The 52,052-nt window shown below is 69.8% G+C and carries 59 protein-coding genes (1 of these 59 cut by a window edge); 42 read left to right on the top strand and 17 right to left on the bottom strand.

Features of this window, described 5'->3' with window-relative positions; translation table 11 throughout:
• The first annotated feature begins 110 nt into the window (after positions 1-110).
• The 17 genes from AB0P07_RS32455 to AB0P07_RS32375 all read left to right on the top strand — a co-directional run bounded on the left by AB0P07_RS32455 (position 111) and on the right by AB0P07_RS32375 (position 12,054).
• Positions 111-809 carry a DUF3631 domain-containing protein gene (locus AB0P07_RS32455; RefSeq protein WP_365556874.1) on the top strand — a complete coding sequence of 233 codons (699 nt, stop codon included), beginning with the start codon at positions 111-113 and terminating at the stop codon, positions 807-809.
• 29 nt (positions 810-838) lie between these two features.
• Complete coding sequence (locus tag AB0P07_RS32450) at positions 839-1,300, top strand: GNAT family N-acetyltransferase (protein ID WP_365556871.1); 462 nt, start codon at positions 839-841, stop codon at positions 1,298-1,300.
• Positions 1,297-1,977: a hypothetical protein gene (locus AB0P07_RS32445; protein WP_365556868.1), complete on the top strand. Its 681-nt coding sequence runs from the start codon at positions 1,297-1,299 to the stop codon at positions 1,975-1,977. Before AB0P07_RS32450 ends, AB0P07_RS32445 begins: the two co-directional genes overlap by 4 nt.
• 55 nt (positions 1,978-2,032) lie before the next feature.
• Complete coding sequence (locus AB0P07_RS32440; RefSeq protein WP_365556865.1) at positions 2,033-2,752, top strand: hypothetical protein; 720 nt, start codon at positions 2,033-2,035, stop codon at positions 2,750-2,752.
• 332 nt (positions 2,753-3,084) lie between these two features.
• Complete coding sequence (locus tag AB0P07_RS32435; RefSeq protein WP_365556863.1) at positions 3,085-3,282, top strand: SH3 domain-containing protein; 198 nt, start codon at positions 3,085-3,087, stop codon at positions 3,280-3,282.
• Between the two features lie 86 nt (positions 3,283-3,368).
• On the top strand, positions 3,369-3,827 hold the full coding sequence (locus tag AB0P07_RS32430) for a hypothetical protein (protein WP_150167974.1): 459 nt from the start codon (positions 3,369-3,371) through the stop codon (positions 3,825-3,827).
• Complete coding sequence (locus AB0P07_RS32425; protein ID WP_365556860.1) at positions 3,824-4,264, top strand: hypothetical protein; 441 nt, start codon at positions 3,824-3,826, stop codon at positions 4,262-4,264. The genes AB0P07_RS32430 and AB0P07_RS32425 overlap by 4 nt, the downstream gene beginning before the upstream one ends.
• An 11-nt stretch (positions 4,265-4,275) precedes the next feature.
• On the top strand, positions 4,276-4,698 hold the full coding sequence (locus AB0P07_RS32420) for a hypothetical protein (RefSeq protein ID WP_365556857.1): 423 nt from the start codon (positions 4,276-4,278) through the stop codon (positions 4,696-4,698).
• Positions 4,699-4,728: 30 nt separating this feature from the next.
• Positions 4,729-5,622, top strand: coding sequence for a winged helix-turn-helix transcriptional regulator (locus AB0P07_RS32415; RefSeq protein WP_365556854.1), 894 nt, complete (start codon positions 4,729-4,731; stop codon positions 5,620-5,622).
• Positions 5,619-6,137, top strand: a complete 519-nt coding sequence (locus AB0P07_RS32410) for a hypothetical protein (RefSeq protein WP_365556851.1) — start codon at positions 5,619-5,621, stop codon at positions 6,135-6,137. Before AB0P07_RS32415 ends, AB0P07_RS32410 begins: the two co-directional genes overlap by 4 nt.
• On the top strand, positions 6,134-7,375 hold the full coding sequence (locus tag AB0P07_RS32405; protein ID WP_365556848.1) for an MFS transporter: 1,242 nt from the start codon (positions 6,134-6,136) through the stop codon (positions 7,373-7,375). The genes AB0P07_RS32410 and AB0P07_RS32405 overlap by 4 nt, the downstream gene beginning before the upstream one ends.
• A 43-nt stretch (positions 7,376-7,418) precedes the next feature.
• The gene (locus AB0P07_RS32400) at positions 7,419-7,757 is read left to right on the top strand and encodes a hypothetical protein (RefSeq protein WP_365556845.1); all 339 of its coding nucleotides are present in this window, start codon (positions 7,419-7,421) and stop codon (positions 7,755-7,757) included.
• Positions 7,758-7,852: 95 nt separating this feature from the next.
• On the top strand, positions 7,853-9,094 hold the full coding sequence (locus AB0P07_RS32395) for an ATP-grasp domain-containing protein (RefSeq protein WP_365556891.1): 1,242 nt from the start codon (positions 7,853-7,855) through the stop codon (positions 9,092-9,094).
• On the top strand, positions 9,091-9,963 hold the full coding sequence (locus AB0P07_RS32390; RefSeq protein WP_365556842.1) for a DUF317 domain-containing protein: 873 nt from the start codon (positions 9,091-9,093) through the stop codon (positions 9,961-9,963). Before AB0P07_RS32395 ends, AB0P07_RS32390 begins: the two co-directional genes overlap by 4 nt.
• A 30-nt stretch (positions 9,964-9,993) precedes the next feature.
• Positions 9,994-10,464: a hypothetical protein gene (locus AB0P07_RS32385; RefSeq protein ID WP_365556840.1), complete on the top strand. Its 471-nt coding sequence runs from the start codon at positions 9,994-9,996 to the stop codon at positions 10,462-10,464.
• A 27-nt stretch (positions 10,465-10,491) separates the two neighbouring features.
• The gene (locus AB0P07_RS32380) at positions 10,492-10,983 is read left to right on the top strand and encodes a hypothetical protein (RefSeq protein WP_365556837.1); all 492 of its coding nucleotides are present in this window, start codon (positions 10,492-10,494) and stop codon (positions 10,981-10,983) included.
• Between the two features lie 60 nt (positions 10,984-11,043).
• Entirely contained in the window at positions 11,044-12,054 is a 1,011-nt protein-coding gene (locus tag AB0P07_RS32375) for a SpaA isopeptide-forming pilin-related protein (protein WP_365556835.1), read from the top strand.
• 140 nt (positions 12,055-12,194) lie between these two features.
• Here the strand turns inward: AB0P07_RS32375 and AB0P07_RS32370 are convergent, their stop codons facing one another.
• On the bottom strand, positions 12,195-12,341 hold the full coding sequence (locus tag AB0P07_RS32370) for a hypothetical protein (protein WP_365556832.1): 147 nt from the start codon (positions 12,339-12,341) through the stop codon (positions 12,195-12,197).
• 544 nt (positions 12,342-12,885) lie between these two features.
• Between AB0P07_RS32370 and AB0P07_RS32365 the strand changes: the two genes are divergently transcribed.
• From AB0P07_RS32365 to AB0P07_RS32350, 4 genes are read left to right on the top strand one after another with little or no spacing between them, the layout of a single operon-like run.
• On the top strand, positions 12,886-14,436 hold the full coding sequence (locus AB0P07_RS32365; RefSeq protein ID WP_365556830.1) for an integrase: 1,551 nt from the start codon (positions 12,886-12,888) through the stop codon (positions 14,434-14,436).
• Positions 14,433-16,166 (top strand): hypothetical protein, encoded by a 1,734-nt coding sequence (locus AB0P07_RS32360; protein WP_365556828.1) that lies wholly within the window; start codon positions 14,433-14,435, stop codon positions 16,164-16,166. Before AB0P07_RS32365 ends, AB0P07_RS32360 begins: the two co-directional genes overlap by 4 nt.
• Positions 16,163-18,307: an integrase gene (locus AB0P07_RS32355; RefSeq protein ID WP_365556825.1), complete on the top strand. Its 2,145-nt coding sequence runs from the start codon at positions 16,163-16,165 to the stop codon at positions 18,305-18,307. Before AB0P07_RS32360 ends, AB0P07_RS32355 begins: the two co-directional genes overlap by 4 nt.
• Positions 18,304-18,711, top strand: a complete 408-nt coding sequence (locus AB0P07_RS32350; protein WP_365556823.1) for a hypothetical protein — start codon at positions 18,304-18,306, stop codon at positions 18,709-18,711. The genes AB0P07_RS32355 and AB0P07_RS32350 overlap by 4 nt, the downstream gene beginning before the upstream one ends.
• Positions 18,712-18,761: 50 nt before the next feature.
• Here the strand turns inward: AB0P07_RS32350 and AB0P07_RS32345 are convergent, their stop codons facing one another.
• Positions 18,762-19,145, bottom strand: coding sequence for a metalloregulator ArsR/SmtB family transcription factor (locus AB0P07_RS32345; protein WP_365556820.1), 384 nt, complete (start codon positions 19,143-19,145; stop codon positions 18,762-18,764).
• A 95-nt stretch (positions 19,146-19,240) separates the two neighbouring features.
• On the opposite strand from AB0P07_RS32345, the gene AB0P07_RS32340 reads away from it, so the two are divergent.
• The 6 genes from AB0P07_RS32340 (at position 19,241) to AB0P07_RS32315 (ending at position 25,683) form a co-directional block, all read left to right on the top strand.
• Positions 19,241-21,232, top strand: coding sequence for a heavy metal translocating P-type ATPase (locus tag AB0P07_RS32340; RefSeq protein ID WP_365556818.1), 1,992 nt, complete (start codon positions 19,241-19,243; stop codon positions 21,230-21,232).
• The gene (locus AB0P07_RS32335; RefSeq protein ID WP_365556815.1) at positions 21,229-21,636 is read left to right on the top strand and encodes a (2Fe-2S) ferredoxin domain-containing protein; all 408 of its coding nucleotides are present in this window, start codon (positions 21,229-21,231) and stop codon (positions 21,634-21,636) included. Before AB0P07_RS32340 ends, AB0P07_RS32335 begins: the two co-directional genes overlap by 4 nt.
• 82 nt (positions 21,637-21,718) lie before the next feature.
• The gene (locus tag AB0P07_RS32330; RefSeq protein WP_365556813.1) at positions 21,719-22,306 is read left to right on the top strand and encodes a hypothetical protein; all 588 of its coding nucleotides are present in this window, start codon (positions 21,719-21,721) and stop codon (positions 22,304-22,306) included.
• Between the two features lie 413 nt (positions 22,307-22,719).
• Complete coding sequence (locus AB0P07_RS32325) at positions 22,720-23,151, top strand: hypothetical protein (protein WP_365556811.1); 432 nt, start codon at positions 22,720-22,722, stop codon at positions 23,149-23,151.
• Positions 23,152-23,287: 136 nt separating this feature from the next.
• Positions 23,288-24,397, top strand: coding sequence for a pyridoxal-phosphate dependent enzyme (locus AB0P07_RS32320; protein ID WP_365556809.1), 1,110 nt, complete (start codon positions 23,288-23,290; stop codon positions 24,395-24,397).
• Positions 24,394-25,683: an MFS transporter gene (locus AB0P07_RS32315; protein WP_365556807.1), complete on the top strand. Its 1,290-nt coding sequence runs from the start codon at positions 24,394-24,396 to the stop codon at positions 25,681-25,683. Before AB0P07_RS32320 ends, AB0P07_RS32315 begins: the two co-directional genes overlap by 4 nt.
• 21 nt (positions 25,684-25,704) lie before the next feature.
• Here AB0P07_RS32315 and AB0P07_RS32310 read toward each other — a convergent pair whose 3' ends face one another.
• Entirely contained in the window at positions 25,705-26,064 is a 360-nt protein-coding gene (locus AB0P07_RS32310; protein ID WP_365556805.1) for a metalloregulator ArsR/SmtB family transcription factor, read from the bottom strand.
• A 67-nt stretch (positions 26,065-26,131) separates the two neighbouring features.
• On the opposite strand from AB0P07_RS32310, the gene AB0P07_RS32305 reads away from it, so the two are divergent.
• The 9 genes from AB0P07_RS32305 (at position 26,132) to AB0P07_RS32265 (ending at position 33,498) form a co-directional block, all read left to right on the top strand.
• The gene (locus AB0P07_RS32305) at positions 26,132-27,238 is read left to right on the top strand and encodes a cation diffusion facilitator family transporter (RefSeq protein ID WP_365556803.1); all 1,107 of its coding nucleotides are present in this window, start codon (positions 26,132-26,134) and stop codon (positions 27,236-27,238) included.
• A 129-nt stretch (positions 27,239-27,367) separates the two neighbouring features.
• The gene (locus AB0P07_RS32300; protein ID WP_365556801.1) at positions 27,368-27,772 is read left to right on the top strand and encodes a hypothetical protein; all 405 of its coding nucleotides are present in this window, start codon (positions 27,368-27,370) and stop codon (positions 27,770-27,772) included.
• A gap of 100 nt (positions 27,773-27,872) precedes the next feature.
• Positions 27,873-28,805, top strand: a complete 933-nt coding sequence (locus AB0P07_RS32295; protein ID WP_365556800.1) for a hypothetical protein — start codon at positions 27,873-27,875, stop codon at positions 28,803-28,805.
• A 127-nt stretch (positions 28,806-28,932) separates the two neighbouring features.
• On the top strand, positions 28,933-30,150 hold the full coding sequence (locus tag AB0P07_RS32290; protein WP_365556889.1) for a permease: 1,218 nt from the start codon (positions 28,933-28,935) through the stop codon (positions 30,148-30,150).
• 87 nt (positions 30,151-30,237) lie between these two features.
• Complete coding sequence (locus tag AB0P07_RS32285) at positions 30,238-30,882, top strand: class I SAM-dependent methyltransferase (RefSeq protein WP_365556798.1); 645 nt, start codon at positions 30,238-30,240, stop codon at positions 30,880-30,882.
• A gap of 654 nt (positions 30,883-31,536) precedes the next feature.
• Positions 31,537-31,803, top strand: coding sequence for an aldehyde-activating protein (locus AB0P07_RS32280; protein ID WP_365556796.1), 267 nt, complete (start codon positions 31,537-31,539; stop codon positions 31,801-31,803).
• A 311-nt stretch (positions 31,804-32,114) separates the two neighbouring features.
• The gene (locus AB0P07_RS32275) at positions 32,115-32,270 is read left to right on the top strand and encodes a hypothetical protein (RefSeq protein WP_365556794.1); all 156 of its coding nucleotides are present in this window, start codon (positions 32,115-32,117) and stop codon (positions 32,268-32,270) included.
• A 113-nt stretch (positions 32,271-32,383) separates the two neighbouring features.
• Positions 32,384-32,704: a GFA family protein gene (locus AB0P07_RS32270; RefSeq protein ID WP_365556886.1), complete on the top strand. Its 321-nt coding sequence runs from the start codon at positions 32,384-32,386 to the stop codon at positions 32,702-32,704.
• 65 nt (positions 32,705-32,769) lie between these two features.
• Entirely contained in the window at positions 32,770-33,498 is a 729-nt protein-coding gene (locus AB0P07_RS32265; RefSeq protein WP_365556792.1) for a hypothetical protein, read from the top strand.
• Here AB0P07_RS32265 and AB0P07_RS32260 read toward each other — a convergent pair.
• Positions 33,493-33,834: a hypothetical protein gene (locus tag AB0P07_RS32260; protein WP_365556790.1), complete on the bottom strand. Its 342-nt coding sequence runs from the start codon at positions 33,832-33,834 to the stop codon at positions 33,493-33,495. The genes AB0P07_RS32265 and AB0P07_RS32260 overlap by 6 nt on opposite strands.
• 180 nt (positions 33,835-34,014) lie before the next feature.
• On the opposite strand from AB0P07_RS32260, the gene AB0P07_RS32255 reads away from it, so the two are divergent.
• The 4 genes from AB0P07_RS32255 to AB0P07_RS32240 all read left to right on the top strand — a co-directional run bounded on the left by AB0P07_RS32255 (position 34,015) and on the right by AB0P07_RS32240 (position 36,788).
• On the top strand, positions 34,015-34,386 hold the full coding sequence (locus AB0P07_RS32255; protein WP_365556788.1) for a DUF317 domain-containing protein: 372 nt from the start codon (positions 34,015-34,017) through the stop codon (positions 34,384-34,386).
• 107 nt (positions 34,387-34,493) lie between these two features.
• A complete protein-coding gene (locus tag AB0P07_RS32250) occupies positions 34,494-34,775 on the top strand; it encodes a hypothetical protein (protein ID WP_365556883.1) in 282 nt (93 codons plus the stop codon).
• 78 nt (positions 34,776-34,853) lie between these two features.
• Positions 34,854-35,540, top strand: coding sequence for a DUF317 domain-containing protein (locus AB0P07_RS32245; RefSeq protein WP_365556787.1), 687 nt, complete (start codon positions 34,854-34,856; stop codon positions 35,538-35,540).
• A gap of 177 nt (positions 35,541-35,717) precedes the next feature.
• The gene (locus AB0P07_RS32240) at positions 35,718-36,788 is read left to right on the top strand and encodes a hypothetical protein (RefSeq protein WP_365556785.1); all 1,071 of its coding nucleotides are present in this window, start codon (positions 35,718-35,720) and stop codon (positions 36,786-36,788) included.
• Positions 36,789-36,869: 81 nt separating this feature from the next.
• Here AB0P07_RS32240 and AB0P07_RS32235 read toward each other — a convergent pair whose 3' ends face one another.
• The 10 genes from AB0P07_RS32235 to AB0P07_RS32190 form a co-directional block, all read right to left on the bottom strand.
• Positions 36,870-37,568: a hypothetical protein gene (locus tag AB0P07_RS32235; protein ID WP_365556783.1), complete on the bottom strand. Its 699-nt coding sequence runs from the start codon at positions 37,566-37,568 to the stop codon at positions 36,870-36,872.
• A 97-nt stretch (positions 37,569-37,665) separates the two neighbouring features.
• Entirely contained in the window at positions 37,666-38,109 is a 444-nt protein-coding gene (locus tag AB0P07_RS32230; RefSeq protein ID WP_365556781.1) for a hypothetical protein, read from the bottom strand.
• Between the two features lie 414 nt (positions 38,110-38,523).
• On the bottom strand, positions 38,524-40,281 hold the full coding sequence (locus AB0P07_RS32225) for a relaxase/mobilization nuclease domain-containing protein (protein ID WP_365556779.1): 1,758 nt from the start codon (positions 40,279-40,281) through the stop codon (positions 38,524-38,526).
• Complete coding sequence (mobC, locus tag AB0P07_RS32220; protein WP_365556777.1) at positions 40,278-40,694, bottom strand: plasmid mobilization relaxosome protein MobC; 417 nt, start codon at positions 40,692-40,694, stop codon at positions 40,278-40,280. The genes AB0P07_RS32225 and mobC overlap by 4 nt, the downstream gene beginning before the upstream one ends.
• A 254-nt stretch (positions 40,695-40,948) precedes the next feature.
• Positions 40,949-41,233, bottom strand: coding sequence for a hypothetical protein (locus tag AB0P07_RS32215; RefSeq protein WP_365556775.1), 285 nt, complete (start codon positions 41,231-41,233; stop codon positions 40,949-40,951).
• A gap of 43 nt (positions 41,234-41,276) precedes the next feature.
• Positions 41,277-41,468: a hypothetical protein gene (locus AB0P07_RS32210; RefSeq protein ID WP_365556773.1), complete on the bottom strand. Its 192-nt coding sequence runs from the start codon at positions 41,466-41,468 to the stop codon at positions 41,277-41,279.
• Positions 41,465-43,147, bottom strand: a complete 1,683-nt coding sequence (locus AB0P07_RS32205; protein WP_365556771.1) for a hypothetical protein — start codon at positions 43,145-43,147, stop codon at positions 41,465-41,467. Before AB0P07_RS32205 ends, AB0P07_RS32210 begins: the two co-directional genes overlap by 4 nt.
• The gene (locus tag AB0P07_RS32200) at positions 43,144-43,767 is read right to left on the bottom strand and encodes a WhiB family transcriptional regulator (RefSeq protein WP_365556769.1); all 624 of its coding nucleotides are present in this window, start codon (positions 43,765-43,767) and stop codon (positions 43,144-43,146) included. The genes AB0P07_RS32205 and AB0P07_RS32200 overlap by 4 nt, the downstream gene beginning before the upstream one ends.
• Positions 43,768-43,915: 148 nt before the next feature.
• On the bottom strand, positions 43,916-44,602 hold the full coding sequence (locus AB0P07_RS32195) for a hypothetical protein (protein WP_365556767.1): 687 nt from the start codon (positions 44,600-44,602) through the stop codon (positions 43,916-43,918).
• 5 nt (positions 44,603-44,607) lie between these two features.
• Positions 44,608-45,531 (bottom strand): helix-turn-helix domain-containing protein, encoded by a 924-nt coding sequence (locus AB0P07_RS32190; RefSeq protein WP_365556765.1) that lies wholly within the window; start codon positions 45,529-45,531, stop codon positions 44,608-44,610.
• A gap of 692 nt (positions 45,532-46,223) precedes the next feature.
• On the opposite strand from AB0P07_RS32190, the gene AB0P07_RS32185 reads away from it, so the two are divergent.
• Positions 46,224-47,087, top strand: coding sequence for a helix-turn-helix transcriptional regulator (locus AB0P07_RS32185; RefSeq protein WP_365556763.1), 864 nt, complete (start codon positions 46,224-46,226; stop codon positions 47,085-47,087).
• Positions 47,088-47,121: 34 nt separating this feature from the next.
• On the opposite strand, the gene AB0P07_RS32180 is transcribed toward AB0P07_RS32185, so the two are convergent.
• The 3 genes from AB0P07_RS32180 to AB0P07_RS32170 are packed head-to-tail and all read right to left on the bottom strand — an operon-like array spanning position 47,122 to position 49,984.
• On the bottom strand, positions 47,122-48,312 hold the full coding sequence (locus tag AB0P07_RS32180; protein ID WP_365556761.1) for an amidohydrolase family protein: 1,191 nt from the start codon (positions 48,310-48,312) through the stop codon (positions 47,122-47,124).
• A 17-nt stretch (positions 48,313-48,329) separates the two neighbouring features.
• Positions 48,330-49,499 carry an MAB_1171c family putative transporter gene (locus AB0P07_RS32175; RefSeq protein ID WP_365556759.1) on the bottom strand — a complete coding sequence of 390 codons (1,170 nt, stop codon included), beginning with the start codon at positions 49,497-49,499 and terminating at the stop codon, positions 48,330-48,332.
• Entirely contained in the window at positions 49,499-49,984 is a 486-nt protein-coding gene (locus AB0P07_RS32170; protein WP_365556758.1) for a hypothetical protein, read from the bottom strand. Before AB0P07_RS32170 ends, AB0P07_RS32175 begins: the two co-directional genes overlap by 1 nt.
• 916 nt (positions 49,985-50,900) lie before the next feature.
• Between AB0P07_RS32170 and AB0P07_RS32165 the strand changes: the two genes are divergently transcribed.
• Positions 50,901-52,052 carry the 5' portion of a helix-turn-helix transcriptional regulator gene (locus tag AB0P07_RS32165; protein ID WP_365556756.1) on the top strand. Its footprint extends 240 nt past the window's final position, so only the first 1,152 of its 1,392 coding nucleotides appear in the window; it begins with the start codon at positions 50,901-50,903; its stop codon lies off the right edge, out of view.

Below are 52,052 nucleotides of genomic sequence, written 5' to 3'. Positions count from 1 at the left end.
CCAGCAGACGAGCCGCTACGGACTGGCGGATTCCGCCCCACACCCACACCATCAGGCGACGACAGAACCCGTCAAAGCCTCACGAACCGCCCTCTGAAGGGCCCCGCCCGTTGACGTTCCCCACCCTGATCGACCAGGTCGCCGCCGCCGTACTGGCGCCGGCCCAGGTCACCGAGAACCCGCACCACCGCGCCATCCTCGACGCCTTCACCGAGGTCCAGGAACTCGACCGGCAGCTCGTCGAGTTCACTGACGCCGAGCTTCCCGGTGTCTCTCCGACCGAGCAGCTGACCACCCTCACCGACCTGCTGGTCGAACGGATGGCAGCCGGTGCCGAGCTGAGTGCGCTGCTGTCGACGGCGTGCTGCTGCGCCGCCTCCTACGAGGCCGTCCCCGAGGACGCGTACGAACCATGGGATGACGAGGCACCCGACTTCGACCCTGACTTCGAAGGCATCGACGGATTCGACGAGCCGGACGACCTCGACGATCTCCACGAGGACACCTGCGAGGAGTTCCTGTCCTGCCCCAGCAGCCCGCAGACGATCGTCCACGCGTGCCTGACCGTCTTCGAAGACGAGGGCGCCCCGGAGTACGTGAGCACTGCGGAGCTGGTCAAGCGCCTGCGTGATCTGCCCGGACAGGCCGATGGGCGCTGGCGCTACGCCGACCTCACCCCGCTACGGCTGGGCCTGCTCCTGCGCGGCTACGGCGTGCAGTCCCGCAAGCCGCGTGCCGGCGACGGCAGCCGCTACCGGGCCTACCGGCGCTCCGACCTGCTGGCCGCCCGGCCCTCCTGCTCCTGCTGAGACACCCGGCCCTCGCGCAGAGCCGACAGGTGACGGAGGCGGACTGGGACGTGGTCGCCAGCTTCCACGCGCAGTGCTCCGAGCAGAACCTGCTGCGCCGCTGGGGCCGCACCCGCATCACCCCGCGCGACCTGTCCCAGCTGCTCGGCCACACGCAGTGCTGGGTCGGGCTCGGCGCGGACGAGCGGCCATTGGCCCTGGTCTGCGTCGGTCCGGTCAGCCGGGAGCCGGGCGTCTTCGATCTGGGACTGCAGGTCGTCGACCACCGTCACCGTCAGGGCATCGGCACCGCGGTGGCCCGGCAGGCCGCGCTCTCGGCTCGTACGCGAGGTGGCCACACCCTGGCCGCCTTCGTGCACGCCTCCAACGCGCCCATGCTCCGACTGCTCGGCCGGCTCGGGCCGACCCGGCACAGCCGGGACGGCCCGTACGTCGAAGTCCGCGTCGCCCTGGACGCGCTCGCACCGGGCCCAGAGACTTCACCGCCATGACCTCACCCCCGTCCGACCAGCACACACCCACCGCCCTCGACCAGCGCATCGAGACCGCCGTGGGGTACGGCGTCCAAGAGCTGCACCGGCACCGCGACGGCGGACTCCTCGACACGGCACACGCCGCCTTGGCCATGGCCCACCGCGACCTGGTGGCCGCCGAGCGGGACGTCGCTTTCCATCGCGTCCGCCTTGCTCGTCTGGCCTCCAGCGATCTGTCGGTGGACCAGGCGTTGTTCGCCAGAATCCAGCGCACCCTCGATCAGCTGGCGACGGCCGCCGCCATCCGTGACGCGAAGCAGACCGCAGCAACTGCTGCGCTAGAGCCCATCGAGGCCGTCGCTTCTCGGCAGGCGCCACCACAGGTCCCGACGAAGGACATCGCGGCCCTGCTCGCCATCGCCCAGGGCGCCAAGCTGCATGAACACCTGATCACCCACCGCCTCGCGGTGGCGACTCCGGCGCGCACCCGCATCTCCTACGCCCAACTGCAGCACCTGGAGGCGCTGGGCCTGGTGGCACGCGACACCTCGCACCCGGTGCAGGCCGGGCAGCCCGTCACCCTCACCGACGCCGGCCGCAGCGTGCTGACCGCACCGCGGCGTTCCAGCCCACCCGGCACCACGCCCGCGCGACTGCCGCCGACCGTCTCCTCCGCCTCCGCTCCCCACCGCTGAACGGCGTCTCCGCGCCGCGCGCACGGAACCCAAGGCGCCACGACCGAAAGCACCGATGTCCAGCTATCAACCCGACTTCCGCCTCGACGGATACGAGGCCGTCAACGACCATGTCGCCGATCAGTTCTGGGGGCATATCGGCAAGGAGCAGGACATGATGACCGTCCTCGCCGAGCATCACAGCGACGATGCCGAGCACAGTTTCTACGTGATGCACAACGGTGCCGTCACGTGGGGAATCCCCGGGGAGCCGCAGCTCGTCGCCCTGCACCTCAAACGCGACCCGGCCGCGCGCAGCTACCAGTTCGACCACAAGATGCTGCCGCTGCCGTCCATGGCCCAGTCCTGGCTGATCGCCCGCGGCTGCCCCGAGGAGAAGATCCTTCTGCCCGAGGGTATGGGCACCGCCGCGGCGGACGAAGCCACCCGTGTTCTCGAACAGCGGCTGCGCAGCGACGGCGATCACTTCGCCTATGGCGTCAGCTACACCGATGACGCCGGCGACCCAGTGCAGACCACGGTGATGCTCCGCGCCATGGACGAGAAGGCGGCCATGCCCTATCGCGTGCTCCTCGAAGAGGCCGACACCACCACGTGGACGCACACCCTTCGCGAAGGCGGCTTCCAGACCTTCGAGGCCGCCACGCAGTGGTGGGAGGCGCACTGGAACGGCGATGAGCCGCCGCTGCCGACGGCCTCGCCGGCGACCCGGCACACCACCGCCGTCCCCGGCCTGCCGGCCCGCCCCGCCCCACAGCGCAGGCCCAGCCGCTGAACTCCCGCTAACGCGGACGTATTTGCCTGGCAGGCTCCCGATGCAATTTCGGCTGCCGCGTGCGAGATGGCGCGGAATGTAGCAGGCAATCCCCGGTTACCGAAACCGGGGATTCTCCGGACTCTTGTTCTCAGCCCGCACGGCATCTGCCCGGGGCTGTTTCCGCATTCCCATTCCACGGCCCGGAGGTCATTTCCTCATGCGTGCACGCCGCATAGCGATGTCCGCCGCTGTAGGGGGTACTCGCTCTCGCCCTCCCGATCATCTCTGCTCCCGCCGCCAGCGCGGCCACCACCATCGCCAGCTGCCCGGCCCCCACGCTGCCGTACGCCGTGCACGCCAAGGCCGTGACGATCCGCGCCAAGGCGACTACGAAGTCCGCCGCTGTCGGTGTGCTCTACCGCAGCCACCAGTTCACCGTCCACAGGAGTAGCGGGAACTGGCGCCATATCGCTGACAAGACCACGGGAATCACGGGCTGGGTGTCCGGGACGTACGTCCACCGGGACGTCGCCACGAGCCTCGACTGACCCGCCCGAAAGCACTCTCGCATTCCGCGCCGGAGCTGCCGGTGCGGAAATCCCGCCCCAGACGCAAATGAAAGGAGACCCCTCCCATGCCCGACGCCAGCGACGACGTGATGGGCGTCATCACTGAGCGCATCGAGGAGCGATTCCAGATGCCCCTCGCCGATCTGCGCCGCGCCGTGACGGCGGCACCGGACGCCAACCCCGAGGCCACCGATGTCGTGCACTGGCACGGCCTGCTCGCCCAGACACAGCAGGCACTCGACACCGCGGAGGACGCGCTCGTCCAGGCTCTGGGAGCCCAGCCGCCCGAGGTACTCGACGACTCCGTCATGGAGTTGGCCCACCAGGTCAACGCGGCCGTCGCCTCTCGCGACGGACGGGCCATGGTCGTGAACTACCTCTTGGACCCCAACGCACCCGGTAAACGCGGACCCGGCGTGTGGCGCGGCACCTCGGCTGCCGCGCGTCGCGCACCGGCGCTCCCAACCGCCGCGCCCACGCTGCCCCGGACACCGGCCACTCCCGCACGCGGAGCCGTCCGGTGAGCGTCATCGACAGGTCCACCAGCCGCGATCGAGCACTGCAGAACGCGTTCGGCGCCGAAGTGGCTGAGCTGTACGCCCAGGCGGCCCGGGGCGAGGCCAGTGCCGCGCTCCAGCGGGCGCTGGAACTGCGCAGCTTCCTCGTCGTCGCCGAGGAGCAGGTGGCCCGCGTCCGGGACCGCATCCACACCGCGTCGGCCACCGACGGGAACGTGGACGACCTGTCCGCCGAGGGCCTGGGCTGGGACGCGGACTGGCTGGAGGCGGCTCTGGCCGGCCGGGACGGCTACACCGCCGCACTCGACGAGCTGCTGCGCACCCTGCCGGCCCCGACTCAAGCACCAGCAGGACAGGTCCAGTTGAGCGCCAAGATCACCGCCACCGCTCCGCTGGCCCCGGCAGCATCCCGCGCCGCGGCAGTGCGGATGCGACGTCCCTGAAAGCGCGCCGATTGCCCCCACCCGATACCCCGTCCCACGCCGCTTCCCAGCTCGTCGCCCAGCGCATCGAGGCGCTGTACGCACAGCCGCTGGCCGAGCTCGAAGTCCTCGCCGATGCCACCCCCGAGGCCAGCCTGCTCGCGGCCCTGACCGGCAACCACAGCGATCTGGCCCTCGCCGAACGCAACATCGACTTCCAGCTAGAGCGGCTGCGTGAACTCACCGCTCCCGGACGGGAGATCGGCCGGTTCGACGCAGGCCACATCCTCGACTGCGCACGGCGTCTCGCCGAGTCCGTCGCCACCCGCGACGCCTACGCCAAGAGCACCAGCGCAGTCCTGGGCGGCCTGCGCCGAGTGACCGCCCCGGACACCCACGCGCCGGCCGCGCCCATGCCCGCCGCTCCGACGGCGACCCCCTCCCGCACCCGCTGACCCACCCGCACCGCTTGAGGAGCCCTTCTCTTGGCCACCACCGCGCCGCCCTCCGCCACACCGAACGACCTCTTGGGCGTCACCAAGACCCTGGACCTGCTCGCTCCGCGCTGGAGCGTGTGGGTGCTGATGACCATCTCCTCCCAGCCGCTGCGCTACGCCGAGTTCAAGCCGAGGCTGCCGTGGCTGGCAGACGGCCAGCTTCACCCCCGGCTGCGTCACCTCACCAACGCGGGCGTGGTCGAGCGCACGGAGTACGCCCCGCGCCACGTCACCTACGGCCTCACCAGCCGCGGCGTGGCCCTGCTGCCCGTCCTTGCTGTGATCGCTTCCTGGGGCGACAAGTACCTGGAGAAGGAGCTGGTGGCCGACAAGCGCACCGGCGAGTTGGAGCCCGAGCGGATCGCGCCGGCGCAGAACATCGACGACACCGTCGCTCTGCTCGCGCCGCGCCACGCGACCCCGATCCTGTTCTCGCTGCAGGCCAGGGGCACCGCGACTGCGAAGACCCTGGCGTCCGAAGCTATGCCCGGCTACGGGCTGACCGCCGTCTACAAGCCCCTGGAACGCCTCGTCGACGACGGCCTCGTGGTGGCCAGCGGGGCCGGTGGCTACCAGCTGACCGCCAGCGGCCAGGGACTCGTCCCCGTCTTCCAGGCGATCTCCGCATGGGCCACCGCCCCGTCCCCGGAGAGCGACGCGCGTCGGCTCCGGGGGCAGGGCGCCGCCCCGTCGCAGAACCGTTCCGGCCCGTGGGCGACCACCCCGACCCGTCTCCCGGCGCCGGCCGTTCCGGCTGCGCCAGTGGCCCGTCCCGCCCTGGCCGCCACGGCCCCCAACGGCCCGGCATGGCAGCCCGGCGATCTCTTCTCCCACCAGATACCCGCCCGCCCGATCTCCCCGGCAGGAGGCCCGCGCCGATGAACCGCTCCCGGCCCGAGAACCTCCTGCACGAACGCCGCGCGATCCGCACCCTGACCCTGCCGAGTCTGATCCGCCTGATCACCGAGATCGACGACAACGGCCCCATCAGCCACCAGAAAGGCAGCCTTCAGGGCGCCTTCGGTGACCTCACCCCGGGACAGCTGCGCCATGCCATCGACATCGCCCGCGACCTCGGCCTAGTCCACGCCGACGAACAGGCGCCGGATCGCTACCGGCTCTCCGCGAGCGGCGAGGACCTCGCCGAGGTGTACGACACCGTGGCCCGCTGGGCCCGCGCCCGCCACTTCCCCGACACCACCGTCGACTTCGTCACCCGTGTCCAGCACACCCTCAAGCTGACCAGCCGCAGCCCGCAGGCGGGCGTCTCGAGTCTTGAGCCGTCGGCTCCGCACCAGGTCGTCACCGAGTTTCTGCAGGCGCATCCCCGCGTCCGGAACCGTGCCGGCATCGGCTCCTCGCACGAGGAGGCGTTGGGAGCGGGGCGCGCTGCGTGAGATCCCGTGTCGGACCGCGGCATGCCCGCCGCCCGGTCCCCACTGTGCTGCGCGGCATCTACCTGCCGCGCAGCACGGACGCCGCCGCGTTCGCCATGACGACGTACGGCATACCGCTGCTGGTACTGGCCACCACCAACTCCGCCGCGCTGACCGGACTGGCCTTCGCGCTGGAGTGGGTCCCGCGCCTGGGGGCGTTCGCCTTCGCCGGGGCCCTGGTGGACCGCCACGGCACGACCACCGTGCTCCGCTTCGCCTCCGTGGCGCGGGCCCTGGTGGTCCTGGCCGCCGCACTCCTCCTGCCGATGCAGGAGACGGGACTCGGGGCGACGGTCACCGTTATGGCGCTGGCCGCGTCCACCGGGATCCTCACCGAGTGCGCGTACATCGCGGCCGAGACCGCGGGCGGCGTCGCCAGCCGCGAGGCCGGCGACCGCGCGCATCAGGTGCAGTCGGTGCTGCTCGGCATCGACCAGGTCGCCACCCTGTCCGGCCCGGCGCTGGCCGGCCTGCTGCTCCAGTGGGCCGGTGCGAGCGGGATGCTGACGGTGATCGCCGTCTTCTCCCTGCTCACCAGCCTCCTCGCACCACGTCAGCACCGCCGGGAGAAGGCCGCCGCGGTGCAGCCCGTCTCCAAGGGGCTGCGCACCGGCTGGTCCACGCTGCGGGCATTGCCGGCGCTGGGCTGGCTGGTCGCCGGACTGACCGTGTCCAACCTCGCCGTCGGTCTGCTGCAGGCCGCCGCCCCGGTGATCATCGTCAAGGAATTCGGCCACTCCACCGCTGACGTCGGATTCGTCTGGTCCATCGCCGCCGTCGCCTCACTCGGCGCCGTCGTCCTGTGCCGCCGGGCGATCGACCGCTTCGGGCTGTGGCCGGTCGGTGCCGTATCCGCCACCATCGCCGCCACCGGGTGCCTGGCCGTCTCCTTCGCCAGCACCTACCACGCCTATCTCGCCCTGATCGCCGTCCTCATGGCCGGCGAAGGCGGCATGACCGTCGTGCTGCGCACCCTGCGTTCCCACCTCATCCCCGCGGAGGTGTTCGGCGCCACCCTCTCCCTCACGATCTTGGTGCTGTTGCTGCCCTTCCCGCTCGCTGGCGTCCTCGTCGCCGTCGTAGCGCCCGCCCAGCTCGGCCACGTCATCACGCTCTGCGCCGTACTTCAGGCCGCCGGCCTGTTCACCGCCTTCGCCCGGCTGCGTGCGACCTCCGCCCTGCGTACCACCTTCGCCTGACACGACCCTCCTTTTCACTCCGCTCACTCCAGGAGAACGTCCCATGCGCACGTCGCACGCCCCGGCCGACCAGCTGGTCCTGCCGATATCCCGGCCGTCGTTTCGCGCAGGATCGCGGCCCACGCTGATGGACCGGTTCCTCGCGTTCGACGCCGAGCACCCGTACATCTACCGGGCGCTGGAGCGTCTGGCCGCCGACCGGATCGCCGCCGGAGCGACCCGGGTCGGGCTGAAGGCGCTGTTTGAGGACCTGCGCTGGCAGATGCCTGCGGGTGTGCGCGGCCTGAACAACAACTTCACCGCCCTGTACGCCCGGAAGCTGATTGCGGACCACCCCCACTGGGCCTCCGCCTTCGAGCTGCGGCGCCGCCGCACCCCCTGATTCCCGCCCGCATGCCGCCAACCTCGCCTGTCCTGCCCTTGTTTGGAGCCTTGTTGTCCCCTCGCCCCGTCGTCCTGGTCGTGGCAGCCGCCGATATGGACGCACACGCGTATCGGGCCTATTGCCTCGAAAGCGTCCGCACCCACTACGACGTCGTGCTGATCTCCGGAGCCGAACCGACCTGGGAGAAGGAGTTCCTCCTCGACCACGCGGTCGCCGACCCCACCGACCAGGCCGCACTGAATGCGGCCGGGCGCAACCTCGCCGAGCGCTACGATCTCGCCGGCGTGATGACGTGGACCGAGTGGTACCTCGTGCCCGTCGCCCGTCTCGCCCGCCAGCTCGGCCTGAACACCACGACCCCGGAAGCCCTCCAGGGCTGCCGCAACAAGCACATTTCCCGCAGCCTGTTTGCCCGCCACGGGGTGCCCTCCGCCGTATCCGTGGGCGTGCGCACTGAGCAGGAGGCCGCCGACGCAGCCGCCCTGATCGGCTATCCCGTCGTCCTCAAGCCCGCCGCGCACGCCGCGAGCATGGGCGTCATCCGCGTCGACACCGCCCATGAACTGCCCGCCGCGTACGCCTTCGCCGCGCAGACCGCCGGCCACGGAGTCGAGAGCACCCAGGTCCTGGTCGAGGAGTACCTCGACGGGGAGGAGGTGAGCGTCGAGTGCGTCACCTATCAGGGGCTAACGACCGTGGTCGCCGTCACCCGCAAGACCGTCGGGATGCCGCCCTTCTTCGAGGAGCTGGCCCACGTGGTCGACGCGGACGACCCGCTGTTCCCCGTTGTGGCGCCGGTCGCCGTCGCGGCCCTCGACGCCGTCGGCGTCACCGACGGCGTCAGCCACGTCGAGATCCGCATCGTCGACGGCCGCCCCCGACTGATCGAGGTCAACGCGCGCCTCGCCGGTGACATGATCGGCCACCTCGTCCACCTGGCCACCGGCGTCGACCTGGCCCGCGCCGCCGCCGATATCGCCTGTGGCGTACGGCCCCACCTCACCCCAACACGCAGTCAGGCAGCGGCGATCCGGCTGATCTACCCCGCCTACTCCGGCACCCTCACCGAGCGCAGCATGGACGCCGAGCTGTCCGAGTGCAGCGACTGGCTCGAGCGCGTCACCTTCACCCGCGACGTCGGCGAGACGCTCGTGCTGCCGCCGCACGGCGACATGTTCAGCGCCCGCATCGGCTACCTGATCACCACTGGGCCCAGCGCCAAGGTCGCCCGCGCCCGCTCCAGCGAGGCGTACCGGCACCTGTCCGCCCAGGTCACCCCCCGCCTAGACCTGCCGCGTGCAGCCGCCCCGACTCCTACTCGGATGGCCCCTTGAACGATCCCGCTTCCGATGTTGACGGCGACGTCTACGTCTTCCCCCGCTACCTCGCCGGCAGTACCTACACCGGCGACCCGGCCCTTGAACCTCTGCTCGCGCTCGGCTGGGAACTCACCCACGATGACCTCGGCAACGTCTATGTCACCGCCTCCGACCGCAAGATCCGCCTCGGCTACCTGCCCGAAGGCGACGACGACGGGCTGTGGCGCATCAACGCCTACGAGGACCGCTTCGGCCCGCCCGCCTGGGGCGTCAGCTTCAACGATCAGTGCCCCACCGAATTCGTCACCGCCTTCACCACCGCTCTGGCGTCGGCGTATCAAGAAGGGCCCGAGCGCTACCTCGCCCGCCCCGATCCTGCCGATCCCGAGCTTGACGCCTTCCAGGCGATCGTCCCCCTGATCAACAGGGGCTGGAAGATGCCATGCCCGCGGCGGGGCGTCATGGAACTGCAGACCCCGGACGGCATGGCCGGACTCGAATTCGCCACCGGCCGCCTCGATCCGGAGCGGGAACTCACCACCCTTGAGGCCCGCTGGTACATGCGGGGCGGCCCGAAGTCGTCCGGCTGGTACGCCACCGCCTCCACGAACACCCCGACCGTGTTGCTGACGGCCATCACCGAGAGCCTGTCCGACCCAGCGCCACTGCCGCGCTGGAAGGACCAGATGCTGCGCGGCCTACGCGAGCGTGCCCAGCTCATACCCGTCACGCCACCGCCGCCTCCGGTTCCCACGCCCCTCGACGTCCGACGTGCCGCACCCCGCAGGGCTCCCGCACTGACCACGCGGAGCGTTCCGCGCTGGAGCACCACGACCACCCCGTCGGCGGCCCTGCCCGCCCGTAGCTCCGGCCCCCGCCGCTGACCTCCCGCACCCCTGTCCCAGAAGGATCACGTGGCCCTGCACGCACAGCAGTTCTTCGACGATGTCCTCGAACTGCCCTTCCACCAGTACGCCGTCATCGGCAACGCCTTGTACGCGGCCCCGCAGCCGAACGCGCCGATACGGCTCCGGATCGACTTCGCTCCGACCATCCGCCGCGACGAGTACGACGGACTACGCCTGCGCGTCATCCACCCCGACCACGGTGTTCTCGACACCGCCATCCTCCGCTTCGCCGACCACGGCACCTTCGAGCGCCGCGATGCTGCCCGGGACCTGTCGGCCGGCCGAGACGGCTACGCCGTCATCCGCGACTGGCACAGCAGCGGGCCCGCGTGGCACGGCGCGGACGGCACAGGGCTGCGCACCGCGATCGAGCAGTACGCCCACCTGTGGTTCTCGCCGCAAGCAGCAGCGCAACCGGCCCTCCGGCCTGCCGCCCGGCCCACATCCATCGCCGGGGTGTCACCTCGCACCCGCTAACCATTCACCGCGCCAGAGGAGTTCTGGATGCCACCGCCTCGCTGGCTCCCGTCCCACCGACGACCACCGCCGCCGGTCACTCCGGTTCAGGCGCCGCCACGGCCGCCGGGACCGAACGGCTTCTGGCTCACCGATCCGGACTTCCGTGACCGGCTGCACAGGGCCACGCTGACCCTCCTCGACATCGTCGAGGACTGCTTGAACGACGAGGTCCCGCTCACCGAACTCCTCGACGGCGCCCGCGACCATGCCGAGCACCTGCTCGGCATCCCCAGTACCTACGGCATCCTCGCTGAAGCCGAGGCCGCCGCGCAGATCGTCCAAGCCGCCGGACTCGACGCAGGATCACCCTTCGGTCTCGCCGTCGCCCAGGGCCTGGCCGGCATCGAGCAGCTGCCCGTCGAGCAGCAACAGCAGCTCGTACGCGGCGCCGCACGACGCTACGCGATCACCGCACCGTCCCGCTCGACGAACCCGCCCGCAGCCCCCGCACGACCGGCGCCGCGCCGCTCCCGCTGAACCACCACCCACGTCATCCATCCGCACGCGCTCCGCGCGTTCTTCTCGGAGAGTCCCTTCTTGCGCATCCGCTCCGCTCGAACCCTTCCGGCCGCTGTCGCCGTCGCCGCCACGGTGACCGGCAGCCTGTCCTGGGCGCCGACCGCCTCGGCCCAGAGCACCGATCCCAGCCCCTCCGCCTCCACGTCCGCAGCCCCGCGCAACGCGGCCGAGACGGAGACCGGCGGCGTGGCCATCGTGAAGAAGGACCCCGGCGGGGACGTGCTCGCCGGAGCCTCCTTCGCCCTCTTCGACTCCGCCGGCAAGGAGACCGCCAGCGGCAAGACCGACACCCAGGGGCAGCTCGCCTTCCAGGACCTCGCGCCGGGCGTCTACCGCCTCAAGGAGGTCTCCAGCGGCAGCCCGCTGCACGACACGGTCGACGACCAGGACGTCATCGTCACCCCCGGCACGGACACACCGCTCACGATCATCGACCCGTTCAAGGACGCCTCGGTCCGCCTGAAGGCCAAGGACGACAAGACCGGCAAGCTGCTGCCCGGATCCACGGTCAACATCGGCAGCGGCACCAAGATCATCCTCACGCTGACCACGGGCCCCGACGGCACGGCCACCGGGAAGCTGCCCATCAACTCCCGCACCGGCACAGACTTCTGGGTCAAGCAGGTGAAGGCGCCTGAGGGCTACGACCTCTACAAGCCCTCGAAGACGTTCCAGGCCAAGCCGGGAGATCCGGTGACGGTGACCACGACCAACGCCAAGACCGCCACCACCCCGCCCCCCACGGAGAAGCCGACCGGAAAGCCCACCGACAAGCCGAGCCACAAGCCCACCCCGGACAAGCCCGGCAAGGACGAGGACACCCCGAAACCGTCCACCTCGGAGACGCCGGCCGCCGACGAGACCACGTCGAGCACCGCCGCTCCCGCCCCCGAGGGCGCGCTCGCGCACACCGGTGCTGACGCCACCCCGTGGCTGATCGGCGGCGCCGGCGTCCTGATCGCTGCCGGCGGAGGCGCCCTCTTCGCCGTCCGACGACGTCGCGCGGACGACCCGACCGACGAGAGCTAACTCCTCTTACAGCTCTGCCGAAGACCCCCGGAATCAGGTGATTCCGGGGGTCTTCGCGTGGGCCCAGGGAACGGACGGATCAGCAATGACCCAGCGGTTCACTAGGGCGCTCTGCCTCGACTCGGAAGTTGTCCGTGCAGCTAGCGCACCCGAAGGAGCGTTGCCAGGAGCCGTTCAGCACGCTCCCTGACCGGCGCCTCCGGGTGCATCAGGGCCACGGTGGTCAGCACCGTCAAGAGCGCCAGGAACGAGCTGGGGAAGGCCATGAACCACGCATCAGTCGTCATGCGCCAGAAGGTACCCGAACCGCCTCTGAACTGCGCTTTTCACTAATGTACCCAGGAAAGGGGGCGAAGCAAATCAATAGGGTCAAGATGTACGAACCGTGCTGGTCAGTCAAGTTGGCGACCGCCGCCGTGCGTCTGCTCCCGATGTGATCCTTGTGATGCAGGTCATAACTCGACTGATGACCAACCTGGTTGAGGGTTGCTGTTCTCGGTCGGGTGGCTGCCTGTCGTCGCTGGCTGTAGCGGCATCCGACAGGCAACGATCTAATGGGCGTTCACCGTCAGGAGTGGACCTGTCAGCTCGTTCGTGTCTGCCGGTGCCGAACATCAGCGCGACCGTGTGGGTGTGCGGCACACTGCGGCGAAGTTTGCTTCCCGGATCAAGGAGCTGTCTCCCGTGACCGAGTCGATTTCCGTCCCTGCTCTGTGGCAAGGGAGTTGCCAGTGTGGCGACCACACGTACGAGGCATCGGGGGTTCCCGACGATCCTCACTTGTGCTTCCCTGATGATTGAGTGAGTTCAAGGGACTCACAGGGGTGGCAGATGGACGAGTGGTGGCTGGTGTTTGTGCCGGATCCGGAGCGGTGGGGACCGCTGCCGGAGGAGGGGGTGCTGGGGGTCCGCGACCTGCCGGCGGCCTTGGAGGCGGTGGGGCTTCGGCCGGGCGATCCAGTATTTGTACGACCTGATTTCGTCGTGGACGCGGAATTGTTGCAGTTCGCCCTTTCACCGGATTTCCGCGACCTGGAGCGGGAGTCGCGTCGGAATTACGCGACAGACATCCGTTTGCTGCTGTCGTGGCTTTGGCGGCGGGGTGTTCCCTGGCGGGCTGCGACAATTGCCGACTTGCGGGCGTACAAGCAATTCCGCGTTGACTCTCCGTTGAACCCGCAGCGGATCGGCGGAACGAAGTGGAACCGGGAGGCAGCCGCGCTGACCCAGCTCTACAGATGGGCGAAGGTCAGCCCTCTCCCGGTAGATGTGGGTCGTCGCGCGGACCGATCGGCAAGTGCGCGGAGCTCTCGGGTGTCGTGGCTGACTCCGCGTACTTGGGGTCTGTGGCAAGACCTGGGCCTGCGCGGAGTTGGCCGAGATGGGGCGCCGTTGCCCGGCTGGGATGGGCGAACCGAACTGCGGAACACCGCGTTTGTGGGGCTGACGCTGAGCTCGGGCCTGCGGCGGCAGGAGGCCGGCGCGATGCTGACGTTCGAAGTGCCGACCCGGCGTCTTCGGTCTGGACGCTACTGCCATGGCCTGGTGGCGAGCGCCCTTTCGCGGTCGAAGCGTGACCGGACCTACTACGCGTCGATCGAGTCGGTGCGCCAGCTCGGTGCCTACAGCGAGTCCGAGCGGGCGTGGTCTATTCAGCGCGCCCAGCTGGAGGGCCGCTACGAGAAGCTGCGGCTGATGCGGCTGGTCACGGACGTGACGCTTGGCCCGGTTCCGGTCGTTCACTGGGTGGAGCGGGATGGGACGGCAGGCAGGCGGGAACTGAGTCTGCTGGACTGGCGCGAGAGGCAGTGGTTGTTCGTCGAGGGACCACACGGTCCGGAACCGGCGTGGTTGTGGCTGTCCGAGCAGGGCATGCCGATGCCGCCGGACCGGTGGAACACGGTGTTCTGGCAGGCCAACCAGCTTTGCGAGGAAGCTCTGTTGACGCCGGAGGAGCGGAAGGTCCCGCGGCCGCTGAGGTCGGCTGCCGTACGCGGGAAGGTCCCGTATGCGACACCGCATTCCGCGCGTCACTCCATGGCGCTCTACATGCTCGTCGTGCTGAACGAGCTCATGGACAAGAAGTACGGGCTGACCGCGGCGGACCGGCGCGACTTCGCTCAGCTCTACGGCGACCCGTGGTGGCTGGTGAAGACCCTGTTGGGACACCGGGACGTCGAGACGACGAAGGAGCACTACCTCAACCCGGTCATGCACCTGCAGCTGGAGTCGATCCTCGCCTTCGACACCGAGGACGAGCACGGCGAGACGGACGGGATGAAGGATCTGAACGGCCTGTTCACCCAGCTGGCCCGGGAAACGTCCGGGATCCAGGACATCGAGGTGCTGTTCGATGCCCTGCCCGTCGTGGAGGCATCGTGAGCGGGCGGGGCCGCAGGGCCGTCCTGCCGCCGGCGGACTTCCAGGCGACTCAGCGCATCGCCGCGGACGGACTGCAGGTCACCGTGGTGAACAAGGAGGGTTTCGAGCGGGTCTTCGACTTCGCCGCGATCACCGTGCCCCAGCCGATGCGCTGCTCTCTTGCGCGGGCGTTCGCCGAGCAGTCCATGGGGTGGAACAGCCACTCGAGCGGTGAGTCGTATTGGAGGTCCTTGGAGGTCTTCGCCCGGTTCCTCAAGGACCAGGGGCACCCGGCCGAGGACCTCGGCGACCTCACCTCGGCCACGCTCCGGCTCTGGCGCAACAACCACAAGGACACCCCCGGTGGGCGCGAGGCCCTGGCCAAGATACGTACGCTGCTGAAGCGCGAGCCGCAGCTGGCGCAGGGCCTGGCTGCCGAGGAACTGGCTCGCCCGGTTCCGAAGAAGGGCAAGCCGTCCAAGCAGTCCTACCGGCCGTCGGAGCGCGACCAGGTGCTGCTGGCCGCCGAACGGCAGTTCCGTACCGCGCTGCTGCGGGTCCGGGAGAACACCGAGCTGCTGGCCCGCTACCGGGCGGGTGCTCTTGCCCCGGAAAGCCGTGACTGGAGGGTCGGGGCGGCTCTCGAGCACATCGCCGCCACGGGCGAACTGCCCGGGTACCCGGACAAAGACGGGAAGGTCTACACCCGGGCCGAAGGGCTGCTGCGCGGAAAGAATCGCGGGAAGACTACGGGTCGGCTGTTCCTGAGCCGGGCGGAACTGACGGCCCTGGCCGTGATGATGACGGACCGCTACGGCTGGAATCTGTCGGTCTTCGACCGTCTGCACGTGCCCGTGACGACCCCGTCCGCGGGAGAGACCGCCACGGTCACCTACGAGGTCCTGGTGGAGAAGCGCCGCTCGGGCGAGGGGCGCTGGTTCGACACGGAGAACTACACCGACTCCGGCGCGGACTCGCCGGGCAGGCTCATCACCCAGGCCCTGGAAGCCACGCAGCACGGGCGAACCTTGGCCGCCGCGCTGTCACCGGGACACGACCTGCTGATGGTCGCCCGCAACCGGCGCCGTACTGACGTGGACTCCAATCTGGACCGGCCCCGGAACGTCGGCCCGCTGTGCTTCGGGGTGTCCAAGGCCGACGCGCGAGTATGGGCGAGCACTCACAAGATCGGCTCGCCCTTCCAACGCGCCCGCAGGACCACCGTCACGACGACGGGCAAGCCACTGCAGCACAAACGTGGCACCCACGAAAGCGTCTACGTCCTGCCCGATGAGAACGTCCAGCAAGCCGCCGTGCACGTGATCGCGGCCGGCGCCGAGGAGGCCCTCGAACAGGCCCGCGACTACACCTTCAAGGGGCGGCTCACGGACGCGGCCGACACGGCCCACCAGGAGACCGCAGCCGCGGACTGTGCGGACGAGGAGACCAGCCCCTGGCCGGACCCGAGCGGCGGCTGCGGCGCCGACTTCCTGCTCTGCCTGTCCTGCGAGAACTCCCGGGTCCACACCGGCCACCACCCGCGCCTCGCGCTCCTGCGCCGCCAGTTGATGTCGCTCCGCTCCGGCTGGCCGGAAAAACTCTGGCGCAAGCGATGGGACGAGCACCTCCAGCGACTCGATGACCTGCGGACAAAGGTCAACGAGCCCACCTGGGACGCTGCTCTGGCCCGGATCACCGACCGCGACCACATGATCGTCGACCATCTGCTCAAGGGAGACCTCGCCCCGTGACGACAGCTCTGACCCTCGAGGCCGATCCCTACATCGTTCCCCTGCCGGGGCCGAAGAGCCCGGTGGTTCTGGACCGGTGGATCAGCGCCGGCAACACCCACCCCAACTCCCGCTACAGCGACGACATCTGGTCGATGGGACCGCTGATCGACAACCCCGGGGACAGCATCCACAAGATCAATTTGAGAAGGTGCCCCGCCTCCCTGCGGAGCGAGTTCCGGCGTCTCATCTGGGTCCTGATCAACGGCGAGCTGCGCCCCACCTACGTGCAGGAACGGGGCTTTCAGAACCGGGCTCGCGACGGCGTGGTCAGCATGCGCGACAACATCCTGCAGTGGATGAAGTTCGCACGCTGGCTCGACCGGCACGGGGTGTCCCAGGTCAGTGACTGCACCGTGGAGCACTGGAAGGCGTACGCCGCCAAGATCGCCAGCAGCGGCTCCACGCGCGTTCATGCCCAGACGGTTCTTAACTGGCTGTCGGACCTGTGGGCCTTCGACCAGCTGTCGGCCAGCCCCTGCGGCGTTACGCCGCCGCCCTGGGAGAGCGAGGGCATCGACGACTACCTGCCGGCCGAGACGGGCGAGGCGGGCGGGGAGAACAAGACCGAGCCGCTGGATCCGACTGTGATCGGCCCCTTGCTGACCTGGTCGATCCGCATGGTCGAGGACTTCTCCGACGACATCCTGGCCGCCTGGGCCGAGCGCCAACGCATGCACGCCCGCGTGACGGCCACCCCGAGCACCCGAGGGGGTCTGGCGGCCGTCAAGAACTACCTGCAGCCGCTGGTCGATTCCGGGGCTCTCCTGCCCGCCACCGTGAGCCGAAAGCACGGCATCACCCTGGCCCATCACTACGTCGCGGCGGTCACGGGAGCCAGCTGGAACCAGGTCCACGACTTCTCTACTCGGCGCGGGCTCCGGGCGCTCGCCGCCCGGCGGCCCGGCCCCAGCCCGATGCAGGTGCCGGTGATGGGCCGGATCGAGGGGCGGCCCTGGCGCGAGTTCATGGACTACGAGGAGACGCCGATTCTGGTGCGTCACCTGGCCACGGCCGCCGCCATCGTGATCTTGTATTTGACCGGGATGCGCCCCCAGGAGGCGCGGACGCTGCGGTCCGGCTGCTGCCCGGAGCCGCAACCGAACCCCGACGGCTCCATACCCCGGCATCTGATCCGAGCCCACCACTACAAGAACGTCCGCGACTCGGACGGCCACCACATCTCCGCTGGTGAGGAGCGCACCGTCCCCTGGGTCGCGATCACCCCCGTCGTGAACGCCATCCGGGTTCTGGAGCGCATCGTCCCCAAGGACGAGCTGTTGTTCAGCTCCACCCACCACGACATCGTCGGCCAGCGCAAGCACCACGGTGCGCTGAAGCGGGGCACTCTGGACCGCCGCGTCGAGAATCTCGTGTCGTGGATCAACCAGGAGGCCACCGCCCAGGGCCTGGACGCCCAGATGGTGCCGGAGGACCCGCACGGCAACCTTGGGCTGAGTCGCCTGCGCAGAACTCTGGCTTGGCACATCGCCCGCCGCCCCGGCGGTCTGGTCGCCCTCGCTATCCAGTACGGACACATGCGCACCGCCCTGGACGCCCGCACCTCCACCGGCTATGGCAACCGCGGCCGCCGGGGGTTCCACGGGGAGCTCGACGTCGAGACCGCTCTCGCCGCTGCGCAGACCGCGGCACGGCTGCGCGACGCCACAGCCGCCGGGGAGAAGATCTCCGGTCCCGCCGCTCGACGGGCTCTCATCGGAGCAACCTCGATACCCGCCTTTGAAGGCTCCCTGACCACCCCGAAGGCCGCCGCCAAGTTCCTGGCGCGCGATGGCCTCGTGCTCTTCGACAACCCGGACTCGTTCCTCATCTGCGCCTTCAAGCGCGACACGGCCCTGTGCGATCCGGATCCCGGGGCGACGGCACCCAACCAGTTCGCCTGCCAGCTCGGCTGCGGCAACGCGATCCGCACCGACAGTCACGCGCAGGCGGCACGCGAGCACGCTGATCGGCTCGATGCGAAGGCAGACCTGATGCCCAAGCCCCTGGGCGACCGGCTTCGCCTGACCGCCGACCGCTTCCGCGCTCTCGCCGATGCCCACGACTCCGCCGCCCAGGCCGCCGAGGAGGCCATCGCATGAACCAGCAGCACGAGGGCGAACGCTCGCGCATCCGCGCGGCCATGGACCGCCTCCTGGCCGGCCAGCCCACCCGCTCCAACGGAAGCCTCACGGTGGTCGCGTTGGCCGCAGAGGCCGGTGTTCACCGCATGGCTCTGCAAAAGCGCCACGCCGACCTCAAGGAGGAGTTCTACGCGCGGGTGCGTACGGAAACGCACCAGACGCCGGAAGTCGAGAGGCGGCTGCGCAAAGAGGTTGTCCGCCTGAAGGAAGTTCTCAAGGAATCCCGGGCTGCCGAGGCCAACTCCCGGCATCGAGCGGAGCAGATGGCCCTCGCGGCAGCCGTCCTCATCCTCCGGCAACCCGACGGCCAGGACCAACCTGCCCCCGACAACGTCATCCCGCTCCGCCCGTCCGGCGATTAAAGAGAGCAGACCGTCACGGGGTAGCAAGGTAAGGCAAGAGCGAGTCCGCGCTACTTCGTCGCGGCTGATGGTTCCGCGCTCGGCGCGTCCCGTAGCCCCAGGCGGAGGTGCTCGACGTGGAAGAGTGCCTGGTCGAGGAGTTCGGCGACGTGGTGGTCGTAGAGGGCGTAGACGATGGAGCGGCCGTTGCGTTCGCCGGTGACCAGGCCGAGGTTGCGCAGCAGGCGCAGCTGGTGGGAGCAGGCGGAGGCTTCCATGTCGACGGCTTCGGCGAGGTCGCCGACCGCGCACGGCCCTTCTTGGAGGCGGGCGAGGATCCGTAGCCGCGAGGGCGTGGCCAGAGCCTGAAGGGTCGCGGCGACATCGGCAGTCCCGACGGCGTCAAGGCGCTCGCGGGTGGTTGCCGTGTTCTTGTCGTCCATTCCGTGACCCATAGGGCCCATCCTACCGACTACACCTGAAGACTTGTTCAGATGTTCCTGTACGGTGGATATGTTGCCGTCCTCCGCCCGTGAAGGGTTGTTTTGTCATGCCTTCCGCTCTCATCCAGCGTCCCGAACGGGTGATTCCCGCTGCTCCGTCGGTGGTGCCGCGCCGCCATACGCGCGTGTTCGCCCTGGCCGAGGCCCGCTGGGCCGCGGCCGCGCTGGTGCTGTTCCTCATCGCGCTGCCGCTCCAGCTGACCGGCGCGCCGGCCTGGGCGTGGGGTCCGCTGTACGCGGCCGCCTACGTCACCGGCGGGTGGGAACCGGCCTGGGCGGGGCTGATGGCGCTGCGGGAGAAGACGCTGGATGTGGACCTGCTGATGATCGTGGCCGCGATCGGTGCGGCGTCGATCGGGCAGGTGATGGATGGCGGGTTGCTGATCGTCATCTTCGCCACCTCCGGCGCGCTGGAGGCGCTGGCCACGGCCCGTACCCAGGACGCGGTCCGCGGCCTGCTCGATCTCGCCCCCACCACCGCCACCCGCTTGGCCGACGACGGGAGTGAGGATACGGTCGCCACCGAAGACCTCTCGGTCGGCAACATCATCCTCATCCGTCCCGGCGAGCGGGTCGGCGCGGACGGGCGGGTGCTGGAGGGGGCCAGTGAGGTCGACCAGGCCACCATCACCGGCGAGCCGCTGCCCGTTGCGAAGGAGGCGGGAGATGAGGTCTTCGCCGGCACTTTGAACGGCACCGGTGCCCTGAGGGTGAAGGTCGAGCGGGACGCCTGCGATTCCGTCATCGCCCGGATCGTCGCCATGGTCGAGGAAGCCTCCGAGACCAAGGCGACGACACAGTTGTTCATCGAGAAGGTCGAGCAGCGCTACAGCCTCGGCATGGTCTTCGCGACCCTCGCGGTCTTCCTGGTGCCGCTGGGCTTCGGCGGAGATCTCACCGGCTCGCTGCTGCGCGCCATGACCTTCATGATCGTCGCCTCGCCGTGCGCGGTGGTGCTGGCCACCATGCCGCCGCTGCTCTCCGCGATCGCGAACGCCGGACGCCATGGTGTCCTCGTCAAGTCGGCCGTGGTCATGGAGCGCCTCGGGCAGATCGACGCGGTCGCCCTGGACAAGACCGGCACCCTGACCGAGGGCACCCCCCGGGTCACCGACGTGCGCCCGCTGGCCGGCTCCGGCCTGGATGAGCACGCCCTGCTGGCGCTCGCGGCCGCGGCGGAGCACCCCAGCGAGCATCCGCTGGCCCGCGCCGTCGTCGAAGCCGCCCGCGCCCGCGGCCTGGTGATCCCGGCCGTGCGGGACTTCACCTCGACCCCCGGGACGGGCGTGACGGCCACCGTCGACGGCCACACGATCGCGGTTCGAGCCCCCGCCCGCCTCCTGAACCACGTGGACACGACCTCCGCCAAGGCGGCGGCGATCGCAGAAAGCATGGAGGGCGAGGGCCGCACAGCCGTTCTCGTCCAGCGCGACGGCATCCCCGCAGGTGTCCTGGGCATCGCCGACCGGCTGCGCCCCGACGCCGCCACAACCGTTGCCGCCCTGGCTGCGCTGACCGGCAGTGCCCCGATGCTGCTGACCGGCGACAACCCGCGCGCCGCCGCGCTGCTGGCCGACGAGGTCGGCATCAGCGATGTCCGCGCCGGACTGCTGCCCCAGGACAAGGTCACCGCCGTCCAGGAACAGGAGAAGGCCGGGCGCAGGGTGCTGGTGGTCGGCGACGGCGTCAACGACGCCCCCGCGCTGGCCGCTGCCCATACCGGCATCGCGATGGGGCGGGCCGGGTCCGACCTTGCCCTGGAGACGGCCGACGCGGTGATCGTCCGCGACGAACTCACCACCGTTCCCACCGTCGTGAGCCTGTCCAGGGCCGCCCGGCGCATGGTGGTGCAGAACCTGGTCATCGCCGCGGTGTTCATCTCGGCTCTGGTCATCTGGGACCTCGCCGGGCACCTGCCTCTGCCGATCGGTGTGCTAGGGCACGAGGGATCGACCGTGATCGTCGGCCTCAACGGGCTACGGCTGCTGCGGGACGCCGCCTGGAAGCGGGCCGCGGCGCCAAAGCGGGGCAACCGGTGAGCCGCCGCAGCAAGAAGGCCGTCCCCGCCCCGGGGGTGGCACGGCCCATGGTCACCGTCTGCCGTGGCTGCTGCTGCGGCACTGCCGTCAAGGTCCCGCGTCTGAACCACGAAGCGCAGCTCACCGATTTGCGTACCCTGCTGGCCGGGGTGGCGACGGTGCGGCGGACCGACTGCCTGGACGCCTGTGAACGCGCCAACGTCATCGTCATCCAGCCCTCCGCCGAAGGCCGCAAGGCCGGAGGGCGACCCGTCTGGCTCGGCCAGGTCAACGACTCAGGCGCCGCCGCCGACATCACCGCCTGGGTCAAGGACGGCGGCCCCGGCCTCGCCGAGCCACCCGACATCCTCGACCTCTACACCTTCACCCCTTCGCGCCGCGTCCGGCACGAACTCGAAGACTGACCACGCCGGGACCGCCGGCACATGCGGGGCCTTTGCCGAACGCGGGTCACAACCGGCCCGTTCGGGCGATACTCGGACGGACATGCTCACCTTCAGCACTGCGCCCCGCACCGTGCCCGGCGCCGCAGCGCGCGCCGGACTCTTCACGGTGCTCAGCAGCGCGATGGCGGCCGGACTGCATCACGCGACGGCCGACTCCGCCGTCTCGTGGACGGGGCTGGCTCTGGCAGCGGCGGTGATGTTCCTCGGCGCCGTGCCGACATTCCTGCTCGGCTCACCCCGCGGGGTCCTGGCCGTCGTCCTCATGGTGCAAGCCGCCATGCCGAGCTGGCTCAACGGCGTCGAGAGCGCCGTGACACCCGACGGGCACCACCGGCTTCCCCCGGCGTGGCACCACAACAGCCCCCTGATGGCCCTGCTGAACATCGCCGCGGCGATGGCGCTGGCCTGGTTTTTGAACGGCGCGTGCGCCCTGCCCGCGCAGCTCGTCCACGCCTGCACCGCCCCCGCTCGACAGTTCAGGGCGCTTCTCGCCAAGCTGGTCAGGCTGCTGGTGCCCCAGGCGTACGAGCCTCCCGCCCCTGCACGTCACGCTTTCGTTCTCCGGGCTCTGTCCTCCCAAACCGCGCACCTCACCCTCCGCCACCAGCGGGTGCCCTGCGGGCCGTAACCGTCGACGTACTCCTGCCACTCACGCGCCGCCGGCCGTGACGCACCGATTCGTCCACGACGCCCCGGAGTTCTTCGCATGCCCTCCCACCTCACCGAGGTGTGCCGGGCGGGTTCTGCCTGCCCGGCCGCCTTGGCCCATTCCTCCCACACGGACGTCTACCGACCCGAGCCCTCCGGCTCCGACAACGGGTTCCTCGACCTCCTGTCGTCCGCACAATCACTCCTCCTGATCACGATCGGCGCCTTGGCCGTCGCTCTCTGCCTGGCTGCGACATGGTCGAGTCGACGCGAGCGCCGACGCGGCGAGCCGGATGCGCCGGACAGGCGCCCGCCGCACTCTCCCGAAGGCTGACCGCACGGGCCACGCTCCCGGGATGTGACTTTCCGTGCTCGGAGAAGTACTTTGTGTGCATGATCGGTGCGGTGTCGTTCTCCCCAGCGCGTCGCCGCGTTTGGGACAGCGGTGTGCTCGTCGTCCTGATCTGGGTGGCTTTTCATCTCCTGGGCTGCATGCACAGCCACGGCCCGGGGTTCGAGAGCCATCACTCCGCGCTGAACGCGATCCCCGCGGTTGCCGCTCCCGTCGCCTCAGCCGACGGCGGCGTCATCGCCTCCCTTCCGCAGCGGGGGGCACCGTGCTGCCCCGAGACGGGCGATCACGTGGTGGACCGGGTTCGCAGCGACGCCCCGGCCCCGTCGGCGCTCGGCGGGGTGCTGCTGGTCGATGTCCGGCCGGGTGATCCCGCCGCCGCACTGACCGGCGCCGGGGCTTCACGGGCGCCGGACCGAAACGCGGTCGGCGGCTGCTGTCTTCTCACGGCCCTTTGTGTGGCGCGGACCTGAGCGGTCCCGCACAGCCGCCTCGTCACGTTGTCCGGCGCTGCCGGGCGGCCTCTGGGCGGCTGTGTGCCCGCGCCCTGATCCGCCGATGCCCCGAGCCTGCTACGCGCCGCCCGGGGTGAGGAGCCGTGACATCCCGATGGACACCCACGCATACGCCCCTTCCCCCACCTTGGCCCGCCGCCCTGCCGATCTGGTCGGCCGCACTCCCGTCCTGTGGATCGGGGAGCCCTTCGCCGATGCCGCCCGCGGGTTCTGGGCGAAGCTCGAAGGCCACAACCCGGGCGGCATCAAGGACCGCCCCGCCCTGCATATGGTCGCTAGCGCCCGTGCCCGAGGGGACCTGGCAGACGGGGCGCCAGTCATCGAATCCTCCAGCGGCACCCTCGGGCTGGGCCTGGCCCTGGCAGGCATGACGTTCGGGCATCCGGTGACCGTGGTCACCGACCCCGGCCTGGAGCCAGCGATCGGCCGGGCCCTGACCGCGTACGGCGCCCGCGTCGAGACCGTCACCGCCGCCCACCCGACGGGTGGCTGGCAGCAGGCCCGACGGGAGAAGGTCGCCGAACTGCTGGCCGGACAACCGGGCGCGTGGTGCCCGGACCAGTACAACAACCCCGACAACACAGCGGCCTACGCCCCTTTGGCCGCCGAGCTCATCGCCCAGTTGGGACGCATCGACGTCCTGGTCGCCTCCGTCGGCACCGGCGGCCACTCGGCGGGGATCTCCACCGCCCTGCGCCGCACGTTCCCCGGCCTGGCGCTGATCGGGGTGGACGCGACCGGGTCGACGATCTTCGGGCAGCCCGCCGGACAGCGGCTGATGCGCGGTCTGGGCTCCAGCATTCACCCCGGCAACGTCGCCTACGAGGCGTTCACCGAAGTCCACTGGGTCGCCCCCGCCGAAGCGGTGCACTCCTGCCGCACACTGGCCCGGCACCACTACGCCTCGGGCGGCTGGAGCGTCGGGGCGGTCGCGCGGGCCGCCGGATGGGCCGCCCGCACCTACCCCGCCGGAACGAGGATCGCCGCGATCTTCCCCGACGGACCACACCGCTACCTCGACACCATCTACAACGACGCCTGGTGCCACGGCCACCAACTGCTCGACACCCCGGTACCGCTGCCGGACGAGCCCGAGGAGATCACCGACCCGGGCGAGCGCACGGTGACGTCCTGGACGCGCTGCACCTCGGTCACCGACCCCGCGCCGACCGCCGCCCGCGCCGTGCTGGCCGGTGCCCGGTGAGGCGGCTGCGCGCCCAGCTGCGCTCCTTCGACCCCAGCCTTCGGCTGCTGATGGCCAACCAGTTCGGCATCAACCTCGGCTTCTACATGCTCATGCCCTACCTCGCCGACCACCTCGCCCACGGCCTGGGCCTGGCCGCCTGGGCAGTCGGCCTCGTGCTGGGCGTACGCAACCTCTCCCAGCAGGGCATGTTCTGGCTCGGCGGCACCCTCGCCGACCGCATCGGCTACAAACCGATGATCCTGACCGGCTGCGCCCTGCGAACGGCTGCGTTCGTGCTGCTGGCCGTCGCGGACACACTGCCCGCGCTCATCATCGCCTCCGCCGCCACCGGCCTGGCCGGAGCACTGTTCAACCCGGCGGTACGCGCCTACATCGCCGACGGCGCCGGCGAGCGCCGGGTGGAGGCGTTCTCCTGCTTCAACGTCTTCTACCAGGCTGGCATCCTGCTCGGCCCGCTGGCCGGACTCGCCCTGCTCGCCTTCGACTTCCGCCTGGTGTGCGCCGTCTCGGCTGCCGTGTTCGGGGCGCTGGCCATCGTCCAGGCCCGCGCCCTGCCCGCCCGGCGCCCGCTAGCGGACCCGCAGCGCACGAACGGCTGGCGGGGGATCGCTGCGGACTGGCGGGCGATTGCCCGAAACCGGCCCTTCGTGCTGTTCTCCGCCGCGATGGCCGGCTCATACCTGCTCGCCTTCCAGACCTACCTCGCCCTGCCCTTCCAAGCCCGCACTCTGGTGGGGGATGCCAGCGGCACCGCGATGGGCGTCGTCTTCGCCGTCTCCGCTCTGGTCGCCGTCGCCGGACAGCTGCGGCTCACCGACTGGGCCAGGAAACGCCTGGACGGACCGAAGGCGATCGCGATCGGGCTTGCCGTCATGGGCACGGCATTCCTGCCGCTGCTGCCCGGCCCGCACCACGCCGCACAGGGGCCGACCGCTTGGGTGGGGCTGTTCGCCTTGGTGGTGTGCGCGGCACTGCTGGCCGCGGGTTCCGCGCTGCTGTACCCGTTCGAGATGGACACCCTGGTCCGCCTCTCGGGGGAGCGTCTGGTCGCCACCTACTACGGTGCCTACAGCACGGTGGCCGGCGTCGCCGTCGCCGGTGGCAACCTTGCCGTGGGCGCCCTGTTCGACCTCTCCGCCCGTGCCCATGTCCCGTGGCTTCCGTGGGCGGCACTGACCGTACTCGGGCTCGGCTGCGCCAGCGCCCTGGCCGGCCTGCGCCGCACCGGACACCTCCAGCCCGCGCCTGCCGCAGCACCAGCACCAGCACCAGCCGCGGCGTGAGACCACCGGCCGGGCGCGCAGTCATGCGTGGGGTGCGCGCCCGGTCAGCCGGTGGTCGGCCACATCGAGCGCTTCTGTGACGAGGCGTCGCAGGTGCCCGTCGGTCAGTGCGTAGATCACCCGGCGGCCCTCCTTGCGGGTGGTCACCAGGCCCGACATACGCAGCCGGGCCAGATGCTGGCTCACCGCCGGCCTCGCCGCGTCCACCGCCACGGCCAGCGATGTGACATCCGCCTCATCTGCGGCCAGGGCGTGCAGCAGCGCGAGCCGGGTGCGGTCGGCCAGAAGGCCCAGGATCTCGGCCGCGACCCGGAAGTGCTCACCGCCCGGGTCTTGCGGGTGCGAACCCTGCGCAGGTGATAGATGCATGCGTGCATTCATACGCACATAATAGGCGGGTGGGACGTCCCGTCCACTTCCTGGCCCTTCTGTGGAGAGCGAGCATCTTGTGAGCCAGCAGCACCACCACGGTCACGACGAGCCGGGAACCGGCCACGACCACGGGTCGGGGCACGGCCACGGAGCGGGCACAGGACACGACCACGACCACGATCATGGGCACGGTGCCTCGTGGTGGTCGCGGATCCGGCACCAGGTCTCGCATCTGGTCACCCCGCACAGTCACGAGGCGATGGACAAGGTCGACTCGGCGATGGAGACCTCCAGGGAGGGGATGCGCACGCTGTGGCTGTCGTTGGGCATCCTGGGCCTGACCACCGTGATCCAGGCGGTTGTCGTCGTGGTGTCGGGATCGGTGGCGCTGCTGGGCGACACCATCCACAACGCGGCCGACGCGCTGACGGCCGTGCCGCTGGGGATCGCGTTCGTGCTGGGGCGGCGGGCGGCGAACCGCCGCTACACCTACGGCTACGGCCGCGCCGAAGACCTGGCCGGCATCGCCATCGTCCTCACCATCACGGCCTCCTCCGCACTGGCCGCGTACGAGGCCGTCGACCGGCTGCTCAACGCGCGCGACGTCACCCACCTGTGGGCGGTCGCCGCCGCCGCGGTGGTCGGGTTCATCGGCAACGAGTGGGTGGCCCGCTACCGCATCCGCACCGGACGCAAGATCGGCTCCGCCGCGCTGGTCGCCGACGGCCTGCATGCCCGCACCGACGGTTTCACCTCCCTGGCCGTCCTGCTCGGAGCCGGAGGCGCCGCGCTCGGCTGGCGGGCCGCCGACCCGATCGTCGGCCTGCTCATCACCGCCGCGATCCTCATGGTGCTGCGCGACGCCGCCCGCGAGGTCTACCGCCGGCTGATGGACTCCGTCGATCCCGCCCTGGTCGACACCGCCGAAGATGCGCTGCGCGCGGTGGATGGCGTTCGCGGCGTTGGGCAGGTCCGCATGCGGTGGATCGGCCACGCCCTGCGTGCCGAGGCCGACATCGTCGTCGACCCCGACCTCACCGTGGTCCAGGCTCACGCCCTGGCCGTCGCAGCCGAACACGCTCTGATCCACGCCGTACCGCGGCTGACCGCCGCCACCGTGCACACCGACCACACCACCCATGACGGCGACCCGCACGCCACTCTGGCCCACCACGCGGGATGATGCGAGAAGGAAATATCGTGGTGGCCGCAGCCACTTTGATGCATCGGCGCCGGGTACCGGGCCGGGGTATGGTCGGGACGCAGCGACGGCGCATGGACTGGGCTCGATGACGTGGGGAAGGTAGCGGTGATGGCAGGCAGCGGACAGCAGCGCAGGCGGGGTCTCGCCCGGCTGCTGGCGCTGTGCGCGGTCCTGTTCGGCCTGTTCCTCATGCACGGCGCCCCGGCCACCGCCGCTGAGGGCTGCCACGGCGCGATGTCCGCGCCTGCCGGGATGCACACCGCGACGGCGCCCATGGCACATCCCGGCGTACAGCAGGCGTCAGGCGCGGCGGTGATGGACGGGACGACGTGTGTCTCGACGCCCGCACGCGACGAAACCCGGCTGACGGCACCTGGTCTGCTGGCCGTCGTCGCGGTCCTCGCGGCCCTGTTTCTGGCGGGTCGCCTGGCCCCGGGCCGTACGAGGCGGCGTGGCCCACCTCCACCGGGCGGGCGGAGTCTGCTGTTCCAGGTGTGTATCGCGCGGACCTGACAGGACCCTGTCGGAACCCGGATAACCGGGCCCGGCACGTGTCCTGCTCATCTCCGCGCGCCCGCCCGGCGTGGTGCGCACACCCGGAAAGACCACCATCATGTTCGTTTCCACCCGTCCCGCCGTGCGCCGTCGTGCCCTCGCGGCGGCCGGTACCGCAGCCGTCCTCGCGCTGACGCTGGCCGCCTGCGGCTCCTCCAACGACGGTTCTTCGTCCTCAATGCCTGGCATGGACCACGGCGCCAAGCCGTCCGCGTCCGTCTCGGCCAGCGCGTCGCCCTCCATGGGGGACATGCCCGGTATGGATCACATGGCCGCCGGCAACGGCCTGTCCGACAACAAGGACGGCTACCGCCTCACCAGCACAGACGCGACTCTGGCGGCCGGAAAGCAGGCCGCCTACCGGTTCGCTGTCACCGGCCCGGACGGCAAGCCCGTCACCGACTTCGCCGTCGACCAGACCAAGCGGATGCACTTCTACGCCATCCGCTCCGACCTGACCGGCTTTCAGCACGTCCACCCGGTCATGGCCGCCGACGGCACCTGGACCGCCGACCTGGACACGCTCGCGCCCGGAGCGTGGCGCATGTTCGCCTCCTTCACCCCCGACAGCGGAGCCGGCAAGGGCACCGCGTTCGTCCTGTCCCGCACCGTCTCCGTCCCGGGCACGGAGACGAAGACGCCGCTGCCGGCCGCAGCCAAGACCGCCGAGGCCGACGGCTACACCGTCACCGTCAACGGCGAGCCGATGGCCGGCATGGCACACCCGCTCACCGTCACGGTCACCAAGGACGGCAAGCCCGTCACCGATCTCCAGCCCTACCTCGACACCTACGCGCACCTGACCGCCTTCCACGAGGGCGACACCGCGTTCGCGCACCTGCACCCGACCACCAAGGTCAACGGCGACCACGGCGGCCCGGAACTGTCCTTCAACGCCGAACTGCCCACCTCCGGAAACTGGCGGCTCTTCCTGCAGTTCCAGACCGGCGGCAAGCTCCACACCGCAGCCCTGACCCTCAAGGTCGGCTGAACCCCCGCGGGGCGCCACCCACCGGGTGGCGCCCCGCGCTTCGTCTTCCTCACCTCGCGCCGTGCCGTCCCGGTGCGACGTGTCGGTGGCGCCCATGCCGTGCTCTTCTCGGAAGGCTTCAGGGATGATCCACGCCGTACTGCACGCACTGTCGATCGCCGGCTCCATGACCTGGGAGATCACCTGGGCCCTGATCCTGGGCTTCGCCCTGTCCGCGGTCGTCCAGGCCGTCGTCCGCAAATCCACCGTCGCCTCCCTGCTCGGCGACGCCCGGCCCCGCACCCTGGCGATCGCCGCCGGCCTCGGCGCGGCGTCCTCCTCGTGCTCGTATGCGGCGGTGGCCCTGGCCCGCTCGCTGTTCCGCAAGGGCGCGAACTTCACCGCGGCGATGGCCTTCGAGATCGCCTCGACCAACCTCGTCGTCGAGCTCGGTGTCATTCTGGCGCTGCTGATGGGCTGGCAGTTCACCGCGGCGGAGTTTGTCGGCGGCCCCATCATGATCGTCGTGCTGGCCGTGCTGTTCCGGCTGTTCCTGCGCGACAAGCTTCTGCGTGAGGCCCGCGAGCAGTCCGAACAGGGGCTGGCCGGCTCCATGGAGGGCCACGCTGCGATGGACATGTCAGTCCGGCGGGAAGGCTCTTTCGCCCGACGGCTGCTGTCCCGCGAGGGCTTCACCTCCACGAGCCACGTCTTCGTCATGGAGTGGGCGGCGATCCTGCGGGACCTGGTCATCGGTCTGCTCATCGCCGGCGCTATCGCAGCCTGGGTGCCGGACTCGTTCTGGCGCACGTTCTTCTTCGAGGGCCATCCGCTGGCATCCAAGCTGTGGGGGCCCGTCATCGGCCCGCTGGTCGCGATCGCCTCGTTCGTCTGCTCGATCGGCAACGTGCCGCTCGCGGTGGTGCTGTGGAAGGGCGGCATCAGCTTCGGCGGCGTCGTCGCGTTCATCTTCGCCGACCTGCTGATCCTGCCGATCCTGAATATCTACCGGAAGTACTACGGCGCCAGGATGGCCCTCTTCCTCCTCGGCACGTTCTACCTCGCCACCGTCATCGCCGGGTACATCGTGGAGTTCACCTTCGGCGGCCTGGGCCTCATCCCCGACCAGGCCGACGCGAAGATCCCCATGGAAGGCATCACCTGGAACTACACGACATGGCTCAACATCGCCTTCCTCCTGCTGGCAGCCGCTCTCCTGGTGCGGTTCTTCCGCACAGGCGGCAGGGCGATGCTCCGCATGATGGGCGGATCCCCCACCGCCGAACACGACCACTCAGCACACCAACACACAAACCCAGGCGAAGAATCGGGCCCCGGGGAGCAGCACGAAGGCCACCACCACTGACCGCACCGCTGGCTCCACCCAGGGGTGGAGCCGGGCTCCGTCCCCGGGCCGATCCGCCCGCGCCCCCGCCGTGCTCAACTGGCACCCGTGATTGCCACATTGCCCCGGATCCTGCCCAGCCCGGCGGCCAAGCCACTCCCGCCCGAGGGAACGGCAAACGCCTTCCGGGCCTTCGCCCGCGACCTGGCCGCCGGCCGGCGCGCCTGGACCGCCGCAGAAGCCGGCCTTCTCGGCGGACTCTTCGACCAGCTCGCCGCAGACTGGGACAGCACCCAAGCCACCGGCCGCGACGACCCGCTGCGCGACGCCCTCACCCGCGGCGGCTCCCTCCCCAACGGTCCCTGCCTGGAAATCGGCTCCGGCACCGGCCAGTTCACCCCACGCCTCGCAACCGCCTTCACGTCCGTACTCAGCCTCGACCTGTCCGAGCAGATGCTCCACCAGGCCACCGGCCGCTCCCCGGCCCGCGTACGCGCCGACGCCAGCGCCCTGCCCGTGGCCGACTCGTCCATCGCCGCCGTCGCCGCCATCGACATGCTGCTGTTCCCCACCGAAACCGCCCGGGTCCTGGCCCCGGACGGCGTGCTCCTGTGGATCAACCAGCTCGGCCAAGACGGCCCGCTGTACCTGTCGGCCGAAGATGTCACCGCGGCTCTACCTGGACGCTGGACGGCAATAGAAGCCGAAGCCGGCTGGGGAACCTGGGCCACGCTGCGACGGCCGTCACCGTGAGCCGCAGGTCCCGGCGGATCAGTAGCCGGCGTGTGCAACGAGAGCAGCAGCGAGGAGCCGATCGCGATCAGCATGCGCGCCAGGCTGGGCCGCTCTCCTCCGGGGGGAGGAGGGGCTCGTTGAGGACGGTTGTTGCGAGGCAGGCGAGCGCGCGGCCTCGAAGCCCCCGGTAGCCCTTGCTGCTGCACCTCACCGTGTGGCCGACGTTCTCCCCACATCGACCCGCACCGCCTCGCCACCCGAACCACCGCCCCGCGCGTCATCGACGGCCGCGGCACCCTGAACGCTGACACCAGGCGCGACGCGGGATGGACCGTCCGCGCCCTCAGACGCCCCTGAGCCGCGGGTTCGTCGCCCGGCCCGTGACGCCTCCGCAATCGGCGCACGCCGGGGCCACGCCAGAGCCTCCAACGGCGTCCTGGCGATCATGGAAGCGATGGCACACTGATGGACCCAACTTGCCTATTGCGCCTGGGAGATCACCTGATGAACGCCACCCCCGCCGACACCCAGGTAGCCGAAACAGCCGGGGAACGTACCGGCGGCTGCCTTTGCGGCCGCATCCGCTTCACTACCCGAGGGCCAGCAGTTTTTGCCCACACTTGTGCATGTGGGCATTGCCAGAAGCTCGGCGGTGCCCCGTTGATGTGGTGGGTGGGATTCGAGACGGTCACCTGGACCGGAGAGAGCGAGCCGACCTGGTACGAGACCTTCGAAGGCGAGGCGAAGCGCGGCTTCTGCCCGACCTGCGGCAGCCGCCTCGCGGCGATCGACAGCGACATCCCAGAGATCGGCATCAACGTCACCGCCCTCGACGACACCAGCGGCCCAGACCTCGTGCCGATCCACGCGTCCTTCCCCGACAACGCCGTGCACTGGCTGCCCCCGGTGCCGGAGACCGAGCACAGCACGGCCGGTTGACCGCCCGTCCACTGGTCGGCGACGACACCAACGCCCTCGCTGGCCCCGGGCAGCATCCCGCTCTCGCCCGCGAGTAGGGCGCCAACTCCCGGGCTGGGGCCCGCAGCGGGACTGCTCAGCTAGGGCGACGGAGAACGCTGCGAGCGCCGTGCGGCAGTCCAAGGCAGTCCAGGGGATGCTCAACCGGAGCAACTCCAGAAAGGCGCTGGGCTACTTCCTACACGAATTCTGGCGGTCGACGCCTGCCGAGACGAAAGCGTGAGACCACATCCCAGGACTTTGCGAATTCCGGGCGGCTACAAAAAATCTGGGTGAGTGGAGCACCGGCCATCAGTGATGAATTGAGAGCCGCCCGCCACATGCTCCTCTGCATCGGAAACATGCTCGGCGCCGGGAACGCGAACAGGTTCATCAATTTCATCGAAGCGGCCTACAACATGCCGGTGAACAAGGCAGAGTCGACCTGACAGGAACTGCTCGTCCGGACCGTTGGGTGGCCGTCCCATCCCTTCCATAGCCACCACCGCGCGCCACCATGCCGAGGAGGCACAAGACGTGAACACAAGGACTTGACAGGGAACTGTGCTCGTGTCAGCACTGCACACGGCTCTCTGGGGCGCCGGCGATGGCCTGGGTCGGTTTCCGTAAGAGTGCCCTGACATGGACGAGTCCCGCAGGGGAGCCGTCGTACTTCTCGACGTGGCCGACGCTGCACCGCGGATCTTGCCAGCGCTGCCGGACACAGCTCACCTCCGTGGCGGACGGTTCAGACATGATCATGGTGACGATCTTCAGCCTCGCTCGCGGTGCCGAACTGACCCCGGTCGGACACAGCTACCGCGACGAGGCGATGCCCTGGATGACCATCACGCTCGCGCCGGATCCGCAGCGTCACACGTGAGCGCCCGGCAGGACGGCAGACCGTGGCGCCCCGTGGCCCAGCGAGCACCTCGCTAGGCTTCCGTAGTGAACGAGCCCTCCTCGCTGCCCGGTGACCCCTGTGAGCTGCACCTGCGCATCGTCTACGACGACGAACTCTGGGACACCCCGCAAGCTGACACGCTGGAGCGGTGGAACGTCTCCGTCCTCCACCGCCGTCGTTCGCAAGACGCTGTGCCGGACGTGTCGGCTGGCGGGGACTGCGCAGCCGCGGAATGCCCGTCCTGCACGACGGACGCCACCGTCGGGTCGATGACCTTCTACCGGGTCCATCTGGACCGCGGGCGCAACGCCTACTGGGCGATGGAGGAAGAGTCCGAGGAACTGTACGAGACTGCCAAGGCGCTCCTTGACCCCGAGACCGGCTCCTTCACGAGCGAAGCCAGCGAGCGCCTGGACTATGTCGGCTCCGCACTGCTCGTCATGGACCGCGTGACGCTGGATTCCGCATGGCGCGGGTACGGTTTGGCCGCCGCACTCGGCAGCGAGGTCATCCACCGCCTCATGGTCGGCTGTCGAGCCGTCGCCTGTTCGCCCGGCGTCTCCGACCTCAGCAGCCAGGCGCTGAGGGACCGGGCCGAGTGGGATCGCGTCAACGCCAAGATCGTCCGCGGGTGGGAGAGCCTCGGGTTCCGCCTCTACCGCGACAACGTCTATCTCCTCTCGCCCGCCTCGCAGGACCTGGAGGAGCAGCGCAGCAATCTCCGGAGGCACCTCGCAGAACTCTGCGCATCCTGGCGGGCTCTGACGTCATGACGGGCGGCGTCGCGGCGCGAGACGATCTCGCCACGGACGCTTCCGGCCGGGACCGCGCGTCGACGCCTCACCCTGGTCCGGCAACTTCTTGGGCGGCGGAGCGATCTTGTCGGGCTCCAGACCGATCTTGTCTGGATGGACGCAGGCCGGCAGGGCCTCGCGGGTGTACCGGTGTCCGTTCTCCGGGTGAAACGGGCACTCCCACGAGGGCCGGCTGTAGACCACGAATTGCCCGCGCGGATACAGGAGTGCTGGGCAGATCCCGCAGACCGGACGCTTCGGGTCCAGGCAGGCCGGATCGATGTACGGCGGACCGGTCGGCTCCGGGGTCTCCATAGCCGCAAGAGGGTAGCGGGCCTGGCGTGCAGCAGGAGACCGAGCCTGGCGAACGGGCGGGAAGGACGGCAGTTCGCCGGGGGCAGACAAGGAAGATCGTCCAAAGGGCTGGTGGACGCCGCGACGCAATGTGAACCTGAACGACCTTCCGAAAGAACCCCAGGTCAGAGAGGTGATTCTGTGGCGTTGGATGCGGCGCAACCTGGATTTGCCACCACGGTCGCGGCCCTGCGGCTCCGCTCCTGGAGGCTCGGTGCCGGCCAGCCGATGGAGGTGCTCGATCAATTCTCGGATGCCGATTTCACCCACATCGTCGACGACCGTGCCGACGTGCACGTCAGCTCGCGCGACGGCCGCTTCTACCTCGGCTACTTCCCGACCGGCCAGCCCGGTGGCCCGGACGAAGACTGGGTGACGGGTGAAGGCTGGGTGATCGCGGTCACCGGCACCGCGACGGTCCCCGGCTACCGCATCGCCTTCGGCACGGACACCCCGGCGGAGATCGTCGTCGATGCCGTGGCCCGGATCCTGTCCACCTCCCGGCCCCTGTGACGGGCACGTCCACCCTTCCTCTACGCATGCCCCGCGTACCCTGCCCCTGCTCGCGCGGATCCGTCCGCTACCGCTAGGAGAACGCCTTGGCCCCGCACTCGCCCGAGATGACCGTCGGCGACATCATCGACGCACTGTCCGCCTTCGACCGTGACACCCCCGCCCGTCTCGCCATCAACCCTTTCTTCCCCATGTCCCACCGCCTGGGCGGCGTGGCAAAGTCGGTGGACGAGCACGGCCAGCCGATGGTCTACATCGCCGAGTCGCCGGAGGCCGAGCAGTTCGGCCCCCTGCCGCCCGCCGTGGCCGTCGCACTGACCTGGCAGGGCCCGGTCGAGGCACCCCCGCGCCGCAGGCGCGGCGCAACCGGCCCGGACAACGGCCAGTAGCACAACCTCGAACTGACGGAGGCGCCCCTGTACCCGCACCACCCCACCGATTCCTCCCACCCCCTCTCGCCGGACCCGATGTACTGGGTTACCCCGCGCCACCTGGCCGGCGATGACGGCGTCCTCGCCGAACGGATCGGCGACACCCTGACCGACCTCGGCTGGCGCATGTGGCCGACCTCCCGCAACACCCTGCTCTTCGTGAGCCCCGATGGTCTGCGCGGCGCCGAGTGGATTCTCGCCGCCTACCCCTTCGAGCTGGGCGGCCTCCCGGTGGCCTGGCAGATGTCGGCCCGCCCGCACCCCGACTCGGCGCTGACCGAGTGGAACGCGTACTTCACCGCCGGCGTACCGCACGAGGCGCTCGCCGACTTCCTGCTCGCGCTCGACGCCAGCGAGACCCCGGAGGCCGGGCTCGAGAGCGCCGAGGCGGTACTCACCGCCCTCAGCGCTCGGGGCTGGCTGCGCGACATGGACCGCCCGCTCACGACCGCAACGGACCCTGGCTTCTCCACGAACGTGTCGCTGGAGATCCTGCCGCCGCTCATCCACGACGCCGACCCCCGCGATGACCTCCTGGGGTGGCAGGCGTGGGCGGAGCCCGTCCTCGGGGCGCCGTACCTGTGGTGCGCGAGCTTCAGCGCGAGCGCCCCGCACGAACTGGTCGCCGCCTTCGCCTCCTCGCTCGCAGCACCCGGCCCGGTACCGCGCCGGGTGCTGCCGGCGGGAGCGGAGGACCGTCTCACCGTCGTCCGCCGCGGATGACGGGCGTCGCGTAGCCGCTGTCCCCGGCGGGATCGACGGTCGTGATGCCCCCTTCTCTCAGGCCCGGTGGTGCCGTTTCCTTCACGGAGCGGCGCCACCGGGCCTTCGCCATATCCGCCCCGCAGACCTGATACACCCCCTGGAACCAAGATCAAGCCCGTACATAGGATCGTCGTCGTGGCAGACAAATTGATCCGCATCGGGCCCTTGCGCGGCTACCTCCTGGAGGAGGTGCTGGCCTGGCTGCTGCGCTCCAGCGGCTTCGAAGTCCTCACGGCCGACGACGACCAGGACAAAGAGCCGTGGAAGGTACTGAAGGAGGACAAGAACGGTCTGCTGGTCCGTGGACGTGGCGCGTGGCATCAGGTCGACGCGCTCGGGCAGTTCCGGTACGTCCCGCCGTTCTCCCTGCCGGTGCGCTTGTTCGTCGAGGCGAAGTACCTGACCACACGGGTCGGTCTTCCCACTGTCCGAAACGGCCACGGTGTGATCCACGACGTGAACGAAGCGGAGACCACCACGCTCTCCGCGCCAGGCACTGGTCGGCCGCGGACGCGCTACCGCTACACCTACGCGATCTTCTCCACGTCCGGCTTCACCCCGGAGGCGCAGGACTATGCGCTGGCCCACCAGATATCGCTGATCGACCTTTCTGCACCGGACTTTGATGGGCTGCGGAGTCTCGTAAGGATCACGGCCGACGCGATCCACGCAGTGCTCAAGGCGGCTCCGGCGAGTGAGCGGCCGAAGATGCGCGAGATGCGCGCGTATCTCCGCGGGCCGCTCTTGCAGATGGATCCGGGTGGTCTGGAATTGCCCGCCGCGATTCGCGGTCCCCTCGATTTCCTCGCGGACGGTCTGCGCAGCCGGTCGCAGCTCGGTCTTGTTCTGGCCTTTCCCGCAGCGCCGTTCGTTCTGGGGCTCGCCTCGGACGACCTGTATGGCTTCGTGGAATACGCGCGAGAGCACCCCACGCATGCGGTGCGTCTGCGCCGCATCAATCAGGCAGCCTCGCACCCCGTTTGGGAGCTGCGCGCCGCCGAGCACCCCGACGTATATGCGCTCCGTTTCGGGCTGCCGGAGCGGGTGGAGAAGTGGATCGTCGAGCAGGACGAAGGAATGCCCTCGCGCACCCGGTACGTTAAGCGCAGCATGCTGTCGACCATGACCCTGTACTGGATGCACGGCGAGCACGCCCAGACCTTCCAACTCCGATATGAGCCAGGCGAACTCCGCCTCGACGGCTGATCGGCGCGAACGACGAAACCCCGGTGTCCGGGCCCGTCGGAAGAACGGGCCCGGACACCGGGGCAGTGCTGGAGGAGCGGATCAGCGTGCGGTGCGGGCCTTGGCGAGCGCCTTGTCCAGGTGAGTGTCCACGAGGCCCGGTGCGCCGGAGACGAGGACCAGGATGCTGCCGTCGCGGATCGCCGTCTGCTTGACGACGCTGCGCTGCCCGCCGGCGGAGAAGGTGAGCAGCTGGCTCCACTGCTCGTCCCCGAGGTTCGGCGCGGCCGACTTCGCGGTGCCGATGTCGACGGCCGTGCTCCCCGACGCCACCTGGTACGAGGGGCAGGACAGCATTGCGTCGAAGACCGTCGAGATGCCCGTGGACAGCTTCGCCGGGCTGTCGCTGTAAAGCTCCTCGCTGACCTCGGAGGAGCTGCTGCCGCTGTAGGCGAAGGACGCCTTCGCCTTGCGGGCGAAGTCGAGGCCGGAGCCGGTGGCCGTATCGCCGCCGAGCTTCTCCAGCGCCGGGCAGCCGATGACGGTGACGTCGTCGTTGCGGCGAGGAGCCTCGGGCTTGCGGGTGTAGCCCTCGCCCAGATCGCCGATGTTCAGCAGCCGCTGGTCCAGCTGGGCCGAGGACAGCGGCACGGACGCCGCCGCGGTGCTGCCACCCCGGTGTGCAGAAGCGGAAGCGGAGGCGGAGGTACCGGCGGGCTCGGCGTGGCCGGCGCAGCCGGTCAGGGCGAGGACGGTGAAGACGGCCCCGAGGCCGAGGACAGTCGTGGTGAAGCGGCGCATACGAGAAACCCCTTTGGTGATGCGAGACGGATGGTCTGACCGGATCGGCCCTCCGGGTGCCGATGAACGCAGGGGTGGGGGAAGGGGTTTCGCGTCGTCAGTGGCCGAGGTGGCGCAGCCCGTCTTCGAGGTTGGGGTGGAAGTGGTCGACCGGCCCGGAGTTGCGGTTGTACCAGGCGGTGTCCAGCCGGGTCTCATGCGTCTCGTGGCCGCCCTCGCAGCGCAGCCACACGGAGTCGTCGTGCATGTTGAAGACGATCCAGTTCCGGTACGCGCCGCAGTGGCAGGCGTGGACTTCGCCGTCGATGACGAGCGGGACGTCCCAGCGCATCATGAAGCCCGAAACGTCCTGGCGGCACGGCGCCCGGAACTCGGGCGGCAGGAAGTCGGGCACCACCGTGGCCTCGGCCGGCGCGGCCGGGGCCGGCGCGGCGACCGGGGCGGGAGCCTCGGGCCACTCGGCGTGCATGGCCAGCAGCGCCTGGCCGGCTCGCTGGGCTTCACGGAACTCTCGGTCCGCTCGGGTCGTGCGTCGGAACATGCCGTCTCCATCTCTGTCATCTCGCCTGCACGAGGAGAGTGCCGCAAGTCGCTGACCTGCTGCAACTCTAGAATTCGTGAAGTGAGACCGGCATTTCCGAGGGCGCGCAGAGACGAAGCGGACGCGAGCGGGCCTCTCGTTACAAATGCATTGCGGCCCATGACGCCGGGAGGGACGCGGCGTTGTCCGAGTATGCCCAGCTCCCCTTTGCCCGTCGTCTCGCCGCAACTGCGGGGCGCCTATTGGATGGACTCGCCGTTCCTGCCGCATGCTCCGGGCTGTGCCTGCGATGGCACTCGAGATGTGTCGTCACCAGCTCCTCGCCGGGTGCCGGCCATGCGCACCGTGATGCTGTGCATCGCGGGAGCCACCGTGGCCGTCGCGATGGTTGCCGTCCTGGTCTGAACGCCTTGTTCACCGCCGATGCTCGCGTGTGCCGTCAGCCCCCGGGACCGGCCTGTGAAAGGGCGTCGCGGTGCGGGTGCGCCCGCGGCGGGTCGGCGCCGTGGTGTGCTTCTCCGGGGTAGGAGGCGTTGCCGAAGCGTCAGCGGGCAGGTCTGCCATCCGTCGAAGCCGCCACACGAGGACGTCGCTGATCGAATCGGCGGTGCCCAGTTCCCGTCGCTCGGCGGCCTCGGCCAGGAGCGCGGCCGGGTCGTGCCCGGCGCGCTCGACGTCGGCGAGGGTGGAGGCCAGGGCGTACCAGCCCGGCTCGGCGAGGACCTGCTCAGCCAGCTCCGGCACCGCCCGGCGCAGGTAGGCCGTCTGCTTGCGTTGCAGGGGCAGGGACATACGCCGGCCACGGTCGCGCATGACGCCCAGGTACATCGGGGCTGCGGCCTGGTAGGCGGCGCGCAGGTGTTCGGCGGCCTGGCGGGCAGCAGCGGCCTGTTGGGCGTGTCCCTTCATCGCGTGCCACTGCGCGGTGGCGGTGACTAGGAAGAACACCATGTCGATCAGCATGGCGGTCGTGGCACCGTCCTCCACCCGCCCGAGTGCCGGCCCGCCCTGGACGAGGTCGCGGGCGGCCTTGCGCAGATTGCGGGCGTGCTGGCGCTCCGCCCGGATGTGGGAGCGGGTCGCCCGTTCGAACACGAAAGCGGCGTCGCGCAGTTCACGGCGGGTGTTCAACGCCGAGGTCTTGGCGAGTGCGTCGAGGACCTCGCCGCCCGCGGCGATCAGGCCGGAAATCTGCCCGTCCTCACCCTGGTCGATGATGAGTACGGCCTGCCACGACGCCGTCGCCGCCTGGCGGCGCGCGGCCGAGGGGGTGATGTGGTCCGATCCGGAGGAGCGGTCTGTGGCGGCGTCCTGGCCGGGCTCGGAGGCGTTGTTCGCCCAGCGTTCGCGGATGCGAGGTAGGGAGAGATCCGCCGCGAGGGTGGAGCCCGAATAGTAGATCGGCTCCTGGTCCTCGTTGCGGTCATCGGACAGCGCGACCTTGTAGCCGAGCAGATCACCGGAGGGCGCGGCGCGCGTATCGACCAAGAGGCCGGCGGCGGTGAGACGGTCGAAGAACTCCTTCTCACTGGCGACGCCAGCGGCGGCGCGGCGCACCGTCTCGCGTAGCTCCTCGCGTGTCGTACGTTCCTTACCCTGGCGGTTCGCCTTATGGCGTTCGGCACTGCTCGGGCGTTTGGCGGCGGTTCCGTCCCCGGTGTTCACCCGGCGCAGGTCGTAGTCGAGTTCGATCTTCCGGGCTTCCGCCTGGGCGCGGGCACCGTCGCGGCGGATGCGGGCCAGGCGGCCGTCGTGGCGGACGACGGTGGCGACGATATGGATGTGGTCGTCGGCATGGCGGACAGCCGCCCAACGGCAGGCGGCGTCGTCGCCCTCGGGCGCGATGCCGGTGGCGGAGACCATGCGGCGGGCGATGTCCGCCCACTGCTCGTCGGTGAGGATCGGGTCTTCGGGGGCGGCGCGTACGGACAGGTGCCAGACGTGTTCGGCGGGCCGTTCGGTTTCGGGCAAGGCCATGACGGGCTGGTCGAGGAGGATCTGCAGGGCGCGCAGCGCCGCCTTGCGGTCCGGGTTGCGGCCGGGATCGGGAGCCAGGCTGTCCCATGCGGCGACAAGGTGGGGGTCGATGTGCTCCTCGGCCTTGCCGGGGCCGTACAGATATTTCAGCAGGCCATGGGTGTCGTCACCCATGTCGTTCACTGAGGGGATCATGCTGCCGGTCGCTCGCTGTCCAGGTAGTGCTGGATGAACGCCTGGACCTCCAGGCGAACCTGGTCGACACCGTCGAGGACCGCCTGGGCCTGCGGCGCCGGCTCGTCACGGTTCAGGGCTGCCGCAACCTGGTTGAGGTTGTTGCCGATCCGGCTCAGCGCGGGGCCCAGGGCAAACAGTCGGCGTGTCATTTCGCGGTGGCCGGCGACCTCGGCTTCCGTACGGGTGAGGTCGTGCGCGGCGCTGAGCGCGGCATGGGCGAGAAAGCCGGACGGCGTCATGGCGCACGCTGTTGCTGCGTCGAGCACGGACTGCTTCTCGGCGTCGTTGAAGCGGCTGGCAATCAGGTGCTTGCGCTTGCTGGACTTGGTCTTCGGCTTGCGATTACGCGCGGGCGGCTGACTCGGCGTCATACTCACGTGCTGGGCGCAGTGCGGGTTGTGGCATGGGTGAGTCGTCTCCTCCTCGGGACGCGAGCCGCCCTCGGTCGCATCCCCCCGGTCCAGTGCCCCCCGGCGCTGGACCGCCTCCGCCACCCCCGGGGCGGAGGACGCGAGAGTAATACTCCCAACGGGAGTATTACTCTCGCACCAACTTGCTCCCGCTGAGGTCGAGTTGGGTTCCTTCTTATCGGGCTCGGGAGCGGGGTTTGTCGTCGGGTTCGTCATCACGTGCGGTTCCTCGTGGAGCGGATGCGGTGCTGGATCTCGGCGGCCAGATCGACCATGGCGGTCGGGTCGGCGAGGACCTCGACGGCCGAGTGGGGGTGGTGCTGGACGAGCCACTGGCCGTTCGGGGCCAGGACGGCGGCATGCAGCAGCTGGTGGCGTACGAGTACGTCCGCCCAGGCGCCGGCCTCGGCGACCGAGGGGGCATGCGTGCGCGGGTGGCGGGCAGGAATGACGGTCCCTCCGGGGCAGGGGCGGTGGCCCGACCGAGGCCGGGCCACCATGGCGCATGAGGATCTAGGGCTTTGACCTGGGCTTTCGCAGGCGTCAGCCGCACTCGGGGCAGCGGGCGAGGTGCGTGTTCAGGGCCCGCGCCATGTTCCGTTTCACGGAGACGGCGTGCTTCGCGCTGGTCTTCGCCGCGGCCGAGCCCAGGTGGTGCTCGGCGTGCCCGCGCAGGAAGTGGACGTCCTTCTCGAAGCCGTCCTTGATGCGGTCGAACCTGTGGCAGGTCTTCATCGGGTCGTGCTCCTTGCCGTGGTGGTGTTCGTCTCGGACCTCAGCAGCTGCAGGAGCCGCGTGATGTTCGAGTTCCGGCCGCCCGCGAGGTTCAGGGCGCGGAGGATTTCCCGCAGCTGGGGACGGGTGATGACCTCGGTCCCATCGCGCTCCAGCAGTGCGGGTACGTGGGGACGCACCAGGTCGGCCGTCTCTTCGGGGCTCAGCCCCTTGCGCTGAGGGCGCTGGGACTTGCCGCCCCCCGGCCGGCTCCGCTGCGCCTTCGCCTTGGGCTTCGGCTTCCGGCGCACGGGGACGGTGTGGGGACGGTCCCCTTCGGTCCCCGTCCCCGTTTCCGTGTCCGGGTGTGCGCGGTCCCCGTTGTCGTTGGGGACGGTGTGGGGACGGTCCCCAACGGTCCCCGTCCCCATTTCCGCGTCCAGGTGTTCGCCGTCCCCGCCGCCGTCGGGGACGGGTACTGGGGACGGTCCCATAGCGCCCTGAGCAGCAGCTTCGCGAGCGTCCGTAGCGGAAACCTCGATGGCGACGTCGGCTGCTGCGCCCATGGCCGACACGTCGCCTCGGTCTCCGAGCGCTGTCCCCGTCCCACCGCTCGGCAGGCTCGAGACGGACTCGGTGACGCCGTCCCCGTTGTCATCGGGGACGGTGTGGGGACGGTCCCCTTCGGCCTCTGTCCCCGTCCCCGATTCCGCACGGTCCCCGTCCCCGCCGCTTCGGGGACCGTCATTGGGGACCGCACTCGCCCGTCGCCCCATCGGCTTCTCGGCCGCCGACAGCATCGACGGGGACGGGGCGAGCGGGTAGCCGTTCTCGAGACCGGCGTCCTTGGGATCCGGAGCCTTCACCCACGGGGAGGGCAGATCTATGGTCGCGAGGGTGGCCGCGTGCCGACGGGCGGCCAGCTCCTCCAAGAACGCCTGGCGCTGGCGAGGATCGGTGCCGACTTCGGCCCGAGTGAGCGCGGCCTGAAGTCGACGGGTGACCCGGGTGTCCTTCTCGCGATCCGCCATCGACATGCCGGCCAGCTGGGAGGCAAGGGCGACCGCTCGCCGAGACGCACGGTCTTTGGTGATCTGCGCGGCATCGCGGTTGCGGGTGGCGATGCCGAGGCGGGAGAGGAGCCTCTCTCGTGCTTCGCGTCCGAGCGTGGCCAGAAGCCCCTGCGAGGCGGCGTCCGGCTTGTGCAGCCGCAACTCGATGCCCATGGCCAGGTGCCACAGCACCGCGGCCATGACCGGTCCGACAAAGGCGCGCACGGTGCCGCCGACCGCGGCCGACTCGGCGTAGGCCGGGATGACCTGCACCCCGGTGATCACCCAGACCAAGGCGCCGGGCAGTCCGGGCGCCCCCTGGCTCTTCAGGTTCTGCCGGGCCATCAGCGCGGTCGCGAACAGCGCGGCCTCGCCCGCGCTGAACATCATGGCGCGCTCCACCGTGCCGGCCATGTCGAGGTAGTCGGCCGCGAACCGCCAGCTGGTGTCGGCGGAGTAGATGGTGCAGTTGAGGGCGGCGAGCGCGGAGACCCAGACCGCGGGGGTGCCGACGCGCCTGCCCTCCGCGCGGTTTCGGTTGCGCCGGAACGACCAGCCGGCCAGCGCGAGGGCGAGCAGCCCGAGGGCTGCAACCAGGTAGACGGGATCGATGCCGTAGGGCAAGGACATGGCGATGAGGTGAGTCATGCGGCCTTTCGGAGGGCGGCGATCAGGGAGTCGGTCTGCACCTGGCGGGGCACGTAGACCGACGAGGCGGCGTCGTCCTCGGCGCTCTCGTCGTCGGCCGGCTCGACGTCGTCGGCCTGGTCCCAGTAGCGGTCGCGGTCGGCGACGGCGTGGGCGGCGTTGCGCATCAGGTCGCGCGCCCAGTCGAGGTCGAGGCGCAGCGTGTAAGCGAGGCGCTCGGGGCTCCAGCCGCGGACGTAGGCGTGGCGGGTGACGGCGTCTCGCTCGGCGTCGCTGAGGTGGACGTCGCGCCCCTCGAAGGCGGCCTTCACCCTGCTGTAGTCCAGGCGCTTGTTGACCTTGGCGTGCCAGGGGCGACGCTCGGCCTCGGTGAGCCCGCCCCACACGCCCTGGCGGATCTCGTTGTCCAGGGCGTAGTCGAAGCACGCCTTCTTCACCGGGCACCGGCCGCAGATCGCCTTGGCCTCGTCGATGGCCGCGCGGGCGCGGGCTCCGGGGAAGAACAGCTCGTCGATGTCCTTGGGGGCCATGCCGTGGCACAGGCCGCGGGCCTGCCAGCTGTGGTCGGCGATCCCTCGGAGGGTCGGGGGCGGGGTGTCGTTAGTGGTGATGTGGCGCAAGGCAGTCTCCGGAAGTCGCCTCGGTCGGCGCGGTCGCTCGGCACCTGAGTCGGTTGGGGTGCGGCGGGGGCGCTTCGTGGCGGGCTCGGGGTACGGCGGCGGGCCGTACCGCGTGGCGGAAGGTTTCTGTGGAGCGGTGGCGGCCGGGTCAGGCAGGTAGGGCCTGTGCTTGAGCGGCCAGGGCGTCATCGACGCGGACCGGATGCGGCTCGATGCGTGGTTTGGTGTTCCGGTTGCGGACACCTCCGCCGCTCCGTTCGCGGCAGGGCTCGCCCTGGGGGGCGCTGCACCTCTCGCACGGGACGCTGAAGATGTCGGGCCCGCCGGCAGCGATGGCGGCTTCACGAGCGGCGCGGGCGGGCCGGAAGGGTGCCAGCTCGGCTCGTACGGCATCCGGGACGTAGGTGCCGACGGCCTTGAGCATCTTCTTCAGGCCAGGCTGGGGTTCTCCGGTCGTCACCCCGCGGTGCGGCGTCGGCGCGATCCGCCCGGTCACGACGGCGTCGCGGGTCGCGACGAGTTCCGCCCGCCAGGCGCGCGGGTCGTCGGGGTCGGCCGTCGGCGTCGGATCGGTGTGTCGGCCCAGGCGGTCGCGGTAGTGGGCGTTCCACTCGCGGGCCACGTCAGCGGGCAGAATCGGGTACGGGGAGGCGACGACGCGCTTGCGCACCACGTCGCGCACATCCCAGCCCTGGCCGGTGGTCATGGGAACGTCGGCGAGCAGCTCGTGCCACATGGCGAGCTGGTCGCGGGCTTCGCCCGCGTCGGTGCGGATGGTGCGGGGGTCCAGGCGGCCGACGTAGGTGAGTACGGCAGCAACTTCGCGGCGGTCCATGGTAGTTACTCCGTTCCAGTCGGTTCGTCGACGGCGGCGAGCAGGGCGGCCATGTGCGCTTCGGAGCGAGTCATGCCGGCCTGCGGGGCGGGGGTGCCGCCGGGCAGGGCGTAGAGGTTCGGGCGCTGTGGTGTGGGGGTGTGCTCGCGGTCGATCCAGGACCGCCAGTCGGCAGCCCAGGCGGCGGCGGAGCGAGGGCTCCAGGCGGCTCGGTAGTGCCGCCACTTCGCGTCGGCGGCTTGCAGGCCATGCTCACCGAGGCGTTCCAGGTGTCCCTGCTGCTGGGCCCAGGACAGGCTCGCGTCGTCGATCTGCCAGTCGGTGGCCGTGGTGAGGTCGGCAGCACTGCTGCTGAACCTACGGTTCACCTTCGGTTCACCACTACAGTTCTGGGGGTCAGATTTTGACCCGGAGGGGGGTCGGTTTCTGACCCGGGGAGGGGTCAGATTCTGACGAGGGGGAGCAGATGTTGACCCGGCCAGATTCTGACGACGGGGGTCCGTTTTTGACCCTGCCTTCCGCCAGATGCGGTGCCTGCGCAACCGCGCCTCGTCCAGGTCATCCAAGGACGGGGCAGGGTCGTTATCCGCGAGCGGCTCGACGTCCTCGACGTGCAGCTGGGGATCGGCCTTTTGCGCAGCCGCGATCTTCGCGAGCCAGGCAGCAGGGCGCGGCATCCGATAGACCGTGCTGTGCTGCGGACCCTCGTAGCCTTCGACGATCTCCAGTTCGCCGGCTTCATCCAGCAGAGCCAGCGAGGTGCGCACGGCGTTGCGGCTGGCGTTCGTCCGCTCCATCAGCTCGGTGACGGAGGCATACGCGACGCACTGCTCGTCAGGGATCCGGTCGGCGATCGACAGCAGGACCAGGCGGGCCGTGCCACGGCTGGTGCTGCTCTCCCACACCCACTTCCGCGCCTGTCCGCTCATCGGGACACCCCAGCCTTGAGGCAGAAGCCAGCCGACGGCTGCGACGTGCGGGTGCCCATCGGCAGGTGGGTCGATGAGCAGTGAGGCGGATGGGCGAGGGCAGCTGCCGCGCTGGCCGAGGGCTCCGGCCTTTTGCGCAGGGCAGGCGGCATGTAAGACTCTCCTCCGTAGTGAAGCCCGCGCCGGTGTGCCTCGTAGGACAGGGCCGGTGCGGTGAAGGTGGGTAAATCTCCGCCCTTGCCGGGGCAGGAGTACCATTTAGCGTCCGGCGTCCGGGAGTTACCGCTCCTTGGGCGCCGCCGCTGTTTTTAGGGCCTACGCGGCCTGGTCAGATCGTGCGCTGCGCACTCCACTCCTCGTGTCGCCGGGGGCTGGGCAGGCTGCCTGGCCGGGGACGACGAACATATGGGTGACCTGCGGCAAGATCCAGACCTTGCTAAAGAACGCTCTACAACTCGCGTGAGCCGCGAGTGTGGACAAGGCGCCTGGGCCTGCTGTTCGTGCCAGTCACACACGTCGACACGCGGTGAGAGGCGGGGGCGCAGCACGAGAGGGCTCCGGAGGGTTGGAAGGGCTCAGGTCGGCGATGAGGTGTACGGATCACCCCTCGTTCGCTACGCTGAAACTATCCCAGCGTCGGGAAACAGGTCAACGTCCTGTGATTTCTTCAGCAAAAAGAACCAAGGAGTGGAATGCCGCCCCGTCTCTTTGACGGCCGCCGCCTCTATGACGCGCGGCGTGCTGCGCGTCGCACGCAGAGCGACGTCGCGGACGAGCTGGGCGTGTCGCCCTCGTCGGTCGGTAGCTGGGAGACCGGACAGTGGCCTCCGGATGCCGAGAAGCTGGCGGCGCTTGCTGCCTCGGTCGGTCGGGATCTGGAGGATTTGTTTCCCCGGCCCGGGCTCCCGGATCTTGCCGATCTGCGCTGCGATGCGGGTATCTACCGGCAGCAGGTGCCGCAGATGATCGGGACGAAGAGCGCAGGCCCCGTGACGAACGCCGAGAAGGGGGTCAGGCGACTCGGTGAGCAGTTTGTCGAGCCGCTTGCCAAGGGCTACGGGGTAAGCGTGGAGGCGCTGCTGGCGGCGCAGGAGCGGTCATTCGGGCACGAGGTCCCCCCGCCGGCCTCGGAGGTGCCGAAGTCGCTTGCCGAGAAGATCAACTATCTCCTTGCGCACTCTTACCCGGGCCCGGAAGAGAGTCCGTCCGACGAGGACCTCGCCCGCCACGTCAATGAGCACGCAGGTGCCCGCATCGCCAGCGAAGCGGATATACGGGCTTTGCGAACCGGCGCGGAGACGGAGGCGTCTCCCGTCCTGCGGGACGGGCTTGCGGACGTGTTCGGCGTCTCGCCGATGTACTTTCAACCCAACGAGGCCACTGCCCGCCAGGTCGTCGAGGGGCTGCAACTCCTCGCGTCGGGCAATGTAGGCAAGGTGGCGGCACGTGGCTTGGGCAAAGAAGGGCTCAGTGCGGACCTTCTCGCCTACATCAACGAGGTGGCCGCCGAGCTGCAGCAGCGGGATCTGCCTGGGGCCGAAGGCCCCAGGCAGTAGCCCTCTTATCTGGGCGTGCGCGAGTGGTGACCGCTCACGCCTGGGCGGGGTGGTAGCGCCGGATACCGCGGGCGAAGACGGCCCGCACGTCCTCCAGCGCGGTGAGGTCGGTCAGTGGGTCACCGTCCACGATGAGGATGTCGGCGCTGTAGCCGACCTTGATCTGGCCTGTCTGGTCTGCAACGCCAAGGGCATGCGCCGCCTCACCGGTGGCCATCTCAAGGATGCGCTCGTTGGGCACGCCCAGGTGCTCGTAGAACTCCAGCGCGGCGATCAGCCCGTCGTGACCGGCGCGCTGTACGCCCGCGTCGGTGCCCGCTACCAGACGCACGCCAGCCTCGGACATGCGCCGTACGGCGTCGAACATGGCCTGCGCCCGCTCCTCCCCGAAGAAGCGAGGCAGCATCTTCCAGTGAGGGCTCACGGCGGGGCACACGTGGATGTTCTTGGCGACGATCTTGTCCAGTACGTCGTCGCGGACTTCGATGCCGTCCTCGGTCATCCAGGTGCAGTGCTCGATGGTGTCGACCCCGGCCTCGACGGCCGCCGTGATGCCATCAACGCCGTGCGCGTGCGCAGCGACGGGCAGCCCGGCGGCGCGTGCTGCGTCGACGAGAATTGCGAGGTCGGCGGGAGCGAATTGGGTCTCGTGGCTCTTGGCGCCGCCCTTGGTCAGGCCGCCGCCGGTCTCCATCACCTTGATGACCTGAGCGCCGGCCTCGGCGTTGCGCTGGACCAGCTCGCGGATCTCCCGTTCGCCGGAGACCTCGCCACCCAGGAACCAGCAGTGGCCGCCGGGAGGAGTGACGGGGATGCCTGCGGAAACCACGCGCGGCCCCGGCGTGATCCCCTGTTCGATCTCCTGGGCCAGGCGCAGCGCCAGGTGCCCGCGGTCGCCCAGATCGCGGGCGGTGGTCACACCGATTCGTACCAGCTGCGCGGCCCGAGCCCGCATCTCCTCCAGCAGGGTCGCGTCGTCCTGCTGTTCCAAGCTGGCGACGGGATCAGGGCCCCCGTCGAACGCGAGGTGCACGTGTGCATCGATCAGCCCGGGCATCAGGGTGCCGGCGGGGTAGTAGAGGCGCGGCTCGTCCGCTGGCGCGAGAGCCTCGACCTCCTCCCGGTTGCCGACGGCTGCAATCTGGCCGTCCTTGATCAGGACTGCTCCGTCGGTCACGTACTGGCCACGGCCCCCGGTCAGGACTCGTCCGGCACAGATCAACATGCGTAACTCCCTCGTACTTAATCGTGGTTGGCGGCCGTCATGACCGACACGTTCTGCGAGCGGGCGTTGCGCAGGGCATCCGCCAGCGCCACCAGCTGCTCGACATCGGCTTCCGGACCCTGCTGAGAAGGCAGGGCGACAGGAACCGCAGCCACTGGTTCCACTGTGCCTGACGCGCCGGGGGATCCGGCAGCAAGCACATCGCGCAGGTTCGCGGCCAGAACCGCGGGCGGCGCGCTGTCCAGGACTGCGCCGCCGGTGTCCTGAGCGGGCAAGTACGGGCTGACCTGCACGAGTCCGTCGCGGCACTCCACGACACGACGGTGGTAGCGGCGGTGCACGCTCCGAGCGCGCCACCTCTCGGACCATGAGTTCGCACTTGTCTGCAGCACGCTGTCCGGATACGCCTCGGCCAGCAACGCCCACAGGGGCTCCAAGCGGCGGTGGGCGCGGCGGTGCCGGTGCCAGATCCGCACTGCAGTGATCCAGTTCCGCACGATGGGGTAGCTAACACCCACGACGAAGAGCGTGACCGATATCACCAGCAGGGCGGCTACCGCAGCATTCAAGCCCGCGGGCACCCCGCCTCCCATGTTCCGGATGATCACGAAGACGGCGCGGATCGCGCAGGCGCTCGCCATGGCCGCCAGTCCGACGGCGGTCACCCACAGCCCGGTGGAGTGGGGGCGCGGGGATAGCCGCGCATACCTGCAGGTCCACCAGAAGGCTGCTCCGAGCGCATACATCATGTACAGGCCCGCAAGCAGGTAGAAGCCGGCCACCCGGGGAAGTGCCATGTCAGCGGTGGCGAAACTTCCGGCGAGCACCTCGTGCCCGCTCCCCACGATGGCCACCAATCCGACGATCACCAGGAGAAGGGCGGCGCCTTCGCGGCGGGCGCGACGTCGGCCGCTCTGCTCGTCGGCGGCCGAGTGCAGGTAGAAGCACATCAGGAAGAAGAGGGTGGCCAGCAAGAGCACGTTCTGCAGCACCTTGGCTGCCCCGTGCCCGGCGACCGCGTCGATCCCGGAAGCCCCGCCAGGCATGGCTAGCGGGTACGACGCAGCGGCACAGACCAGGCACAGGGTCACCGAACGCACCGGTGCGTTATCGGGATTCCGGACGACTTGGCGGATCTTCCAGCCGATGGCCGCTGCGAGAACGGTGAAGAAGACGGTGGCCACCATCACAGCCACCCTCGGTTGCCGCTGAGGGCTGCGTTTACCCGGCGTGCCGAAGGATCCTCGGCAACGACGGGGGTGGTGCGGTCGAGCACAGACGACCACTCAAGGATGATGGTCGCGCTCAATTCCACCTCGCATTCCTCTTCCGAGTCGTAGCTACAGCGCTTGCGCATCCGTCGGATGGTGGCGGCGTTCAAAGCAGGCAGCATGCCGGCCCACCATCCTTCGGCCGGATCGTCGGGATCCTCTTCGATGAGTTCGTCGTCGTTGGCGAGGATGTGCCCGACTTCGTGCAGGATGATGTGGTCCTGATGCAGCCGGGTGGTGTGCTGCTGGTAGATGATGAGGTCGGCGGCGGGAGTGTCGACCCACAAGCCCAGCGGGCCGGGCATCGGCATTGGGTAGGGGCGCAGCTCGATGTGCCGCCCCCGCTTCTCGGACAGTGCGCCGCACAGTCGCGTCACGTCCAACGGAGGCTGGATGTCCATGGCTCGCAGCAGGCTCCGAAGGCGCCGCTGCAGCTCGCGCTCGCCAGCGCTGGGCTGCAGATGACGGCGGAGCCGTAGCCCACGAGTCCCTTCGGCCACGGCAAGCCGTTGGCGGGGCACCTCCAAGAAGAGCGACCCCAACTCTGCGAGTGGGCCGCTGTTTCGCCACCACATAGGTCTTCCCCTTGCTCGTGCCTCACTGCTTCAGCCGAAGGGCGTGACGCGCGTGAGACGGGTTGTGCTGTGACGCGTAGTGGCTCTGGCCGGCACAGGAAGCGGACCGTGAGGTGCGACCTCCGGTACCGCACGTGCATCGACGAGCCTGTTTCCGTCGACGGTCGGAACTCGCTCCGGGACCGCAAGACGCAGCGTTGCGGTCCACTCGCGACGATGTCTGCCATGTCCGGAGTTCGGCTGAACCTGCCGACAGAGCGATTCAAGCCAACCCGTTGAGAGACCGTCAACGGGTCACGAATGCCCTAGTTGGAGGGCATACGTGACGGGAAAGTCGAAGGCTCGTCCGGTGTGGGTCGGCAGGGCAAATCGCCTGGCGCGTAAGCGGAATGAGGGAATCCGACGGCAACTCGACGACCTCTGTCCCAGTGGTCTAGTCCGGCCATTTGAGGGCGGGACGAAAACCGGCACACATTTGCCGGTTTCGCAGATCGATCATGAAGCGGTGGCGGAGATGCCCCATTCGCGCGTGAATGCTCTTGGGGGGATCGGCGTGCAGATTTCACCCGGGACGAGACCCCGCGGGGGAAATGTGGCCCATCCCACAGCTGGTCAAGATCACTCGAATCATGCGTATCGTCTACGGCGGGGAGTAGCAGGGCGGGGGTCGGCGGTTTCGTCGACCTCCTTTTTTGTGCCCGAGGAACCGCCTCTCCCCGGCAGAGCGACGAGGGAGGATTGCATGACCGGGCTGGAACCGAGCCGCGGCCGTACCGGGGAAGCGGAAGCGGGGATCTCCGCCGTAGAGAGCGCGCGGCAGCTCGCCGGCCAGTTCATGGGGTTCGGTGCCCTGCTGCGCAGGTGGCGTCGGGATGCGCGCGTCACGCAGCCCAGGGCTGCAAAGGCTCTGGGGATGGGCGAGCGTACCTACCGCAAGATCGAAAAGGGTGCGACGCCGCCGCGGTTTACCCCCGCGCAGTGCGAATCGCTGGCGAACTTGCTCGGTCTGGACCGCGACGAGCGCCATGCGCTGTTGCTGTACAACATCGGCTCGAACCTGATGCCACCGCCCGGCGCCGGTCAGCCGGAGCTGCAGAAGGCGCTGAGGCTACTCATTGACCGACAGATGCCCAGCCCCGCGTACCTCTGCGACCAGCACTGGAACATCATCGGCTTCAACACCGCGATGGCGGAGTGGTGGCCCTGGGTGATGGAGCCGGGCGCGAACCTCATCCTGTGGGCCCTGCTGTCGCCGGAGGCTCGCACCCAGTACCAGGACTGGGACATACACGCCTCGGCCTACGTGAAGATACTTAAATTCGCCGAAGCGACGCGACCGGATGACCCTGTCCTGCGTGAGCTGATCGAGAAGGTCAGGAAGGACCCTGACGTCCGCCACGTCTGGGAGACCGAGCACGACATGGGCGAGACTCGCGACGGCCACGTGTTCCGTATGAACGTCCCAGCCCTCGACTGGGAGACGGTGGAGGTCGTCAGCCACGTCCTCTACCCGGCATCGATGCCGGAGTGCCGGTTCGTCGTGATCACCTGGGTCGAGGGCGGCGAAGACGAGCATGACGCGCTCGGCGGTGCTCGCAACGCGTGGGCCTCCGCAGCGGCGGACCAGGACGAGATGGAAGCGGCGCAGTGGCACGCGCGGAACCGAGTAGCCGAAGACGCCGCCACTCGTTGGCGGCGGGAGGCAGCGACGCTCGCGTCGCGCATGGTCGTTGCGACCTCTGCGGAAGCAGCGGCGCTGGCTGGGGGTGGCGGCGTCCCCATGCCAGAGATCAGCAAGCTCATGGGCCCGGGCGCACAGCTCACGCTCGCACCCGACCAGAGCACCGTGATTTGGGCAGTCGAAGAGGTGGTTGGCTGCTGGTCCGTTACTTAC

The sequence above is a fragment of the Streptomyces sp. NPDC085944 genome, from assembly GCF_040686295.1.
GTDB classification, from domain to species: domain Bacteria; phylum Actinomycetota; class Actinomycetes; order Streptomycetales; family Streptomycetaceae; genus Streptomyces; species Streptomyces salinarius.
Note: the sequence above shows the minus strand (reverse complement) of the source record. Positions and strands in the feature narration are given on the sequence as shown.

Bases quoted from the DNA above. Each gene is read 5' to 3' on its own strand.
- AB0P07_RS32300 (WP_365556801.1), top strand. From the start codon at position 27,368: ATGGCAGGCAGCGGACAGCAGCGCAGGCGGGGTCTCGCCCGGCTGCTG.
- AB0P07_RS32180 (WP_365556761.1), bottom strand. From the start codon at position 48,312: ATGTTGATCTGTGCCGGACGAGTCCTGACCGGGGGCCGTGGCCAGTAC.
- AB0P07_RS32185 (WP_365556763.1), top strand. From the start codon at position 46,224: ATGCCGCCCCGTCTCTTTGACGGCCGCCGCCTCTATGACGCGCGGCGT.
- AB0P07_RS32250 (WP_365556883.1), top strand. From the start codon at position 34,494: ATGACCGTCGGCGACATCATCGACGCACTGTCCGCCTTCGACCGTGAC.
- AB0P07_RS32210 (WP_365556773.1), bottom strand. From the start codon at position 41,468: ATGAAGACCTGCCACAGGTTCGACCGCATCAAGGACGGCTTCGAGAAG.
- AB0P07_RS32325 (WP_365556811.1), top strand. From the start codon at position 22,720: ATGATCGGTGCGGTGTCGTTCTCCCCAGCGCGTCGCCGCGTTTGGGAC.
- AB0P07_RS32320 (WP_365556809.1), top strand. From the start codon at position 23,288: ATGGACACCCACGCATACGCCCCTTCCCCCACCTTGGCCCGCCGCCCT.
- AB0P07_RS32245 (WP_365556787.1), top strand. From the start codon at position 34,854: ATGTACTGGGTTACCCCGCGCCACCTGGCCGGCGATGACGGCGTCCTC.
- AB0P07_RS32295 (WP_365556800.1), top strand. From the start codon at position 27,873: ATGTTCGTTTCCACCCGTCCCGCCGTGCGCCGTCGTGCCCTCGCGGCG.
- AB0P07_RS32330 (WP_365556813.1), top strand. From the start codon at position 21,719: ATGCTCACCTTCAGCACTGCGCCCCGCACCGTGCCCGGCGCCGCAGCG.
- AB0P07_RS32230 (WP_365556781.1), bottom strand. From the start codon at position 38,109: ATGTTCCGACGCACGACCCGAGCGGACCGAGAGTTCCGTGAAGCCCAG.
- AB0P07_RS32400 (WP_365556845.1), top strand. From the start codon at position 7,419: ATGCGCACGTCGCACGCCCCGGCCGACCAGCTGGTCCTGCCGATATCC.
- AB0P07_RS32205 (WP_365556771.1), bottom strand. From the start codon at position 43,147: ATGACTCACCTCATCGCCATGTCCTTGCCCTACGGCATCGATCCCGTC.
- AB0P07_RS32195 (WP_365556767.1), bottom strand. From the start codon at position 44,602: ATGGACCGCCGCGAAGTTGCTGCCGTACTCACCTACGTCGGCCGCCTG.
- AB0P07_RS32430 (WP_150167974.1), top strand. From the start codon at position 3,369: ATGCCCGACGCCAGCGACGACGTGATGGGCGTCATCACTGAGCGCATC.
- AB0P07_RS32340 (WP_365556818.1), top strand. From the start codon at position 19,241: ATGCCTTCCGCTCTCATCCAGCGTCCCGAACGGGTGATTCCCGCTGCT.
- AB0P07_RS32365 (WP_365556830.1), top strand. From the start codon at position 12,886: ATGGACGAGTGGTGGCTGGTGTTTGTGCCGGATCCGGAGCGGTGGGGA.
- AB0P07_RS32175 (WP_365556759.1), bottom strand. From the start codon at position 49,499: ATGGTGGCCACCGTCTTCTTCACCGTTCTCGCAGCGGCCATCGGCTGG.
- AB0P07_RS32380 (WP_365556837.1), top strand. From the start codon at position 10,492: ATGCCACCGCCTCGCTGGCTCCCGTCCCACCGACGACCACCGCCGCCG.
- AB0P07_RS32225 (WP_365556779.1), bottom strand. From the start codon at position 40,281: ATGATCCCCTCAGTGAACGACATGGGTGACGACACCCATGGCCTGCTG.
- mobC (WP_365556777.1), bottom strand. From the start codon at position 40,694: ATGACGCCGAGTCAGCCGCCCGCGCGTAATCGCAAGCCGAAGACCAAG.
- AB0P07_RS32395 (WP_365556891.1), top strand. From the start codon at position 7,853: ATGGACGCACACGCGTATCGGGCCTATTGCCTCGAAAGCGTCCGCACC.
- AB0P07_RS32445 (WP_365556868.1), top strand. From the start codon at position 1,297: ATGACCTCACCCCCGTCCGACCAGCACACACCCACCGCCCTCGACCAG.
- AB0P07_RS32260 (WP_365556790.1), bottom strand. From the start codon at position 33,834: ATGGAGACCCCGGAGCCGACCGGTCCGCCGTACATCGATCCGGCCTGC.
- AB0P07_RS32350 (WP_365556823.1), top strand. From the start codon at position 18,304: ATGAACCAGCAGCACGAGGGCGAACGCTCGCGCATCCGCGCGGCCATG.
- AB0P07_RS32170 (WP_365556758.1), bottom strand. From the start codon at position 49,984: ATGGACATCCAGCCTCCGTTGGACGTGACGCGACTGTGCGGCGCACTG.
- AB0P07_RS32215 (WP_365556775.1), bottom strand. From the start codon at position 41,233: ATGGTGGCCCGGCCTCGGTCGGGCCACCGCCCCTGCCCCGGAGGGACC.
- AB0P07_RS32370 (WP_365556832.1), bottom strand. From the start codon at position 12,341: ATGACGACTGATGCGTGGTTCATGGCCTTCCCCAGCTCGTTCCTGGCG.
- AB0P07_RS32410 (WP_365556851.1), top strand. From the start codon at position 5,619: ATGAACCGCTCCCGGCCCGAGAACCTCCTGCACGAACGCCGCGCGATC.
- AB0P07_RS32235 (WP_365556783.1), bottom strand. From the start codon at position 37,568: ATGCGCCGCTTCACCACGACTGTCCTCGGCCTCGGGGCCGTCTTCACC.
- AB0P07_RS32190 (WP_365556765.1), bottom strand. From the start codon at position 45,531: ATGAGCGGACAGGCGCGGAAGTGGGTGTGGGAGAGCAGCACCAGCCGT.
- AB0P07_RS32345 (WP_365556820.1), bottom strand. From the start codon at position 19,145: ATGGGTCACGGAATGGACGACAAGAACACGGCAACCACCCGCGAGCGC.
- AB0P07_RS32440 (WP_365556865.1), top strand. From the start codon at position 2,033: ATGTCCAGCTATCAACCCGACTTCCGCCTCGACGGATACGAGGCCGTC.
- AB0P07_RS32310 (WP_365556805.1), bottom strand. From the start codon at position 26,064: ATGAATGCACGCATGCATCTATCACCTGCGCAGGGTTCGCACCCGCAA.